The sequence below is a fragment of the Paenibacillus sp. cl6col genome, from assembly GCF_900102125.1.
Taxonomy (GTDB): domain Bacteria; phylum Bacillota; class Bacilli; order Paenibacillales; family Paenibacillaceae; genus Paenibacillus_B; species Paenibacillus_B suaedae.
Genome location: NZ_FNAZ01000001.1, coordinates 288,357 through 346,027 on the forward strand (window position 1 = coordinate 288,357; position 57,671 = coordinate 346,027).

Annotated in this window: 51 protein-coding genes and 1 pseudogene (2 of these 52 cut by a window edge); 23 read left to right on the forward strand and 29 right to left on the reverse strand. The window is 45.3% G+C overall.

What is annotated here, in order from left to right:
* Positions 1–46, forward strand: partial view of an aminoacyl-tRNA deacylase gene (locus tag BLS15_RS01230; protein WP_090509413.1) — the 3' end only. Its footprint begins 467 nt before the window's first position; only the last 46 of its 513 coding nucleotides appear in the window; its start codon lies off the left edge, out of view; its stop codon occupies positions 44–46.
* A gap of 55 nt (positions 47–101) precedes the next feature.
* Here BLS15_RS01230 and BLS15_RS01235 read toward each other — a convergent pair whose 3' ends face one another.
* Positions 102–1,955 (reverse strand): helix-turn-helix transcriptional regulator, encoded by a 1,854-nt coding sequence (locus BLS15_RS01235; RefSeq protein WP_090509416.1) that lies wholly within the window; start codon positions 1,953–1,955, stop codon positions 102–104.
* 185 nt (positions 1,956–2,140) lie between these two features.
* Here BLS15_RS01235 and BLS15_RS01240 point away from each other — a divergent pair, with 185 nt between their 5' ends.
* The gene (locus tag BLS15_RS01240; RefSeq protein ID WP_090509421.1) at positions 2,141–2,968 is read left to right on the forward strand and encodes a CPBP family intramembrane glutamic endopeptidase; all 828 of its coding nucleotides are present in this window, start codon (positions 2,141–2,143) and stop codon (positions 2,966–2,968) included.
* Positions 2,969–3,149: 181 nt separating this feature from the next.
* On the opposite strand, the gene BLS15_RS01245 is transcribed toward BLS15_RS01240, so the two are convergent.
* A complete protein-coding gene (locus BLS15_RS01245; protein WP_072727250.1) occupies positions 3,150–3,464 on the reverse strand; it encodes an ArsR/SmtB family transcription factor in 315 nt (104 codons plus the stop codon).
* 205 nt (positions 3,465–3,669) lie between these two features.
* Here BLS15_RS01245 and BLS15_RS01250 point away from each other — a divergent pair, with 205 nt between their 5' ends.
* The 6 genes from BLS15_RS01250 to BLS15_RS01275 all read left to right on the forward strand — a co-directional run bounded on the left by BLS15_RS01250 (position 3,670) and on the right by BLS15_RS01275 (position 9,818).
* Positions 3,670–4,896, forward strand: coding sequence for an MFS transporter (locus tag BLS15_RS01250; RefSeq protein WP_090509425.1), 1,227 nt, complete (start codon positions 3,670–3,672; stop codon positions 4,894–4,896).
* Between the two features lie 161 nt (positions 4,897–5,057).
* Complete coding sequence (locus BLS15_RS01255) at positions 5,058–5,732, forward strand: response regulator transcription factor (protein WP_090509428.1); 675 nt, start codon at positions 5,058–5,060, stop codon at positions 5,730–5,732.
* Positions 5,729–7,114: a sensor histidine kinase gene (locus BLS15_RS01260; protein ID WP_175460695.1), complete on the forward strand. Its 1,386-nt coding sequence runs from the start codon at positions 5,729–5,731 to the stop codon at positions 7,112–7,114. Before BLS15_RS01255 ends, BLS15_RS01260 begins: the two co-directional genes overlap by 4 nt.
* A gap of 346 nt (positions 7,115–7,460) precedes the next feature.
* Positions 7,461–8,375 (forward strand): ABC transporter ATP-binding protein, encoded by a 915-nt coding sequence (locus BLS15_RS01265; protein WP_090509433.1) that lies wholly within the window; start codon positions 7,461–7,463, stop codon positions 8,373–8,375.
* Complete coding sequence (locus BLS15_RS01270; RefSeq protein ID WP_090509436.1) at positions 8,372–9,085, forward strand: ABC transporter permease; 714 nt, start codon at positions 8,372–8,374, stop codon at positions 9,083–9,085. Before BLS15_RS01265 ends, BLS15_RS01270 begins: the two co-directional genes overlap by 4 nt.
* Position 9,086: 1 nt before the next feature.
* On the forward strand, positions 9,087–9,818 hold the full coding sequence (locus BLS15_RS01275) for an ABC transporter permease (RefSeq protein ID WP_175460696.1): 732 nt from the start codon (positions 9,087–9,089) through the stop codon (positions 9,816–9,818).
* A gap of 110 nt (positions 9,819–9,928) precedes the next feature.
* On the opposite strand, the gene BLS15_RS01280 is transcribed toward BLS15_RS01275, so the two are convergent.
* The 5 genes from BLS15_RS01280 to recQ form a co-directional block, all read right to left on the reverse strand.
* Positions 9,929–10,873 carry a DUF2167 domain-containing protein gene (locus tag BLS15_RS01280; RefSeq protein WP_254777274.1) on the reverse strand — a complete coding sequence of 315 codons (945 nt, stop codon included), beginning with the start codon at positions 10,871–10,873 and terminating at the stop codon, positions 9,929–9,931.
* A gap of 257 nt (positions 10,874–11,130) precedes the next feature.
* Positions 11,131–12,939 (reverse strand): B12-binding domain-containing radical SAM protein, encoded by a 1,809-nt coding sequence (locus BLS15_RS01285; protein WP_090509444.1) that lies wholly within the window; start codon positions 12,937–12,939, stop codon positions 11,131–11,133.
* Positions 12,940–13,153: 214 nt separating this feature from the next.
* Complete coding sequence (locus BLS15_RS28815) at positions 13,154–13,330, reverse strand: hypothetical protein (RefSeq protein ID WP_021254439.1); 177 nt, start codon at positions 13,328–13,330, stop codon at positions 13,154–13,156.
* Between the two features lie 29 nt (positions 13,331–13,359).
* The gene (gene csaA / locus BLS15_RS01290; protein WP_090510035.1) at positions 13,360–13,722 is read right to left on the reverse strand and encodes a chaperone CsaA; all 363 of its coding nucleotides are present in this window, start codon (positions 13,720–13,722) and stop codon (positions 13,360–13,362) included.
* A 77-nt stretch (positions 13,723–13,799) separates the two neighbouring features.
* On the reverse strand, positions 13,800–15,617 hold the full coding sequence (gene recQ / locus BLS15_RS01295; RefSeq protein WP_090509449.1) for a DNA helicase RecQ: 1,818 nt from the start codon (positions 15,615–15,617) through the stop codon (positions 13,800–13,802).
* A 270-nt stretch (positions 15,618–15,887) separates the two neighbouring features.
* On the opposite strand from recQ, the gene BLS15_RS01300 reads away from it, so the two are divergent.
* Positions 15,888–16,916 carry an RluA family pseudouridine synthase gene (locus BLS15_RS01300; RefSeq protein ID WP_090509454.1) on the forward strand — a complete coding sequence of 343 codons (1,029 nt, stop codon included), beginning with the start codon at positions 15,888–15,890 and terminating at the stop codon, positions 16,914–16,916.
* A gap of 256 nt (positions 16,917–17,172) precedes the next feature.
* Here BLS15_RS01300 and BLS15_RS01305 read toward each other — a convergent pair whose 3' ends face one another.
* Complete coding sequence (locus tag BLS15_RS01305) at positions 17,173–17,643, reverse strand: GNAT family N-acetyltransferase (protein WP_090509458.1); 471 nt, start codon at positions 17,641–17,643, stop codon at positions 17,173–17,175.
* A gap of 166 nt (positions 17,644–17,809) precedes the next feature.
* Here BLS15_RS01305 and BLS15_RS01310 point away from each other — a divergent pair, with 166 nt between their 5' ends.
* From BLS15_RS01310 to BLS15_RS01335, 6 genes are all read left to right on the forward strand, one after another.
* Entirely contained in the window at positions 17,810–18,853 is a 1,044-nt protein-coding gene (locus BLS15_RS01310) for a hypothetical protein (RefSeq protein ID WP_090509462.1), read from the forward strand.
* Positions 18,854–18,947: 94 nt separating this feature from the next.
* Positions 18,948–19,481, forward strand: coding sequence for an RNA polymerase sigma factor (locus BLS15_RS01315; protein WP_021254433.1), 534 nt, complete (start codon positions 18,948–18,950; stop codon positions 19,479–19,481).
* Positions 19,481–20,890, forward strand: a complete 1,410-nt coding sequence (locus BLS15_RS01320) for a DUF4179 domain-containing protein (RefSeq protein ID WP_090509466.1) — start codon at positions 19,481–19,483, stop codon at positions 20,888–20,890. The genes BLS15_RS01315 and BLS15_RS01320 overlap by 1 nt, the downstream gene beginning before the upstream one ends.
* A 118-nt stretch (positions 20,891–21,008) precedes the next feature.
* A complete protein-coding gene (locus tag BLS15_RS01325; protein WP_090509470.1) occupies positions 21,009–21,221 on the forward strand; it encodes a hypothetical protein in 213 nt (70 codons plus the stop codon).
* A gap of 178 nt (positions 21,222–21,399) precedes the next feature.
* The gene (locus BLS15_RS01330) at positions 21,400–22,632 is read left to right on the forward strand and encodes an aminopeptidase (protein ID WP_090509475.1); all 1,233 of its coding nucleotides are present in this window, start codon (positions 21,400–21,402) and stop codon (positions 22,630–22,632) included.
* Between the two features lie 182 nt (positions 22,633–22,814).
* Positions 22,815–23,993 carry an MFS transporter gene (locus tag BLS15_RS01335; protein ID WP_090509479.1) on the forward strand — a complete coding sequence of 393 codons (1,179 nt, stop codon included), beginning with the start codon at positions 22,815–22,817 and terminating at the stop codon, positions 23,991–23,993.
* 161 nt (positions 23,994–24,154) lie between these two features.
* Here the strand turns inward: BLS15_RS01335 and BLS15_RS01340 are convergent, their stop codons facing one another.
* Genes BLS15_RS01340 through BLS15_RS01360 form a run of 5 tightly spaced genes read right to left on the reverse strand, consistent with a single transcriptional unit; the run spans position 24,155 to position 29,011 of the window.
* On the reverse strand, positions 24,155–24,712 hold the full coding sequence (locus BLS15_RS01340) for a MarR family winged helix-turn-helix transcriptional regulator (RefSeq protein ID WP_254777275.1): 558 nt from the start codon (positions 24,710–24,712) through the stop codon (positions 24,155–24,157).
* Positions 24,713–24,772: 60 nt separating this feature from the next.
* Positions 24,773–25,912 (reverse strand): toxic anion resistance protein, encoded by a 1,140-nt coding sequence (locus tag BLS15_RS01345; RefSeq protein ID WP_065290356.1) that lies wholly within the window; start codon positions 25,910–25,912, stop codon positions 24,773–24,775.
* 23 nt (positions 25,913–25,935) lie between these two features.
* Positions 25,936–27,621 (reverse strand): vWA domain-containing protein, encoded by a 1,686-nt coding sequence (locus BLS15_RS01350; RefSeq protein WP_090509488.1) that lies wholly within the window; start codon positions 27,619–27,621, stop codon positions 25,936–25,938.
* A 12-nt stretch (positions 27,622–27,633) separates the two neighbouring features.
* Positions 27,634–28,374 carry a hypothetical protein gene (locus BLS15_RS01355; protein ID WP_254777259.1) on the reverse strand — a complete coding sequence of 247 codons (741 nt, stop codon included), beginning with the start codon at positions 28,372–28,374 and terminating at the stop codon, positions 27,634–27,636.
* A 52-nt stretch (positions 28,375–28,426) separates the two neighbouring features.
* Positions 28,427–29,011, reverse strand: a complete 585-nt coding sequence (locus BLS15_RS01360; RefSeq protein WP_090509494.1) for a helix-turn-helix domain-containing protein — start codon at positions 29,009–29,011, stop codon at positions 28,427–28,429.
* A gap of 291 nt (positions 29,012–29,302) precedes the next feature.
* Between BLS15_RS01360 and BLS15_RS01365 the strand changes: the two genes are divergently transcribed.
* Positions 29,303–30,124: an AraC family transcriptional regulator gene (locus BLS15_RS01365; RefSeq protein WP_139170620.1), complete on the forward strand. Its 822-nt coding sequence runs from the start codon at positions 29,303–29,305 to the stop codon at positions 30,122–30,124.
* On the opposite strand, the gene BLS15_RS01370 is transcribed toward BLS15_RS01365, so the two are convergent.
* Positions 30,065–31,306: an MFS transporter gene (locus tag BLS15_RS01370; protein WP_090509502.1), complete on the reverse strand. Its 1,242-nt coding sequence runs from the start codon at positions 31,304–31,306 to the stop codon at positions 30,065–30,067. The genes BLS15_RS01365 and BLS15_RS01370 overlap by 60 nt on opposite strands.
* A 203-nt stretch (positions 31,307–31,509) precedes the next feature.
* Positions 31,510–33,801, reverse strand: coding sequence for a hypothetical protein (locus BLS15_RS01375; RefSeq protein ID WP_090509507.1), 2,292 nt, complete (start codon positions 33,799–33,801; stop codon positions 31,510–31,512).
* Between the two features lie 345 nt (positions 33,802–34,146).
* Here BLS15_RS01375 and BLS15_RS01380 point away from each other — a divergent pair, with 345 nt between their 5' ends.
* The 5 genes from BLS15_RS01380 (at position 34,147) to BLS15_RS01400 (ending at position 37,438) form a co-directional block, all read left to right on the forward strand.
* Entirely contained in the window at positions 34,147–34,416 is a 270-nt protein-coding gene (locus tag BLS15_RS01380; RefSeq protein WP_021257568.1) for a YciI family protein, read from the forward strand.
* 99 nt (positions 34,417–34,515) lie between these two features.
* Positions 34,516–35,145, forward strand: coding sequence for a DJ-1/PfpI family protein (locus tag BLS15_RS01385; protein ID WP_090509511.1), 630 nt, complete (start codon positions 34,516–34,518; stop codon positions 35,143–35,145).
* Positions 35,142–36,080 (forward strand): helix-turn-helix transcriptional regulator, encoded by a 939-nt coding sequence (locus BLS15_RS01390; protein WP_090509515.1) that lies wholly within the window; start codon positions 35,142–35,144, stop codon positions 36,078–36,080. The genes BLS15_RS01385 and BLS15_RS01390 overlap by 4 nt, the downstream gene beginning before the upstream one ends.
* Before the next feature lie 75 nt (positions 36,081–36,155).
* Positions 36,156–36,920 carry an effector binding domain-containing protein gene (locus BLS15_RS01395; RefSeq protein WP_090509520.1) on the forward strand — a complete coding sequence of 255 codons (765 nt, stop codon included), beginning with the start codon at positions 36,156–36,158 and terminating at the stop codon, positions 36,918–36,920.
* Between the two features lie 38 nt (positions 36,921–36,958).
* Positions 36,959–37,438, forward strand: a complete 480-nt coding sequence (locus tag BLS15_RS01400; protein ID WP_090509524.1) for a DinB family protein — start codon at positions 36,959–36,961, stop codon at positions 37,436–37,438.
* A gap of 98 nt (positions 37,439–37,536) precedes the next feature.
* On the opposite strand, the gene BLS15_RS01405 is transcribed toward BLS15_RS01400, so the two are convergent.
* The 4 genes from BLS15_RS01405 to BLS15_RS01420 form a co-directional block, all read right to left on the reverse strand.
* On the reverse strand, positions 37,537–39,027 hold the full coding sequence (locus BLS15_RS01405; protein WP_090509528.1) for an erythromycin esterase family protein: 1,491 nt from the start codon (positions 39,025–39,027) through the stop codon (positions 37,537–37,539).
* Positions 39,028–39,278: 251 nt separating this feature from the next.
* Entirely contained in the window at positions 39,279–40,553 is a 1,275-nt protein-coding gene (hflX, locus tag BLS15_RS01410) for a GTPase HflX (protein ID WP_090509531.1), read from the reverse strand.
* Positions 40,554–41,261: 708 nt separating this feature from the next.
* Complete coding sequence (locus tag BLS15_RS01415; RefSeq protein ID WP_090509534.1) at positions 41,262–41,849, reverse strand: TetR/AcrR family transcriptional regulator; 588 nt, start codon at positions 41,847–41,849, stop codon at positions 41,262–41,264.
* A gap of 54 nt (positions 41,850–41,903) precedes the next feature.
* Complete coding sequence (locus BLS15_RS01420; protein WP_036592846.1) at positions 41,904–42,527, reverse strand: hypothetical protein; 624 nt, start codon at positions 42,525–42,527, stop codon at positions 41,904–41,906.
* Between the two features lie 292 nt (positions 42,528–42,819).
* Here BLS15_RS01420 and BLS15_RS01425 point away from each other — a divergent pair, with 292 nt between their 5' ends.
* On the forward strand, positions 42,820–44,529 hold the full coding sequence (locus BLS15_RS01425) for a hypothetical protein (RefSeq protein WP_090509539.1): 1,710 nt from the start codon (positions 42,820–42,822) through the stop codon (positions 44,527–44,529).
* A gap of 143 nt (positions 44,530–44,672) precedes the next feature.
* Here BLS15_RS01425 and BLS15_RS01430 read toward each other — a convergent pair whose 3' ends face one another.
* The 3 genes from BLS15_RS01430 to BLS15_RS01440 form a co-directional block, all read right to left on the reverse strand.
* Positions 44,673–46,295 carry a hypothetical protein gene (locus tag BLS15_RS01430; protein WP_090509542.1) on the reverse strand — a complete coding sequence of 541 codons (1,623 nt, stop codon included), beginning with the start codon at positions 46,293–46,295 and terminating at the stop codon, positions 44,673–44,675.
* A gap of 2 nt (positions 46,296–46,297) precedes the next feature.
* Complete coding sequence (locus BLS15_RS01435; protein WP_090509546.1) at positions 46,298–47,881, reverse strand: RHS repeat domain-containing protein; 1,584 nt, start codon at positions 47,879–47,881, stop codon at positions 46,298–46,300.
* Positions 47,882–47,963: 82 nt separating this feature from the next.
* Entirely contained in the window at positions 47,964–48,161 is a 198-nt protein-coding gene (locus tag BLS15_RS01440; protein WP_028531778.1) for a hypothetical protein, read from the reverse strand.
* Positions 48,162–48,399: 238 nt separating this feature from the next.
* On the opposite strand from BLS15_RS01440, the gene BLS15_RS01445 reads away from it, so the two are divergent.
* Positions 48,400–49,730 (forward strand): IS3 family transposase gene (locus BLS15_RS01445; protein ID WP_090509549.1). Its coding sequence is split into 2 segments (ribosomal slippage): positions 48,400–48,790 and positions 48,790–49,730, totalling 1,332 coding nucleotides; the frame shifts between segments, so codons are not numbered across the junction.
* 95 nt (positions 49,731–49,825) lie between these two features.
* Here the strand turns inward: BLS15_RS01445 and BLS15_RS01450 are convergent.
* The 7 genes and pseudogenes from BLS15_RS01450 to BLS15_RS01475 all read right to left on the reverse strand — a co-directional run.
* The gene (locus BLS15_RS01450) at positions 49,826–50,215 is read right to left on the reverse strand and encodes a hypothetical protein (RefSeq protein ID WP_028531777.1); all 390 of its coding nucleotides are present in this window, start codon (positions 50,213–50,215) and stop codon (positions 49,826–49,828) included.
* A 14-nt stretch (positions 50,216–50,229) separates the two neighbouring features.
* The gene (locus BLS15_RS29250) at positions 50,230–50,901 is read right to left on the reverse strand and encodes an RHS repeat-associated core domain-containing protein (RefSeq protein ID WP_139170622.1); all 672 of its coding nucleotides are present in this window, start codon (positions 50,899–50,901) and stop codon (positions 50,230–50,232) included.
* Between the two features lie 6 nt (positions 50,902–50,907).
* Positions 50,908–50,985 (reverse strand): annotated as a pseudogene (locus BLS15_RS29255) (hypothetical protein); the annotation flags it as partial.
* A gap of 443 nt (positions 50,986–51,428) precedes the next feature.
* On the reverse strand, positions 51,429–51,713 hold the full coding sequence (locus BLS15_RS01460; protein WP_254777260.1) for a hypothetical protein: 285 nt from the start codon (positions 51,711–51,713) through the stop codon (positions 51,429–51,431).
* A 343-nt stretch (positions 51,714–52,056) separates the two neighbouring features.
* Positions 52,057–52,479 carry a hypothetical protein gene (locus BLS15_RS01465; protein ID WP_090509560.1) on the reverse strand — a complete coding sequence of 141 codons (423 nt, stop codon included), beginning with the start codon at positions 52,477–52,479 and terminating at the stop codon, positions 52,057–52,059.
* A 347-nt stretch (positions 52,480–52,826) separates the two neighbouring features.
* On the reverse strand, positions 52,827–53,465 hold the full coding sequence (locus BLS15_RS01470; protein ID WP_368087120.1) for a DUF5984 family protein: 639 nt from the start codon (positions 53,463–53,465) through the stop codon (positions 52,827–52,829).
* An 8-nt stretch (positions 53,466–53,473) separates the two neighbouring features.
* Positions 53,474–57,671 carry the 3' portion of a polymorphic toxin-type HINT domain-containing protein gene (locus BLS15_RS01475; protein ID WP_254777261.1) on the reverse strand. It continues 1,133 nt past the right edge of the window, so 4,198 of the gene's 5,331 nt are visible here — the last part of the coding sequence; its start codon lies beyond the right edge, outside the window; the stop codon is at positions 53,474–53,476.

A 57,671-nucleotide genomic window follows, 5' to 3' on the forward strand; every position in this document is an offset into this window, starting at 1 on the left:
AATGATGCGTGTCAATCAAGCCATTGTAGCAAGAGTACGGAAATAACCGTGCCAATACACAAATAAGCGCCTAGTGTGTTCACTAAGCGCTTTCTCTCTATTCATACAAGACGTGCTTTCCGTGCTGCATTCGCAGCCGACATCCGATCGTTTACTCCCATCTTGGCATATAGGCTCGAGATATGATTGCGAATCGTTCCTTCAGATAAATAGAGGATCTGAGCGATTTCACGATATTTCTTACCTTGCGCCAAATAATGGAGCACCTGCTTCTCACGTTCAGTTAAGCCGAATGGATCTACATTACTTTCGATGCACGGCCCCTCGCTCCCTGCCACTCCCATTCGTTCCTCAGCTTGATCCATATGTAATAATTGATCGGTCATCAATCGTGCGATCGGCTGCGATAGGAGCGTTCCCCCTTGATGTACAAGACGGACGCTGGCAAGCAGCTCCTTCGGATGCATGGACTTTAGCAGATACGCTTCCGCTCCCGCATCAATCGCTTGAACGGCATAATCTGATTCCTCAATCGTAGTCAGCAGAATGATCTTCACATCCGGCCATCGCTCCTTCATCACACGAACAGCAGCCAAGCCATCCATTCGCGGCATTCGAATATCCATGAGCACGACATCAGGATGCTCGCACTCCATATATTCAACTGCTTCCTTCCCATCCACCGCTGCACCTATGACATAGACATCATCTTCTTGGCTGAATAAATAGCACAAACTCTCACAAAAGAGCTGCTCATCATCAGCAATGAGCAAGCGGATCGGCTGATCGCCCTCTATATGCAACTTGCGCGGAAGCTTGCATACAATTTCCATGCCGTTCCCTAATGAAGTACGTACCATTAAGTGCCCACCATAAGCATGCAGGCGATCCTGCATTGATGACAGACCATAGCCAAAGGTTAGCTTCTCATTGCCTAGCCCATTGTCCCGAATCGATAAGCATACTTCTGTCTCGTCATAGACAAGGTTAACCTCGATCGATGATGCTCTACCATGACGCACTGCATTTGTAGCGGCTTCCTGCACACAACGCTCTAATACCATACGGTGTGCATAAGGAATAGAATAGATGATGCCTTCTGTTTTGAGATTACATGCAATACCAGTTTGATTGCAAAGCGTGTCCAGCAAGTGCTTCAATACCTCATCCAATGTTCGCTCCCCTTCTTCAGAAGGTGCGATATCATGAATGTGATGTCGTATTTTTTCAAAGCTGCTCCGTGCGTGTACAATCACACTCTCAAGCCTACTTTTTGCTTGTTCAGGGTCATCCCCCATAAGAACCTTGACCGATTCCAACCCCATAACAATCGATGCATGTGAATGACCTAATGTATCATGCAATTCGCCAGCTACGCGATTGCGCTCCTCCTGAACGGTAAGCCGCTCCACTTGCTCCGCATATTGACGAATAATATTGAATTGATGCTCATTCTCTTGAAGCAGCTGCTTCATTCTTCGTTGCGAATGCAGAAACACATGAAAGCCAACACCGATCCCGAACAATATGAAATGATTAACAGACGAGTCCAAAGCCTGAAGCCAAGATAACTTGCCACTCCATAAACCAATGAAAGGAAAAAGTCCTACAATCGAACCTCCCCACCATACATTCTTCCTTGACGTCATAAATCCAATGAGAAGTGCGGGCAGCACCATATTGTCGAGATACACAGGCATCGACAAATGCATGGAAATGTTAATGCCTCCCGACAAAATTATTTCCGAGGCAATAAATTTCGACGGATGAATGCTGCCAGGTCTCCAGAACCATAAAGGCAGCGCAGAACACAATATAAACGGTACGATTGTACGTCCGGTATGAACCGTACTAAAGTCCGGTGATATGGCAATATAAACTGCCCCTGATACAATCCAGAGAATGTATAACCCCACCAGAGCTGTATCGATCCAATGCCATTGTCGTTGTTCCATTCACTTGCCTCTTTCTATGTAAGTAACATACTTCTCTATATCAATCAGCCAGATTGATTTATACATCTTCTACATCCAAAATAGGATATTCATATGACAGCATTTCAGATGTTCCTCACTAGGAGCACCATCCTTATTGTAATATGATAGGCCCATGAAAAAAAGCGAAACCGGAGGAATGCAGCATGTTTTCTAATTTACACAGCCATACAAAAGCACTGATTTACACAGCAATCGTCTTCATTCTAGCTATAGGCGTCAGTATCGTTCCGAACACCAATTCCTTACTTTATATGCTGACTCCAACAGTGGCTGCCTTCATTATGCTCCTGTTCGTGACGAAGGACGGTCGATCGCATTCCGGTTGGGCTGCGCTTGGATTTCGTAAATGCGGGTTCAAATGGTGGCTCCTATGTATCACGGTTCCAGCGGTCATTGTAGCGCTGAGCTATGGATTCGCCTGGGGAGCTGGTGCACTAGTCATTGATATCCCTCCCACCTATGCAGGCTATGATTGGACGGCCTTCCCGATCGTTGTCGCGATACAATTAGTCAGCGCCGTACTTACGAGCTCACTTGGCGAAGAACTTGGCTGGAGAGGTTATTTGCTCCCGCTTCTTGTAGATAGAATGGGTGAGAGAAGAGCGTTATACGCCACTGGCCTAATTCACGGACTATGGCATATCCCGATTATATTGCTGTCTCCCATTTACCACCAAGATCAAAATCCATTTCTCGCATGCCTATTCATTGTCGTATCCTGCCTATTCCTAGGCCCTGTCATCGGATATATTCGATTGCGTTCATCCAGCGTATGGACAGCTTCTATCTTCCACTCGGCACATAATGTAATGTGGAGTGTTCTGCGCGGCATTGCGGTTCCGACTTCAGGAATTGCTATATATGCAGCAGGAGACAACAGCATCGTTGTCATTCTCTGTTATATGCTGCTTACGGTATGGGTCATGAAGCACTTACGTCACCATACCAATGCTCGATCCATAAACACATAAAAAACAGTTGATGTTCCAAGAGTGTAGTAACAAGAGAGTTCGTCTGACAGATAAGCAAAGACGCCTCCAAAACCACTGTACTTGTGGGATGGAGGCGTCTTTGTTCATGCATGTTCATACCCATGCTGAGCTCCGTTCTTCAACTTTGGCACTTTACGAGACTCTTCCTCTGTTTGCCGAACTACGACGTCATATCCTTGGCTTGGGTTAGGATTACTTGCATTAAACCAGGAAAGCGCGCTTCGAGCTCATCCTTGCGCAAACAGATGAATCGCTGAGTTCCCTCCATTCTAGTTCGAATAATGCCTGCTTCGCGCAGTACTTTGAAATGATGGGACATGGTAGACTTGGACAGTGATAAATCGAATCCTCCGCAGGTTTGCTCCGGAATGCTCATCAATTGCAGCACGATACTCATTCGAATCGGCTCGCTGAGCGCATAGAATACTTGCGAAAGTTCAATATGTTCGATATCGGGATGAAATAATGTTCTCATGTCATTATTGTACCGAAATGATTGACATCATTCAATAGTTCGATTACACTCGAACTATTGAACAAAGGTGCGCACCTTCATATTCAGTGAATCTTACCTATATTCACTATCATTTGTAACCTATGAATCATCTCGATTAAGAACGATCCCTTGTGTCCATCATTGCCGCATGAGATCGTGTATTCATTACAGGAGGCCAGTTACAATGAGCAACACGATGAATCAACCGCATGCCGCATCATCATTCCGTCCTATTATGTCTTTATTCTTTGCCACGATGTTCATCATCGGTACAGATACCTTTATCGTATCTCCTATGCTGCCAACACTACGAGAAGTTCTGCATATCTCTGTCGAACAATCAGGATGGCTTATTTCTGCTTATGCACTCGGATACGCCCTTTTCGCCCTAATCGCCGGACCGCTATCCGACGGACTGGATCGCAAGTCTTGTCTCCTTGGAGGGATGCTGGGATTCTCTCTGTTCACAGCACTGTGCGGTTCAACAACAAGCTTCACCCTCTTATTCGCCTACCGCGCCTTGGCGGGAATAAGCGCGGCAATCGCCTCGCCGCAAATATGGGCATCCATCCCTCAATTAGTAGCACCGCACAAGATCGTCAAAGCGATGGGCGCCGCAACTGCTGGCTTAGCCGTCTCGCAATGTCTCGGCGTACCTCTTGGCAGCCTGCTTGCCGCGAGCAGTTGGAGACTGCCCTTCTATGCCATCGGAGTAACTGCGCTGCTCATTACCATCATATTGGCGCTAAAGCTCCCTTCTATCCCACCAGCGACGAAACAACGAAGTTCGCTGAGCTCTCTTGGACGACAATATCGCGCCCTTTTCTCGCGCCGCAGCACCACCTTTGCTTTTCTCGGATATTTTTTATATCAGCTAGGTACTTTTTCTACCTTCTCCTATCTGGGGAATTGGCTCGCTGATGACTTTTCTCTTACTGTACAGCAAACGGGACTATTCATCCTTGGCTTTGGGATCGGCAATTTATTCGGCAGTCTTCTCGTCTCGAGGGTGGAACGCACGCTCGGCATTCGGCGAACTGTTACATATTCACTCCTTGGCATGATTGCGATGTATGTGATCGTCATGACCAGCCATCTTATTGCATTCATTAGTATCGCTTATGCGCTGATCGCCTTGTGCGGCGGCATGCTGTTCCCTCTCTTAATGGGAACTCTTCAGCAGGATCAGCCGAATGCACGTGGCACCGTATCCGCGCTGGCGAACAGCACGATGTATTTCGCAACGATGCTTGGATCCGTTCTGGCTGGTGTTCTCTATGCACGCGTCGCGGGGTTTGCTTCCATCGTAGTTGTTACGATGCTGTGCTATACAGCTTCCCTGTTTATCTTCCGCAGCCTGTTGCACAGCCCGCAAGCGATCAATAGTCAGGCGGCCATTCAGCAGAAGTAGATTCGGCCGGCCACCTATTAGATACGAGTAGCTAGGGCTGATGAATCTAGTATAAACTACACGGCTATCGTCCAACTATTGCATTCTTTCTCTATCATCTGGTTTCATTTGAGCTATAATGTTCAATGACACGAAGACACGATAGGGAGAGATCGTTCATAATGAGTCAACGGCTATTATACATAGAAGATGACAAAGAAATCGGAACATGGACCAGCAGTTATTTGCAAGATAAAGGCTATCAGGTAATGTGGCTGCTGTCCGGCGAGCATGCACTGGTGCACGTCCCTGATAGCGATCTGATCATACTTGATGTGATGCTTCCTGGATTAGACGGTTTTACGGTAGGACAGCGTCTGAAGCGCGAATACCCAAGTACGCCCATCCTGCTGCTGTCAGCTCGCACGTCTATTGACGACAAGCTTCAGGGGCTGCAATTCGCCGATGATTACGTAACGAAGCCCTTCCATCCGGATGAGCTTACTGCAAGAGTGGAGGTACTGCTGCGGCGCTTCGAGAAGCAGTCCCCTGCTTCCATCGAGTTGAAGCATCTGCGCATATCCCTGCACGATAATCACATTGTGCATGCCTTGACCGGTGAAGAAATCACACTTACCGGCAAACAGCACCATATATTTGCCTTCATGCTGCGTCATGCCAATCAGATCTTAACGAAGGAACAAATTTATGAGAGCGTCTGGGGCGAACCCTACATGGAGGGCGATAAGACACTCATGGTTCATATTCGACATCTGCGGGAGAAAATCGAGAACGATCCAGGCCAGCCGGAAATTATTGAAACGATTCGCGGCATCGGATATCGGGTGAAGCTATGAATTCCCGTATTCCACTGCGCAAATCACTGCTGATCCGGTATTTGACGCTTGTATTTGTCGCGCTCATGATATGGCCGATTATTTTTCCATTAACCTCTACGATTCTCTATTATGTATCTCTCTTGCAGAATGGAGGGGAACCCGTCGAGAATCGTTATGCGGTAGCGGCCAAGTTGGAAGAGAGATGGCACCAAGAAGCTGCTCAATTCAAGCAAGCCGATCGGGCTGCGATTGAACAGAGACTGCATGAGCTGAAGAAGGAGTACCCGGAGGCCAAATTATTCTGGGTCGATAACAGCGGTACTACTCGCCTTCAGCTTCCTGTACAGCCCAGCTTGCCAGCACAATGGAATGCTGGGGACGCTATTACCTTTATGAAGAAGAGCTACGATGGAGATCCGTTCACCGTCGTAGCTTTTATCGGGCAGGACCCGAAGCAGGGATTCATGGTTATGCAAATTGCTCGAAATTTGATGGTATCAGATAGAGCGGGATATAGTACAACACACGCTCTTATCGTCATCGCCCTCGTGTTTGTTCTATTTACAGTTGCCTCTTGGTGGTTCTTCTACAAGCTTCGGGGACGGCTTGTTCGATTAGGCAAGGCGATGGTTCCCGATAATGCCAATGGCTTGCCTTCGCCAATCGAAATAACGAAGTGGGATGAAATTGGACAATTGGAGCATACCTTCAACCAAATGATCAAGCAGCTTACCTCCAGCCGTCAACGGGAACAAGAGGAAGAAACGCTGCGCAAGGAACTGATCGCTAATTTGTCCCATGATCTCCGAACACCGTTAACCACGATTCGGGGACATGCCCATTCGCTCCAACGAGAGCCATTGTCCGAGCAAGGCCAACAGTCGCTGGTTCTTATCGATAAGAAGGTCAGTGATTTGGGACAGCTTGTTGATAATTTATTGGCGTACACGCTGCTGTCTGCTCACAAGTATTCGCTGAAGATGGAAGCAACGGATATGCTGCGGCTTGTCCGAACTTCTGCGGCGAGCTGGTACCCGATTTGGGAGAAAGAAGGCTTTGAGATTCATATTGAGCTCCCGGAGCAGCCCGTTACTTGGAGGGTCGATTTACAGTGGATGACGCGCATCCTCGATAATTTATTTCAAAATATTGTGCGCCATGCCGCAGAAGGGCGATATATCGGGATTGCGATTCATGCGCATGGAGAGAAGACTGCAATTGTGATTGAGGATCACGGACCCGGTATGAGCGCTGCGTCCACAAGCAGAGGCGTTGGCCTTGGGCTGACCATTGTCGAGTTGATGACCGCAGAAATGCAGCTGCAATGGGAAGTAACGAGCAGCCCAGAAGGGACAAGGATGAGGATAGAGCCTATGAAGGCAATGAGCGTATCAAACTAAAAGACAAACTAAAGAGAACTCAATGAAATTATGAAATCCAATGAATTCATTGAAATCAATATACTATAAATTCTATAAACTCAATAAATCCTAGGAACCATAAGAATCAAATGAATCCAACACGTTAACGAAGACCATATTAAAGACTCCACTGCGAAAAACCAAACTAACCGAAAGTATCCGTATGAATAAACGTACATCCCCTACTACGCCCATGGACGCGATCATGTTCATGGGCTTCTTCTTCTCCCTTTTTAAACAGATCCTTTCTTAAACAGAATTTAAACAAGCAGCCGCTTTTGTTTTAACCTTCGACCTGTATCGTTAACTGACGAGGTGATATACATTGAGTGAAACAATCATACAAACCGAAGGGTTGACGAAAACATATGGCGACCGCCGAGCAGTCGATCAGCTTCGGCTTACGATTAACCGCGGGGATATATACGGCTTCCTTGGACCGAACGGCGCAGGCAAGACAACGACGATCCGCATGCTGCTTGGACTCATTCGCCCTACGAAGGGCAACATTCAAATATTCAATAAGAACTTGCACTCCCATCGGTTAGAGATCTTACGCAAGGTCGGATCGTTGGTTGAATATCCATCGTACTATGCTCATCTGACTGGACGGGACAACCTAGAGGCCATACGCAGAATTATCGATGTGCCGAAGTCGCGAATCGATGAAGTACTTGCCGTCGTTCGACTCACGAATGATGCCAATCGCCCAGTTAAGGGGTACTCGCTTGGCATGAAGCAGCGGCTTGGTATTGCCGCAGCTTTATTGGGCAGTCCAGAGCTGCTCATCTTGGATGAGCCGACCAATGGCCTCGATCCATCTGGAATTCTGGAAATTAGAGAGCTGATTAAGAGCCTGCCCCATCAGCACGGCATTACGGTTCTTGTATCCAGTCATCTACTAAGCGAGATTGAACAGATGGCTACGCGCGTAGGCATTATTCAGCATGGACGTATGGTCTTTCAAGATTCCATCAGCGTATTGCAGGATCAGGCCCAGCATCGCATTCGATTCGCGGTCTCGAATCCTGCCAAGGCAGCGAATCTGCTCGCTGCATCTGTATGCGCTGTAGAGCAGCAGGAAGGAAGCGTCTTGATGAACTACATGCCAGACAGTCAGGTCGCCTCCGTCGTTGATCTGCTCGTCCATAACCAACTGTCCGTGTATCGAGTAGAAGAACAGCGGCAGTCGCTGGAAGAGATCTTCCTCTCAATGACTGGAGAGGGGAACAATCGATGATCGGGAAGCTGCTGTCATCTGACTTTGTAAAAATACGCCATACATGGATATGGCTGCTCATTGTCCTAGGGCCTGTCGGCGTCATCAGCCTTCAGGCGATCAATTACAGCTTGCGCTACGACTACCTCGTATCGAAGCTGAAGGATCAGGTATGGATCGGCCTACTCAGCGACATTAAAATACTGGCGGTTCTCGCCCTATTATTTGGCATTACACTCGTAACATCCTTGATCGCAAGTATCGAGCATCGCCAGCGATCATGGAAGCAGCTGCTTGCCCTTCCCGTGTCTCGATTCAGTGTATTCACATCCAAATATATTCTAAGCTTGTTCATGATGTTCACTGCATCGCTGCTGCTTGCTGTCGGATCAGTTCTGCTCGGTCTGCTTCTCGGCTTCGGTGCTGATATCCCTTGGTCTCTGCTGCTCAAGAACAGCTTCTATCCGTTCTTAGCGGCTATGCCCATACTCGCACTGCAGCTATGGTTATCTACCGTTATCAGCAACCAAGCCATTCCGCTTACTTGCGGAATTCTAGGAACGATCGTATCCGTGTATTCGATTAGAATGCCGGATTGGATGCCGTACAAGTGGCCGCTGCTTGTAAATGAAGCAAATATTCCAGAGTACTCCGTCATCGCAGGTATCTTGATCGGCTTCGTCGTCTTTCTGTTCAGCCTTGTTCACTTCATTAGAAGGGATGTGGATTGATGTGGCAACATGGCTGCGATTATTTCAATCTGAACGTTTAAAGTTGGGCAAGTCCCATATTGGACTGCTTACCCTGATCAGTCCTCTGCTGGCCATGCTCGTCGGCCTATTCATTTCTGAGCAGCAGCCGCCCGAAATCCAGTGGCTCTATTTATGGTCGACGATGTCAATCGCGCACGCGATGTTGTTCTTACCGCTATTGGCTGGCGTGTTCTCTGCATTTATATGCCGGTACGAGCACGCGGGAGGCGGTTGGAAACAAATGCTTTCCATGCCTGTGTCCCGCTCCAGCTTATACTTGGCGAAATTCGCCCATGTTACACTGCTGCTGGGACTAACACAAGTACTGTTCCTACTAGGTGCAATTGCTGTCGGCTTATTAAAAGGATATACAGCACCTATCCCTTGGACTGAACTTCTGAGAGCCTTCTCCAATGGCTGGCTGGCTACCCTGCCTGTTGCTGCGCTTCAATTGTTCGTGTCCGTATCGTGGTCAAGCTTCGCGGCTCCGCTTGCTATTAACGTGATGCTGACACTGCCGAATATGCTCATCGTCAATTCGGAAAAGTACGGCCCATGGTATCCTTGGGCACAGCCTGCACTCGCGATGAACGGCGTGGAAAAATACGGGGCATTCAATGTATCGCTCGGCACTCTCTTATTTGTCATTGTTGGCGGATTCCTGTTCTTTCTACTTAGTGGTCTTATTTACTTCAACCGCAAAGATATGTAGCTTTATGAGGACATCCTGCATCTTGTAAAGACGTAGAAAAAAGAGGCAGATAGACATCATCGTCTAGTCTGCCTCTTTCCATATAGGATACGATCCTGTTCATTTTGAATTTATGACATTGGCGGCTGTTGAGATGGAGGCTGCTGCGAGGATTGCTGAGAAGCTGATTGTTCATCACCTGCAGCAGATTGCACTTCCTCTTCTTCCTGCTCCTTGTTGCGCTTCTTGCCTGTTAAGAGCTTCCACAAGCCAGCAATGACAGCCACGATAACGATCCAGAACTTTTTGAACAAGCCGAGCGCCAATGCGATTAATCCCGCTTTTTTGGCAACGGCAACACCCGCTCCGCCAAGGATAAGTCCAGCCAAGCCATACTCCGCCACCTTATCCGTCGATTCATTGAAATCCTCATAGCGCTTGCCTTCTTTGATTTTCAGTGTAGACAAGACCAAATCATTCATTTCCTTGCGCGATGCTTCTACCTTTTTGGGATCACAAACCAAGATCGCTGACACATAACCCTCTCGCGTCAATATACGCTCGTTATAATTGACCATTGAGGCATTGTCTTTGTCATGCAGTAATAGCGACCATACAACTCTACGTGCCGTTTCATCATATTTAGGCGCTACGTCCCAACCATCCACGAATAGATGATTTTCAGGGGTCATTTCTTTATTTGCTTCTTCTTGTCCGTCTTTGTAACTTTGCAGCAGTTCATCTGCATCGATCTCATTTTTATCGCTATCTTTGATATGTCCGGAATCGGTGTACTCAAAATACAAAAACCAGCGCCCGTCTTCTGGTATAACCGTACCGATTTCGGAGCCGGAAGGTTTGCCGCCATTTCTCGTAATCATGGCTTTCGTTTCCGTGCCATTTATGTATTCCATTCCTTTTTTCAAAGTCACGGTCGCAATGCCTTGATCAAGCTCTACCGCCTGTCCCGCCCCGACAGTGTAGTTCGCAGTACCCTCAGCATGTGCAGGCATCGATCCTGTCATAAGAAGTGCAGCACACCCCATTATGACGGCTGTTTTTTTGAACCATTTCATCACAATCTTTTACCTCCTAGAATATCTCTCTATTTTTCTCTCGACAAACTATACCGGAAGAAGGAATGTATGAAAATAAGTACATATGCCCACATTTTGATTATACAAAGTGACAAACCGTAATTTTCTTGAGACTTTTGGTATGTTTTTCATTTCCAGATCCTACCCCATCCTATTTTATTTTTGCTGATAGGACTAGACGAGAAGAGATAAAAAAAGCAATCTTAGGTCTAATACCTAAGATTGCTACTAAAGTCCTATTCAACAATAACCATCATGGATTGGTTCACCGTAAACAGCAACGGTTTTTCATCATCTGTCTGCTGATACAAGAAAATGCCGTACACTTCATCTGTTAACCCCTCGTTGGTTGTCTCGAAACCATGTTCCGTATGTTGGGACATTCCGAGTGAACGGCTGCGAACAACTGCCTCAAGCGGGATCATCTCTACAACAGCGTGCTTATGCAGCTCCTTCTCCGAAAGACCTAGAGCTGCGAATTGCTCAGACACAAGCTCAGCCTGTACTGCCGCCCATTGCAGAACGCGCGAAGCCTCCTCTTTCTGAAGCTGTCTGTGCCACCATACTTTGCGCGGCTTATACTTTTGGTTCATGAAGTAGTCGAGCTTCATTAACCCCAATGCCACATACGGCTTTTTGAGTCCGTGCGCAGTTAAAAAGGCATGCAGTCTTACGAACAAATCCTCTAATTGATGTCCAATCTTCTGCCAGCCATTTGCTTCCCAGAAGTCGCCGAATGCTTGGAAGAAATCAAACGGTGAGTCGAATTCGGTATGCATCAAATACTCCATCGTCCGATCCATGCGATGTGCGTTCCAGTACTTTTCCAGTACGTCTTCCAGACGCTTCAATCGCACGACATCACGGAACGGAAGCGCATCATTCGATAGCATTTCGTATGGTGCGTGATCCATGAAGACATAGCCGTACTTCTCAGCATCCAGACGAAGTCCTGTACCACGCAGCATCTTCAAGAATCCGAGCTGCAATTCCTCCGGACGCAGTGCAAATACATCGTTGAATGTTTTGCGGAATGTATCGTAATCCTCAAGCGGCAGCCCTGCAATCAGATCCAAGTGCTGATCGATCTTGCCGCTGTCCTTCACCTTCATGACGGTTCGGGTCAGCTTCGTGAAGTTCTGGCGCCGCTTCACAAGCTCATTCGTTGGATCGTTCGTCGATTGGACGCCGATCTCAAAGCGGAATACGCCGGGTGGTGCATGCTCAGCCAAGTAATCAAGCACCTCTGGGCGCATAATGTCCGCCGTGATCTCAAATTGGAATACACAGCCGCGATGGTTCTCAATGAGGAACTGGAACATCTCCATTGCGTAATCACGCTTAATGTTGAACGTCCGATCGACGAACTTAATGAGCTTCGCCCCATTGTCTATCAAGTACAAGATGTCCGCCTTCGTGCGTTCAATATCGAAATAGCGAACGCCAACCTCGATACTAGATAAGCAAAATTGGCAGCTGAACGGACAGCCGCGGCTTGTCTCGAAATAGACAACACGCTTGCCGAGGCTCGGAATATCTTCCGCAAAGCGGTGGGGGGATGGAATTTCATTCAAGTCCAGCTTCGGGCGGGGCGGATTGATAACGACCTCGCCCTGCTTGTTCCGATACGCCACCCCGAATACAAAATGATACTTCCCTTCGCCTTCGATCTCCCGCAGCAAATGAAGCAGCGTCTCTTCTCCCTCACCCATGACAATGAAGTCAACATCCGACAGCCGCTCCATCCATTCCTTCGTGTCATAGGACACCTCAGGGCCACCAAGTACGATGCGGATCTCCGGCCGCACCTTGCGCAGCATGTTGACGACCTTAATCGTTTCCTCAATGTTCCATATATAACAGGAGAACCCGATCACATCCGGCTCTCGCTGGTACAGATCCGAGACGATATTCATCACCGGGTCCTTAATTGTATATTCAGCAATGTCGACATCGAACTCGCCTTCGCAATGCGCCTTCAAGCAGCGTATCGCCAGCGAGGTATGAATATATTTAGCATTTAATGTTGCAAGTACGACTTTCATCTAAACCTTCCTCTCATCAGACACTACCTTAAAGTGACCGAGCTGCTCGGTCAGCCTCTACCATTATAACCAAAGTGAAGACCGATCTTGACATCCATCCCCAAAACCACCATGAACAGAAAAGCAAGCTGCGGGCAGCTTGCTTTATTCTGTGTCAATGCAATCGCAAATGGATTATCGAATCATGCCGCCACTATAGTGCAACTCGTAAACTCTATGATCTCTTTTGACCAAAGTAAATATCCCGATATACGTAGTCTCCACTGCGGTATTCCAACTGCACGGAGCCAGGTAATATCGGTTGGACAGATGTGTTATTGTCCGCTGCAGCATACGTGCGTTGCTTCGCATCTACTAAAAAGTGCGCAAGCTCTTGATCATTACTCAACATCGTGTACCTCTTCCTCGTAATCAATCACACTATGCAATTGGTGTGCCGTTTGGAATGATCTCATCTGTATTTAGTAGAACAACATCGCCTTCCTCAGGCACTCCACCCAATACGAGCACTTCAGAATCGAAGCCGGCGATACGGCGCGGCGGGAAATTCACGATAGCAACGACCTGTCTTCCTAACAACTTGTCCGGCGTATAACGAGCCGTGATTTGCGCACTTGATCGCTTCGTGCCGAGCGGCCCGAAATCGATTGACAGCTTAATCGCGGGCTTGCGCGCTTTCTCGAACGGCTCTGCCTCCACGATCGTTCCAACACGTATATCAAGTTTCATAAAGTCCTGAATGCTTGCTTCATCCTTGATTTGTTCCAGATTCAACTCATGCATCATGCTTCAGCTCCTTATTCATCGCTATCCATTCGTCGTTCCCATAGCCCATTCGTCTATATCTGCAATCCCCAACCCTATTCCATATCGTAGCGACCCGCTTCTTCTTCCCGCTGCTGGAAAAATTCAAGGAACGGCATGCCGAACTGCTTCAGCTTCGCTTCCCCAACCCCTTTAATACGGAGCATGCCCGCTTCGGTCGTCGGCTGCATCTCCGCCAATTCCCGCAGCGTGCTGTCATTAAACACAATGTAAGGCGGTACTCCAGCCTGGCTTGCCAGCTCACGCCGAATAAGACGCAGCTGCTCAAATATCGTCTCATCAATGGCAGTGCCCGCCTTCGGTTTCAACGACTTCGCTACCCGCTGTTCAACGGTCCGCTTGCCCTTCAATACATCCGCTGCCAGCGGCAGCAGCCGCACAACGGGATACTGCCCTTCGCTAAGCTGCAAGTACCCCTCGGCTATAAGAACATAGATGAGATCCGAAATTTCCTTCTCCGCCAAATGCCGCATTTCCCCATGCGTAGATAGCTTCTCAAATCCATACTGCATGACCTTCTTGTTGCGCGACCCCTTCAGTACGGAAGCGACCATAGATACGCCGAACCGCTCACGCATCCGATAAATGCAGGAGAAGATCTTCTGCGCTTCAATCGTGATATCAATCGATTCACGCTCGTCCTTGCAGTTGCCGCATACGCCGCATGGCTGCTCTCCTTCTTCTCCAAAATAACGAACCATATAATTTTGCAGACAGCCGGTCGTATAGCAATAATCGATCATGACTTGCAGCTTCTTATATTCATGCGCCTTCCGTTCTGGAGCCGCCTCGCTTTGTTCGATGAAGAACTTCTGCGTCAGTATATCCTGCGGATGGAACAGCAGCACGCATTCGCTCGGCTCCCCATCGCGTCCCGCGCGTCCTGCCTCCTGCACATAGGCTTCCATATGCTTCGGCATGTTGTAATGCAGCACATACCGTACGTTGGACTTGTCGATGCCCATGCCGAACGCGTTCGTCGCTGCAATGACACGCACATCATCATAGAGGAAGGCTTCCTGCATTTTCGCCCGCTCCTCATCTTCGAGTCCAGCATGATAGCGGCCAGCAGCTATTCCTGCACGTCTCAGCATGTCATAGATGTCCTCGACTTCCTTCCGCGTCGACGCATAAATAATGCCTGATTCGCTCGACCGCTGCCGGACATAATCAAGCGTGAACGCCTTCCGCTCCTCGCCGCGCAGCACCGTAAACGCCAAGTTATCCCGCTTGAATCCCGTAACGACAAGCTCGGGTTCCAGCAGTTCCAAGGAATGAATAAGATCCTCCGTTACTTCCGGCGTCGCGGTTGCGGTAAATGCCGCCACAATCGGACGCTCGCGGCCACTTTGCACAAGTTCCTGAATGAAAGGTGCAATTGTCCGATAGCTTGGGCGAAAATCATGTCCCCATTGCGAGACGCAGTGGGCTTCGTCTACCGCTACCATCGATATTGGAATCGATTTCGCACGTTCCCGGAACCATTCTGTCTCTAACCGCTCCGGCGCTACATAGAGCAGCTTCATGCGTCCTTCCTGCGCCTGCCACATGAGACGGCCCGCTTCCCCCATCTCAAGCGTGCTATTGATGAATCCAGCCTTGACCCCCAAGCTGTGCAGCGCATCCACCTGATCCTTCATTAATGAAATAAGCGGCGAGATCACCAGCGTTACCCCAGGCAGCAGCATTGCTGGAATCTGATAACAAATTGACTTCCCCCCGCCGGTTGGCATAATACCCACCGTGTCCTTGCCTTCAGCAAGATGTTCAATAATTTTCCGTTGTCCATCGCGGAAGCCATCGTAGCCATATACTCGCTGCAATGCGCTTCGCGCTTGGTCCATTGTAAACATGTGCGTAGACTCCTTTTCCCCGTTCCCTTGCGGCAACCCGTTGTTCCTGTCCTTTATTATAACATGGGCTTTTCCTATGAGGTAATAGCTTCCACTTCACCATTCTCTGGCCATATGTACGTCTTTTCGCCTATTCTGAATAGAATCTGCACGAACTTTCTGCTATAGTGATAGCATTCCATAGAACATGTCCTACAGCGCGCCATCAGCGCCAGCTGTGAAGCGCACTGTTCTGTATAGTGTTGTCTACTCATCAAGGAGGTCTTACGAATGCGTAAGCGAGAGAACCATAAACCGAGAAAAGGCCCGCAGAAGAATCAACCGGCGAAAGCTTACCAATCCGCCAAACCAGCCAAGCACGTCAAACCAACTAAACCAACCCATCGGACACCGCCGAAGGCTCGCGAATATACAGTTCAGGAACCAGCTGAATTGCTCAGCTTCTTATTAAATACGGTAGAAAATATGGGGCGCAACTCCATCAAATCCGCACTTGCCCGCGGTCAAATTTCTGTCAACGGACAAACAGTAACAGCCTATAATCATCCGCTTCAGCCTGGACAAGCTGTAAGCTTGTCGAAGGAGAAAATCGTTGAAGCTCCTCCATTTGTAGGTTTGTCGATACTGCATGAGGATGAAGATATCATCGTCATCAACAAGGAAGCCGGTCTGTTGTCTATTGCCTCCGAGCAAGAGAAAGAATTGACTGCCTACCACCAACTGACGACGCATGTTCGCTTGCAACATCCGAGCAACCGGATATTTGTCGTGCATCGCCTCGATCGTGATACGTCCGGCGTCATGATGTTCGCTAAGAATGAAGACATCAAGCAGCAGTTGCAAAATAATTGGAAAGAGATCGTACAAGAACGTTCCTATGTTGCGCTTGTTGAAGGCAAGGTTCGCCAGCCAGAAGGTACAATTTCCTCCTGGCTGAAGGAAATGAAAACATTAAAAATGTATTCGAGTCCGTATCAAAACGATGGCCAGCATGCGGTTACGCACTACAAAACACTGGAAGCGAACAGCGCTTACTCCCTACTGGAGGTTCATCTCGAAACAGGGCGGAAAAATCAGATTCGCGTTCACATGGAGGATCTCGGTCATCCGATCGTAGGTGACAAGAAGTACGGCGCCAAATCAAGAGGACTAGGACGACTTGGCCTGCATGCCCGCATACTGGCATTTACCCATCCGACTACGGGCACGCCAATGCGATTCGATACGGGCATTCCGAAGCCGTTCACCCGCTTATTGCAGCAGGACGGCTCTGGTCCAGTCAGAAAAGATCGCCGCTAAATTTCCTCAAATTAGATTACGATCCGATATCGCAGACGAACAAACACAAATAGCCGTTCTCCTTACATATAAGGGATCGGCTATTTTCTTTCCTATATAGTCGGAGCCCCCAATCTCTAACCCTTCAGCAGCGCGTCTCATACCTCACCATGCCTTATGCCTGCACATAGCGGCCCCTACCATAACAACCTTCTGAGCGACATAAGAACAGTCAGAAGATTGGGCATCAGGCTTTCTTCTCAACTGTTGACCTGATTTACAATCGCTTGCTCATCTTGTAATTCATCAAGCCGACTCCTCTGCGCTGCACCATCTGAGCTTGAAGGATGCAGAACCCGTGCCGCTCGAAGAAGGGAACTGCCGTAATACTTGCATCTGTTCTCATTTCGGACAGCCCCAGCTTCCTCGCTTCCTGCTCCAACTTGGACAACAATGCCGTTGCAACCCCTTGCTTCTGAACATCCTTATGAACATAGAGTCGATCCAAATACCCGCCAGCATCCATATCGCTAAATCCGACCAATTCGCCCTCCCGAATCGCTACATACGTCATGTGCTGGCTTAACGACTCTGCCCAGCGAGCCAACTTCTCTACCTGTTCATCGGCCGGCGCCCAGGCTTGCAATTGTGCAGCGGTATAATCTTTTGCGTTCACGGTGTGTACCGTATCGAAGAATAAGGCGACAATCTGCGCGATATCTTCTATTTCAAATGATCGTATATGCATGATATTCAAGACTCCTTCCGTTACAAGTCTACCAAAAATAGAACCCCATCGTTCACCTATATTCTATTATAATAATCATTTTTTTTAATTTCTCGTGAACCTCCTCTCCACTTCAAGCCATCTAATAGGTACATCAACCAAAACCAATCGATCAGGAGGATTCAATATGAAATCTTATAAATTCATGCTTGCTGCTATCACTGTAAGCTTGCTCGCCACAAGCCTTCCAGCTAATTTCACGCTTCATACCGCATATGCGGCGGAACAGCCGACAAACGAAGCGGCAAAAAAAACGGCAATCAAAGCATCGGCATTGGACAACCTTGATCCCGCAATAATCGAAACAGCAAAGAAGGCTCTACAGGAGCTAGCTCCTAAAAGAACGATGGAACTAGCTGCTATGCACAGTGGTGCCGAGGCAGGCTATGAATATCTCGGAGAGGATCGATTGTTAATCGAAGACAAAGACAATCGGGCGCGCGTCATGATCGGCAAGGCAAAGGGCGATATTTTAGCATGCGAAATCAACTTCACATGGCAAGAGCTCGATACTTCGCTTCAGTCCGTTATCCAAAAAGCAATGAAAAGCTTGGATGCACAACAGAAATTCAAGATTACGCAAATTACTCGTGTCAAAGCCGATAAAGACATGAACCATTGGACATTCAACGGCAGCAATATTTCAGGCATGGTTGATGCAGTCACAGGCAAAGCAACATACGTGTCAACAGATTACGCCTTGGCGAAAATCGATTCAAAGTGGAGCGCGTTAGCCAAGAAAACAATTCAATCCCTGTCAGCAGACAAAAACAAGCAGCTTCGCAATTTCGTCCAAGTATACATAGGCATGGAAGCAGAAAACCAAAAAACAGCCTCTTTCTCCGATGAAAGCGGCCGTTATCTGGTCAAAGTCAATACTGCTACAGGCAAGCTGACGTCCTTTGTCAACTATAAGGATTTTATCCATTATGCCTCAGAAGAAGCGCGCAAGAAGGCATTCGCCAAGCCTTTTTATACGAGTGACAAAGCCATTGCTGCGGCTGCTCCAATGGTCAAGCAATATTTCGGCCTAGACTTGAAAGGCTACCAGGTTCACGTCAAGCAAGAACAGTATACATTCACGAAACAAGGAAAGCCGAGCGTCTATGGTAAGATCAATGGAAAAGGAAAGTTCTGGAGCATGTCCCTTACTGCTCCAACAGCATCCTGAACAAATGAATTAAGCATAGGGATTGCGTCTCGGCCTCTATCGCACACCATGATACGGGTCTTGGCGCCCACTATAAATAAAGGAGATCACCACTGTGCAGCAGCCAGAACAACTCGCAGCACGAGCTTGCAAGGGGGACAAGGAAGCATTTGGCACACTTATTCGCGCCTATGAAGCCCCCCTATACAGAGTGGCCAAGTCAATTGTACATTCCGATGAAGATTGTGCAGATGCCATACAAGAAGCCGTGCTTAAAGCATATCGTTCCATCCATTCGCTGCGCGAGCCGAAATATTTCAAAACCTGGCTCGTTCGCATCCTTGTGAATGAATGCCGAACATTGCTGCGAAAGAAAAAACAAACCGTACCCTTCGTTGAACTGCAGCACTCGAAGGCCGAAGCTAGCGAGTACGAACATATCGAAACACTGGAAGTCGTCAACGCGTTGGAAGAAGACCTGCGAATCGTTGTAACACTGTTCTATATTGAGGATTTGCCGCTTAAGGAGGTAGCCGATATGCTGGATCAGCCTGTTGGCACCGTGAAGTCTCGCCTGTTCCGCGCCAGAAACAAGCTAGCGGACATGCTTCATATCTCACGTGAGAATGGAAAGGAGCTAATGATTTAATGGATTCGAATATCGACGAACAAATCCGTACGCACCTAACCGGCAATCTCAGCTCTGAAATCCCTGAGCTCGTGAAATCGCGATTAGAGCAAACACTGCAATTGCTGGAGACGGAACCCATGCCGATCCAGCATCGGACTCATTCCCGCCATCGGAAAGCTTGGTTCGTTGCGGCCGCAGTCGTGCTCGCAATTGGGGGAACATTAGCTTCCGGATTCATTTCACCCGCTATGGCTGAAACGCTCAGAAAGGTGCCGTTCATCGGTCAAATCTTTGAGGCACTCGGCGATAACGCCTTGCAGGATGCGAATCGGAAAGGATTGTCCCTTCCCGTCAATCTGAGCGCAACGGATCAAGGCATTACGCTGACCATTACCGAGGTGTTGTATGATGGCGTGGAAATTAAGCTTGGCATACAGGAAAGCTCGATGAGCAAGCTTCCTATTATATTGGATCGGTCGAACAGATATGAAATTGTGAAGAGCAAGACTCAGGAGGATCCAGCATATGCGCTGGATATTTGGTACCATGCTGGGTCAAATGTGCGCTCGGAAACCTCCACGAAAAACATCGGAATATTATCGTTCGAATCGATGCTCGGTACGGAACCGGATCGAGACGCCAAAATATCGAAAGAATTCCCGCTGCCGATCACGATTAAGAAGGTCGGAGATGTGGAAGGAAACTGGAAGTTCGAAATTCCCGTCAAATGGAATGCGTCCCTGACGAAAAAAATCCCTGTTAATAAGACCAACAAGGCGCCTGACGGCATTGGCTCCATCACGCTTCAGTCCGTCGTTACTTCGCCGCTAGGAACCGAGATTCGATTCAAGACCGCAGAAGCCTCCCCATCGACTTCTTCTAGCTGGAGCGGATTCAACAGCGACTATATGGTTGTGGATGAGAACGGATATATTATTTCATCTGCAGGCGGTCATGGCGGGCCAGGCAATCAAATGCAATCGAATATTGTAGAAATGAAACATACGAAAAAGTATGATCCAATACCCGAGCGCTCCAAGACGCTCATATTCAAGCCCTATAAATCGGGAAGACGGTATGGCGATACAGCGATCACGCTGAATCCAAGTGCGCTTCCACTGACGCTGCAGCAGGGAGAGGTTGGCTCCGTTACGGTGAACAGCATGGCATTCGAAGAGGACAGAGTCGTTATTCAATATGATGTGAACGGCAACGACCCTGTAGGCCAGAAACTTGCCATGGAGTTCATCCAAGACGGAAAACGAGTATTTAGCGACAATTCCAAGCTGCTGCGTGTGAACAACGGCGTATATTCGTACGTTGGCGAATATCCGTTCCAGAAAGAAATGCCCATTAAGCTGTATTCAAGCAAGCTGCGCAAAGCGACCTTTTATAAGGAGCTTGAATTCCAAGTCCCAATACGGTAAAAATATAGAGAAGTAAATTTCGACAACTCCTACTGTTCATTTCAGCAAGAATCGTTCATAATGAGGATGAGATGGAGTCAACATCTTACCGATCTATTTGCCGCACGGGGGTGATACGATGACTGAGCACATGGAGAACCAGGGTAATGCTGAAGCAACGGAGAGCAAGAAAGTAAGCTTGGTGGATGCCGCGAAGCGCATGCTGCAGCAGAAGAAACAAGCCCAAGGGAAATCGCAAGGCGTGCACAAGCATCAGGAATCTGGCCAACCAACAATGAAGAGCCAGAATACGAAGAAGATTAACAATCAACGCAAGCGTATGGGTGTGTAAGCCTATAGAGGGGTGGGATCTCAGAATTCATGTTCTGAGGTTCAGCCCCTTTTTCATGTTACAGCCTACAGACTATTGCACCAGAAACTTTGCTGCAACCCCTCCAATAATGGTATATTGAGAACATACTGAGGAATGACTTCAGATTTATGAATTCAAGGAACAGAGGTGGCTACCCATGGTAAATTTCGAGCAACAATTAGAAAAGTATGCTGAACTTATCGTAAAGGTCGGCGTCAACGTACAGAAGGATCAAGATGTATTCGTTAATAGTTCTATCGAAGTCGCTCCACTTGCCCGCCTCGTTGCCAGCAAGGCATATGAAGCAGGCGCACGCAACGTACATATCGATTGGTCGGATGAGGCTACAACTCGCTTGAAATTCGAGAAGGCATCAGACGACGTGTTCACTCAATTCCCAGAATGGGAAGCATTGAAGCGCAATACCTTCGTGGATAAGGGTGCTGCATTCATCTCTATCGTCTCCTCCAGCCCAGACTTGCTGAAGGGTGTGGATCCACAGCGGATCGGCAATAACCAAAAGGCATCTGGACAAGCACTGGAGCACTTCCGCCAATGCGTTCAAGCGAACAAAGTAAGCTGGACAGTTGTTGCAGCTTCTTCCCGCGATTGGGCAGCCAAAGTATTCCCTGGCGTAGCTGTAGAAGAAGCGGTTGAGAAGTTGTGGGAAGCGATCTTCCAATCCATTCGCCTGAATTCCGACAACCCGGTTCAAGCTTGGACGGAACATAACGAAACATTGCATAAGAAAGTTGAAGTATTGAACAGCAAGCACTTCCACAAGCTGCACTACACAGCTCCTGGAACGGACTTGACGATCGAATTGCCTGAGAAGCATCTGTGGGTAGGCGCAGGCAGCGTCAACGAGAAAGATGTGCCGTTCATGGCGAACATGCCAACAGAAGAAGTATTTACAGTTCCTCATAAGCTCGGCGTGAACGGCTATGTATCAAGCACGAAGCCGCTTAGCTATGGCGGCAACCTGATCGACAACTTCAAGATCACGTTCGAAAATGGCCGTATCGTGAAGGTAGAAGCTGAACAAGGCCAAGAAATCCTGCAGCAGCTCGTCGACACAGACGAAGGCTCGCACTTCTTGGGTGAAGTGGCGCTTGTGCCGCATCAATCCCCAATCTCGGAATCGAACATCTTGTTCTACAACACGTTGTTCGATGAGAATGCATCCAACCACTTGGCTATCGGAAGCGGCTATGCATTCAACGTAGAAGGCGGAACGAAGATGTCTCAAGAAGAGCTGGAAGAGAGCGGCGTAAACCGCAGTATTACGCACGTGGACTTCATGATCGGCTCTGCGGATATGGACATTGACGGCATTCTTAAGGATGGCACAACAGAGCCAATCTTCCGCAAGGGCAACTGGGCAATCTAATATTGGGCAAGCAGAGCAGTAGAAGCAGAACGCTTCTACTGCTTTTTTTATCGCAATAACGTATTGCTCTCCCCGTTCTACTGCCGCATAATGGGAGAATAAGACAGAAGCAAGAGCGGAAGCGCACAAGATTCCTCCTCTCTCGCTCTGAATCTATTTCAGAATCCGAGGTGTCCTCCTCCATGCGCATATGGCACGATTTCAAGCTATTTCTGCGAATAAAAGGCGCTCTGCATCTCGTCCTTACCTTGTTCCTGTACGGCATCGGCATGGGGATTCTAGCCCCCATGAACGCGATTTATTTGCGGGAATCATTAGGGCTTGGCAAGGTAGAGATTGCGTCTATTTTCGCAATTTCCTTACTTCTGAACATGGTACTTACGATTGGTGTCGGCATTGTTAGCGATTCCATGAAACGCAAGAAGACGATTCCTCTGCTCGCGTCTGTCGTCTGTATGATCGGCCTCGTCATCTATATGAATGCAGACAGCTATGCGCAGGCGCTGATCGGGATGGCTCTCGCCACCGCTCCTTCCGGCATGATTATGGGACAGCTGTTCGCGATGGCTCGGAATCATGTCACACGGCTTGCTCCTGATATTGTAGAAATGGCGCAAATCTGGATGCGCGCCACGTACAGCGTCGGATTCTTTACTGGGCTGCTCGTCGGAGCTAACCTGTACTTGCTGGCGACCTTCCACGGTGTACTGTGGGGCAATCTTGCAGGATACGCCTCCTTGTTCCTGCTGCTCTTGTTCTATAAGGAGATTACGCTCGATTCTTCAATTGCATCCGCCAAAGCAGGCGAGCCCTTCTCCCTCATCATGCTCTTTGCCATTCTGCTCCTATCGTGTGCGGATGCCATACGCGGCTTGTATTTGCCGCTTGTGGTGAACGAGCAATTCGGCGATCCGCGATTGATGTCCTTCATATGGAGCATACAAGCCGTGTTCGAGCTCCTATTCATGACCATGGCAGGCTATTGGGCCGCCAAGTATGGAAGCAAGCCCATTATTATGCTTGGTGGATTGTTCGCTCTAATCACCTATATTGCTTATTGCACGAGCGATTCCTTGACGGTATTTTTCCTCATGCAGCCGTTATACTCTTTCTTCGTTTCGGTTCTGTACGGCGTAGCAATGGGCTACGTGCAGCGCATGTTCATACATAAAGCAGGCTTCGGCGCTAGTTTGTACGTGTTCATTTCGCAAACAGCCTCCTTAATTGGCTACTTCCTGCCGCTCTTCATAGATGGTGTCACGCCGCAAATCTTCTGGATTCCGGCTGCGCTTATCGTTGTTTCCATGGGGTTGATGACAAGAGCGTTATACGTGGGGAGGCAGCAACAGCTGTCTGCTTAAGCGGAAGGAAATTGAAGAAACTCGGCATCAATGATAAATACTATTTTCCATCACTATATAAATAAAAACCGGAAATAAAAATGAATATTGGTAAGAGAAGATACGATAAGAGATTAACGGAATGAATTGTAATTAGATTATCTAACTATATGAATAAAAAATTATCTTCCTGCTCCTAGTCGCTTTTCCATGTTTGTATTAAGCTTAACGAGCACTTTTTTTAACAACGCCTGCTCCTCTTTATCTAGTTCTTCAACAAGAGATGCACAAGTAGACCAAAATGTAGGCAGCACTTCCTTCACAAACCTACTCCCTTCGGAGCTGATACGAACGTGGGTCATGCGCCCGTCCTTGGCATAGGGTTCCCGAATGATCCAATTTCTTTTTTCCAACCAGTTCAATAATGCCGTAACGGAGGATCGGCGAATCCCTAATCGATCGGCAAGGGATGAAGGCGTGACGAGATCCTGCCCTTCATGCAGTGATAATAGTAATAACAGATCCAGCTTGCTTTCGGTAATGTCGAAAGCGGATAATTGAATATCCATCAGATCCAAGGTATTATCTCCGAGCCAAAGCATAATAAGTCCTAAAGACGCTGATTCCCGATCCGTATCGGGAGAAGTTGTACGATCCATTAATTCTAAATAAGGTGAAGTTCCAAGCCTGGGCAACTGTTGTTCTGTCGGATACTCCTTGGCGGGCTTTCTGTTCGGCAACACAAAAAGACTGCCTACCGGCAGTCTTTCGTATTTGCATCATCACTTATATATGCATAATTACAAGCCGAGCTTCTGTCCACGTTCCCAGCGCTGAATCTGTTTCTCGCCGTTGTCAGCAAGCTCCCGGAACTGGTCGATTGTATCGCGCATCTTAGGCAGGGCTTCCTGCTTGTAGGAGCTAATCGAATCCAAAGCAGACAGAACATCCGTAAAAGCCTGCTTCAAAGTTTCCGCAGAAATATTCGTTTGCAGCGACTGCTTATGAATTTGAACGCCTTGGTCTTTCAGCATGCGAGAAGTACCCGCAATCAACTCGTTTGTCGTTTGATTCAACAATTCAATTTTCTGTAGCACAATCTTCTGATTATACAAGGCACTGGCTACGGTAACCGCAATCTTCAGTGCAGAGATCGTAACGTTCTTCGCCCGGTCGACACCGCGAATCAACTCTTTATTATTGCGGATAACAACCTCCATCGCCATAATCCCCTGTTGGTTGACGACCATCATCTGCTGCATATCCATGACACGCTGACGAAGCGGGAACAGCACTTCTTCCGTAATGAACCGAATCTTCTCCGGATCTTCATTGCGGGATTGCGCTGCTTCAATCTGTGATTGAATCGAGTCATCCATCAAGGAGCCCAGCTCGATTTCTTTCTTCAGCTTCTTAGTCAAATCACGCAAGGCAAGCTGTTCAATTTCGAGGGTCGTGTTGTCATTTTTCAAGGTAACTTTCCCTTTATCCAATGAAGTTACGATTTCCGCAATCATGGTATCTGCCTTCTGATACTTCAAGAAATACGTACGAAGCGGATTGAACAGCTTCCCTAGAAACCCAGTTTTCGTAAAGTCAATGACGCTCGGATCGAGATCCTTCAGCTGCTGATGCAGCTCGACCAATCCCTTCGCAACCGGGCCCCCTTCGTCCCCTTTTTTCGATAAATCGCCTACGGAAACCTGCAAGGCATTGTTCTTCGTCGAAGAGGAACGCATAGTGTTCATGCCAAAACTGTCTATCGATTGCAGAATATCCTTTCGATTCTCTAAGGAATCCAGATCTAAATTCATAATTGCTGCCACATTCGAATCCGCTTGTGCCTGAAGCTTCGCAACTTCCTCAGGAACTGGTTTTACCTCTTGCTCAATTTCCTTTTGAATTTCTTCCGGACTTGCAACTTCCATCGTAAATGACATTGGAATCCCCCTTTAGACTCATGCTACATTTGCACGTTGAACAGGTTTGCGATTTTATAGACCACATCATCGGTATCTGCATTAATGCTCGCTGCCTCGTTAATGCTGGAAATGCTCTGCAGCGCTTGAATATCCGCGTTATAGCCAATGGTGTAAATCGGAACTTTAAACGTTTCGATAAGCTCCTTAATGTCCTTAAGCGAGTGGCCGCGATTCGTCTCGCCATCACTCAGCACGAAGATCATCGGCTTGATGTTCGGATTGACGGCCTTCTCTTCTTGCAGCATTTTCAAGGCAACAATAATTCCGTCGAAGGTAGCCGTGCCGCCATCTGCTTGAAGGCTGTTGACCGCACCAACGAACAAGGAGCGCTGTGTGGTGTCATACTTCTTGATAGGCAAATTAATCGTGACATCATTCGAATAGGATACGAGACCGATACTGTTGTCTTTCCCTAAATTCTTTTGTCCTTTAAGCAGTGATTCCTTCAGTCGATTCAGCGGTTCTCCCGCCATGCTTCCCGATACGTCAGTAACAAAGACAGCCGCGATTGGCTTGCCGCCATTTTTCTTGTCTTTCCACAATTTCTGTGCGGAGGCCAACAAGCTGCCTTTCACAACGGGCATTTCCGATTTATAATTATCGAGCTCATTGAAACCTTTTTGTTGAGCCTTCTTCTGATATTTCTCCTGCAACGCGAATTCTCCGAACTTCTTGACGATGTCCAATTTCCCTTTAGGCAGGTTCCCAATCGCATACAACGGGTTGTCATGTCTAATTCCGAAAGGTGTGAACACGTACTCATTTTTCAGTTCATCCGTATTGATATACGTTTGATACTCCAATACAAACCCATCCAGCACACCCGACTTCGCTGCATCACGCATTTGCGTCGTTGTCGAAGCGAGAAACGGGATATTTTCTTGGAATTTCTCAAATCCTTGAACTGCTTTATCACTCAACAAATTCGACTTGTCGAATGTACTGAGTGCCGTAACTAGAAAATTAATTCCTGTAGAACTGGAGAATGGATCCGTATATCCCATGCTGAACTCGTTGTTCGAGATGGCTTCCGTCACCGTTTTGACATTTACCGCTCCGTATGAAGAGATGAGTGCATCATGCTTGGATTTTGAGATCACAATGCCTGGAACATTGCCCGCGAGTCGCTTGCTGATAAGCTCCGTCTTTACGCCGCTTGATTTGATCATCTCGCCAAACAGCTCATTCGAAGGTGTATAGGCATCAGGCATATATTTGCCGGATCGGATATAGTCCGCAGCTGTACCGGAAGCTATATTTCGAATCTTCACAGAAACAGGCTTCCCGTTCACTTGGATCTTCGCATTATTGAACTCGGTTGCCACATCCGCCAGCCAGCTGTCCATGCCTGTGCCGCCTTTTTCCGTTGACGTGAAGATCTCAACAAATTGATTCGTCGTATTCTTCACCGTAATCGGGAACTTCGATATATCCGGCAGGGTATCGCCCACATCGGCTGGACTAATATCGATCTGCCCCTTTACTGGAGCTTCGGTCGACACAGATACGTTCGCATACAGTTTATTCAACTGTTTGGTCGCATCTTCTGTCGTAACCTGTGATTTGCTTTTTCCTAGGTTGGAGGTCAACGTCACCCCTACATAAATGAGAATAAATACAAAAATTAAAGCAAAGACAGATATCACTAACTTCTTCTTTCCCGCCATTCGCTGCACCTCTCACGCTTTATAGTATTTGGTTTGCTTGATTAATGCGTCCAATTCCTGCATGCATGCTAATTGTTCAATATCCTCAGGCTCCACATTGTCCAAGCTGGATATCTCAAGCAGAAGGCGATCCAACTTGACTAAGATTTCTTCATTATTCGTAAGAGCGTTTTTCATAGATGTGAGGTAATCGTTATATACTTTTGCTTTCTTCTGGGATAGTTCAATAGATAGGCCTGACATCTTGTGATTGGCGACCCGATCGAATTCAGTCTCGTCAAATACACTAAGGATGTTCAGGATATTTCGAATATTTTGGTAGAATAAGTTCTCCACATCAAGTGCAACGGACGCGAACTTAGAGAAGCTTAATTCCGACTCGTTAAATCTCTGCTTCAGTACTTGGAAAAACGTACTCTTCCGCTTCTGCATCCGTTCCATCTGTTCCAGCCCAATGCTGATCTCTTCTTCAATACCCTTGGTTTCTCGATATTGGGACAGGCGTTCTACATACTCTTCATGCGTTCTAATTTCTTTCACAGGTATGACAACAGGCTTCTTGAACAAGAACTGATAGATTCCATTAATGAGAATCCATGCACTGGCTACAAGCAAGGTAATCCCCGTTGCTGTGGAGAGAGCGCTCGCTCCGATCTGCACGCCTAAGAAGCCTGGTGAGAGTACGAGGACATTTACAGCAGCTACCACTAGCATTAGACCTACTAGCTTGATCACATTTGTGTTGGACAACATTCCATCCTCCTCTGCAAATCGTATAGGAACAAGTTACGTGTACGCTGGTGTATTAGATTTCATATGCCTTACGATGGCGCCGTGCAATGGTCGATAAGGAGTTGTGATGTGTGTCATGAATGTCATCAGATTGTTCTAGAATTAATCCTTCTTGAACGAAATACGTATGGATCTCCATCCACTGGTTTTTCATCACTGCATTGTATCTACGTTGCATTCCAGAAAAAGTAACAAGCAAAATGCCATCCGATTTGCGAATCTCGTGTGGATAGAACTCGCCGCGTTCCAAGGCTTTACGAATGGTCGCTCCCCCGCCATCAATGCCCCACAGCCGAGCTGCTTCCGATAATCCGAATACTTCATTGACACTGATCCCATTCGGCGAGTAGGAAGACAGAGGGCCTTGAATCATCGCAAGTCCGGCTGCATCAAAACGCTGCTTATGCCTATGCAGGCATTCCCCATGATCATCATATGCCGTTACGGAAATGACTACTTCCCCATCATGTTCTAAGAATCTGCGAACCATGTGCAATTCCGTTAATGCTGTGTGCTGATCTCCAGCAGGAAATATGGATGCAGGCCACAGTCTTTCTCCATTCGGCAAAATGACCTGAAAACATGTTAGTTGCCCCATACATTCCTCCACGAATGTTCCAAGTTATGGTTCAATATTAAGAAAATAATACCATCGTCACGAAGTCGTGACAATGCAAATATTGGATGCCATTGGCCTATAAGGAAGAAGAGAATAGGAAGTGCTTACCTATTTAATAAATGAATCTAAGACTAAAGTCAGCATATCTTACTCAAGAAAGAACAAAACCCTCTACGAATAATAATCGTAGAAGGTTCGCTATTTGAAACAATAATCGTATTTGACATGGTAAACTATAATGTAAATTTCAGTATAGTGATGGTGATGTAATTGTCTATCATTTTACAAGCTACACAGGGTTTGTTACTATCCACAAATCAAAAAAAATGCGAAAGCAAATGGCGAAATGACTGTTCTTATAAGCTTATCTATTCTATAAAAGGATCTATGTATTACCAGACCGAGAGAAGCGACATTTTCTTATCTAACAATGAATTTATTCTTCTTAACCCGAATGAGTTGCATAGACAAATTTCAGTGGATAATCATAAATTTGTAATAGAACTTGATCCAACATTTTTAAATCAACTGACGGCTGATATTTCATGTATTAAAGATAATATTTCTTTCGCTCTTACTGTTCAAAAACATCCATTAGTCCAGAAATGGGTCCATTTTATAAATGATTATGTACAAATAGAAGAAGGTAACGAAAGTCATTCAGTAGAGTTATTTTTAGACCATAGCTTCACTCAGTTAGCATTAATGATATGTAAAGTTATGGTTGGTACACATTCGTCTGACATTAACATACAGCCATTTAAAGAAATTCACCCTGCACTATACAAAACAATGAACGTTATAAAAGAAGACTTCCAACATGCCTGGAGCCTAGATGAAATGGCAGGGATTTTAAATATAAGCAAATTTCAGTTTGCCCATCTTTTTAAGGAGTACATTGGAATTTCGCCCTTTTCGTGGCTTCAACTATATCGCATTATCAGAAGTCAAGACATGCTTATCCATACCAAGAAATCGATTGTAGATATTTCATATAGTTGTGGATTTTCTTCCATCTCTGTTTATAATCAGCTATTTAAACGTCTCTACGGAATCACGCCTAGTTTTTTTCGAAGGAAATATGCGAAATAAATAGACAAACGAGCCGATAACCATCATACTTCCACAAAAAACAAAAATATACCGAATTTCCACAAGAGAGGATAGTGCGCCAAACAAGCTCAACGAGAGCACATTAGAACCATATAAGAGAACTGCATTGAAACTAAACGCTCTGCCTAATTTATTGACTGGTATCCATGTTTGAATAAGATAAACCCGTGCTAAACCAGAAATAGGAAGCCCAATAGCTGCGATCAGTATACCAATAAAATAGGTTGACAGATGAGTTGCAAATCCTAATACAAGTATACCAACACCCCATACAATAGAACCGATTAGATAAGTCGTGAGGGTCAGCTTTTTCCAAAGAAAAGGGATGACGATATTAACTGTAATCACACCAGCACCATACCACCCCATTAAAAGACTGTAAAGCTGCTCACCATTATTTTGGGTTTCCAGTAGTTGTAACAATAATCCGACCTGCCATACCCAAGTATGAAAGAACACAATCAAAAAAGTTACAAACAACAATGTTCTGATCGTATATTCACCTTTTACCCAGTTAAAGAAATCTTTTATAGAGTTAAAAATACCATCAGTTTTATTCAACAAGTTGTCTGTAGCATCGTTATTATCTTTCCAATGAAGTTTTAAAATGAAAAATGCACTGATTAAATACGTTAAGGCATCAATTGTGAAGAAATGAATGATTTGTCCTGAATGTAACAGACCAATACTAAATATTGGTCCAAGCATTTGTACACCTCTTGTCACAATATCAAATAAGCTATTTGTAGCTGTTCGATCTTCTACAGAAGTAATGAGAGGCAACACAGCTCTGTAAGCTGGATTATAAAAGCATCCTAGACTTTGAATTAGGAAACTCACAACGATTAAATGCCAAAAACCTAAGAGATTCATTTGATAAATAAAGACCAAAGAAAGAATAATAGGTACTCGTATAATGTCTATCCACAGTAATAAACGTTTTTTGTTTACGGAGTCAGCAATTACTCCGCCAGCTAGTCCGAATAAAAGGTATGGAGCAGCTTGTGTAATAGCCATAACTGTGGTCAGAATGCTGGATTGTGTTCGTTCATACGATAAAAAAAGGAAAGCAAGTCCTGTAATCACATTTCCTAATTGGGAAATCCCTGCTCCCGCCAAATAGAACAAAATCATTCGATTCTTCAGTACACTGCTATACACTGTCATCACCTCATTTAAAAAGTTACAGTGTATCCTTCTCTTCTTCTATCTTCATCTTGCTGCATTTTCTTTCAATATTTACTTACCTCAGCAATAAAATATAGTCCGAGCAGATACGTTCTACCCCGGATGCTAGATATAAAAAAACAGATAAAAAAGGTCAACCAGAAATATCTGGCTGACCTTATAATAAGCTACATAAATCAATTCGCCTTGGCATGTGCAATGATTTGATCTTGATTATTCCACAAGAGATGACGCAAATTGGATTTGGATCCCTCGATGAAATAGAACGGAATCTGGTTCTGCTTTGCGATCTCCACACAGTCCCAGTATGCTTGATGCGAAGTTGCCGTAAGCAATAAGAACAGTGCGGACGAACGCTTCAGATCATGGAATATCCGCTTCGGATTTTTCCCATTCTCATGTACGAGAGTAGCCCCCGTCTCCGCCACTACCTCTTCGAACCATTTCTTCAATCCACCGACAATCGTAATCTGGTGGCCTTCTAGGAATGGCTCTGGCTTCTCATATTCCTTCTTCGCTTGTGCCTTCGCAGCACGTGCGACACTCTGAACTGCTGCGCCGCTGCTCGCTGTACGCTTCACTTCCAGTTCGGAGATGGGCTGCGCCCGATATAAGCGGGACAGGCGCGCTACTTGCTTCCCAATCTCTACGTTAAATGAGCAAGGATCCCCATCCTTCGGTGTACGAATGGCCACATCCCGTTCATGCAGCGGGAAGCGGTGCTGCGGGTCATTCAGATCGACGCAATACCAGGTAAAATGCTCTCCAAGGTGCACATAGCCATCATATTGAACAATGGAGCTGTTACTGTCATCCCCTTGAAGCAGCAGTTCAATCTCGTATTGCGTTGGATCATGCTGCTTTGGACGGCACAATACTCCTGCTTCGTGCTGCAATTGATGCTGCAGGACAAGACTTTCGGTAATATTAAACGTCTGTCCCGTCTCCAATACAATATACCCGCCATGATCACGGCGGAAGAACGTCCCATTCAACCCGCCCTCGTCAGTTACAGACAAGCCATCAGGGTAGGAGCCTCCTTCCAATGCCGCAAAGGGTTCTGCATACCCGCTGCCTTCACGTCGCTCCAGAACCGCAGTGCCGCTGCTTTCTAATGCGCAAGCCGATTCTGCGTACGGCATTGAATCATGGCGCTGCCGTGCATGTACACTTGCAGAACGCTCCTCGCATTCTTCCTGCTGAGCCAATTCCGAATGCTCACGAATGGAACCGCTTCGTTCAGCAGGATGCTCATTCCGTCTCTCGATGAATTGCTCAAGCTCATCAATGAGCGCAAGAGACTCTCGTATCTTCTGTCTTCCATCCTTGCCGGATTGGACGACCGTATTGCGAGCCGCATGAACGGTGTCTTCCACATCGGTATACAGCAATTGAATGATATCCTGAATAGAGGAAGTTAACGACTTGGGACGAAGTACCTCAACTTTCGCAGCAGCAGCGGATTTCTTGGCTTGTACAACCTGCCTGTTCAATTCATCGTTGTCCGCCCTTAGCGCGTTCACCTGTCTGCGCAGTTGGTTCAGCTTCTCCTCATGTCCAAGCAGCTCACTGCGTACGGACTGCGTCTGTTCTTCTCTCGCGGCTAGCTCCTGCTGCATCAGCTCGGAGTCCTTCTGCAGCTTGCTGCGCTCCTGACGGATCACTCGCAGCTCTTCGTTGCGCTGCGCAAGAAGTGATTCCAGCTCTTGAATATGTAAGTCCTTATCCTGCTGCACTTGTCCGCTCTCCTGCTGAACAAGCTGAAGCTGAGCATCGATATCAGTCAATTGGCGATTCAGCCGATGAATCTGCTTCTCCGTCTTCCCCAGCGACAGTTCAGCCTGCTTGCGCAAATGCGTCTCATGGTTCAATTTCTTCTTCAATTCAATGATTCGCTGCTCCAATTCAAGTGATGGTTCTGTGGATTCCATAGACGGCTCCGCTTCCGCAGGCAATGAGGAGGACTCATCTGTCAAATGCAGGACGGTATTGCTAGAGCCTTCCGAGCTTCCATCCTCACTCTCCAGTGCCTCCATGGACTGTTTCCACAATGCTTCCTGCTCTGTTCTTCCTGGATGGAAATAAAGCGACCAATAATAATGCCAAAATCCATGTTCAGCAATAATTGCTTCACGACGTGCAAGGAACGATTCAAGAGTATTCTCATCTTCCTCTTCTAGAACGATCATAAGCTGCTTTATCAACGAGGTAATCAATGTATATTTACGATTAAAATGATCTTGTCTGGATTTTACGTATTTGCGTATCTCTTTAATAAATAAAATAGTGGGCATGCTTTTTGAGGTGCGAACCGAGGGTAAATGCAAATCTACCGCCATTTCTCGCCTTGCCGCACCCGACATTTCCTTAAACAGAGCTACTAACTTATCCATTGATATAGTCTGTGTCAGCTCTTCTTCTATAAAGTCTTTGTACTTTTGTACTTCTTCTGCTATTTCAGTTCGCATTGAAAACCCTCCCATGGATAAAAATCAAGATGTCTATCATCTGCCGTTCATTGAACTCGATGCAGTCCCTAAGAAGAGTTGTCATTTAAATTAGGATCTTTTAGAATACAGGTACTATTACTATAATTTATATCATAGAGAACATAGATTTCAACTGCTCTCACAAGAAAAGTAATCGCCCTTTTCCGCACTGCAACCGCCTTTTTCATCTAATGCTGTCGATTTGTATTCCTTGACGTCAGTTGAATGATTTTTTCGTCGAAATATAGAACCCCTTCCGCATGCTTGTCCATTTGATATAATGAATTCAAGAACGACTAAGGGAATAGGAGAGGAGTATCCAACATGGCTTATTTTGCAGCAATCTTGGAAATGCAGGATGAGAGTAAAAACTTGACGTATCGTCCACATCACTTGGAGTACTTGGAACAGCTCGGCAAAGAGGGAAAGGTATTCGCCAAGGGGCCGTTCGGAGATGGCTCTGGGGGTATGGTCATTTATATTGCTGACAATGTGGAAGAAGCTAAGCAATTGGCTGAAAATGATCCCTATGTGCAAGAAGGCGTACGCAAGCTGGATTTGCGCGAATGGAAGCTGCAGCTCGTTCAGGCATAAACCGCTTCAGGATTCGCTTGCTGTACGAATCGCAATCATGCCCCACTGGGTTGTCCCGGTGCGGGCATGTTCTTCTATAGAAGAAGGAGATGAACCCAAATGAAGCAGCATTGGAATGTAGGAATTGTGTTATTTGATGATGTTGAGGTGCTGGACTTCGCAGGCCCTTTCGAGGTGCTGTCAGTTACAACCTATCCCGATCAAAATCCTGATACGACTGCGTTGAAGCCATTTCAAGTACGCACGGTATCGGAGCATGGCACTATGATTACCGCACGCAACGGACTGAAGGTCATTCCTGACTTCAGCTTCTCCAATGCGCCGCATTTTGATATTGTCATCGTCCCCGGAGGGCTGGGAGCAAGAAAACGGGAACTCCATAATCCCCATATGATCAAATGGATTCAGGATCGAATGCAGGCTGTCGATTTTATGACCTCGGTATGCACAGGAGCGCTGCTGCTTGCAGAGGCAGGTCTTCTGGATGGCAAGCGAGCTACGACGCACTGGGCCAGTTATGATTGGTTAGCGGATCAATATCCAGCGGTTGAAGTCGTGCGAGACGTGAAGTATGTTGCAGATGGCTCCATCGTGTCATCCGGCGGGATTTCCGCTGGCATCCATATGGCGTTCTCCCTTGTCCAGCAGCTTCTTGGAGTAGAAGTCGCCCGAACAACTGCAAAAGTTATGGAATACGACATTCAGTTCAAGCCAAGCAGCGCAACATGAAGATCGACCGCTTACTATCTATTGTCATTCTCCTCATCAACCGCAAGATGGTACAGGCCAAGGATTTGGCTGACCGCTTCGAGGTATCGGTGAGGACGATCTATCGAGACATCGATACAATCAATCAGGCCGGCATTCCAGTCGTCACCTATCAGGGAGCAGGAGGAGGCATCGGCCTAGCAGAAGGCTATCGCCTCGATCGGAACTTGTTGACCAACGATGAACTGGTCGCCATTGTTACCGCGCTGCAGAGCATCTCCTCCACCCATCCAAGCAGCGACAATGAGCTGCTGGTGGAGAAGCTGAGCAGTATCGTACCACCTGCCGATTCGGCACAGTTCCAATTGAAGACGCAGCAATTCATCGTCGACTTCTCCAATTGGGGCAGCAACGGTGTTCAGGAGCAGAAGCTGATGGTGCTGAAGGATGCGATTGAGCAGCAGCAGGCGGTTACCTTCACGTATTGCAATGCAGGCGGGAAGGTATCCTGCCGAACGGTAGAACCCTATACGCTGGTGCTGAAGCACAAGCGTTGGTACCTGTATGCGTACTGTACGCTGCGTGCCCAATTTCGCTTGTTCAAGCTGTTCCGAATGAAGGATTTGCTGGTTGAAGACAAGTTTTTCGTCCGCCAAGAGGTCTCGATTCACGATCTCCCATGGGAGCAGGAATGGCATGCGCCGGAACGAACCGAGAGAATCGTCCTGCGCTTCGATCCAGAGGTACGCCATTTGGCAGAAGAATGGTTTGGCGTAGAGGATCTGCAAGAGGATGAAGCAGGGGCGCTTGTCACATCTGTTCCATTTCCCGTAGATAATTGGCTGTATGGCTTTATTTTAAGCTTTGGACAGCATGTCGAAGTGCTTGAACCGCTCCACATTCGTAACCAGATTGAACAGATTGCTTCTCGTATTGTTGAAAAATATAAAAAGTAAACTGGGAACCTGACAGAGAGTTGTCAGGTTCTCCTCTTTATAATGAGGCTATCAACGATACAGGAGTGATCAATTATGAGTCAATTGATATGCCAAAGCTGTGGAATGCCGTTAGCACAAGAGAACCAGTTCGGAACAGATAAGAACAATAAGCTTGTACAAGAGTATTGTTTTCATTGCTATAAAGACGGGGCGTTCACGAATCCCGATCTCACCCTCGAAGAGATGATCGACATCTGCGTACCATTTATGGTACAGGACGGAATGGAAGAAGCCGCTGCCCGTAATATGATGCAGCAATTCCTGCCGAACTTGAAGCGCTGGAGCATCGCGAACGGGGATGAAGCAGCTTCTTACCAGCCGATCCGAATCGTAGAACTGGATGCGATGAAGCTCGCCGGTATTGCTGCGCGTACGACGAATGCTAATGAAATGAGCGGCAATGGCAAGCTGGGTCCACTGTGGGGACAGTTCTGGTCAGAGCAGATTGCTGCACAAATTCCGAATTCTACAGATCCTGGAACAATATACGGCTGCTACAGTGACTATGAGAATGGGGCTATGGGCGAGTACACGACGCTGATCGGAGCTGCAATCGATCGGGATGCAGAGGTTCCTAGCGGATTGGAAGCTGTTGAAGTACCGGCAGCCAAATATGCCGTATTCACGACAGAACGCGGCCCTGTTACTGAGGTTGTTGCCCGTGCATGGCAGTCTATCTGGAAATGGTCGCTTACCTCTGGCGAAGAGCGCACCTTTACTGGAGATTTCGAGCGTTATGATGAGCGTTGCACCAATCCAGTGGATGCACAGGTTGATATCTATATTGCGATCCGTTAAGGTTCGGCCTATTAAATCGATAACTGGAGGTTTCGATTATGATCACGTTAGACGAACAGACGCTTCTACGATATAAGCATTTTACAGATTGGACAGATACCTTGTATCAAATTGACGAGCGTATCTGGTCACAACCGATCGCAGAAGGAAAAGCAACCGTTGCAGAGATTATTTCGCATCTTATAAATTGGGACAAACACTTGCTCTTTACCGTCATCCCTGCGATCCGGAATGGAGAAGGAATGGTCTTTCCTGATTTTGACCCGTTTAATAAAATTGCTTATGATTATGCCAATTCAGGGGTTTCCCAAGAACAACTTCTCGACGAATTCAAGCAATCTCGTCATCAACTCGTTGAAGCCCTATTAGCTGATCCTGACCTGACTGCCCAGCAGGTTACCGCGAACGGCGCAGCAACCTGCCCATATACAGGCATCCCTTACTCTTTGCTGTATGTCATTCATGAATTCAACGATCACGACAATCATCACAAAAAACAAATTGAAGCGGTATTATGACAGATACAGATACAGCATGACACTTCCGTATTGTGACAATGCAGCACGATGACAAAACGCCCAATCAATGGGCGTTTTCGTTTGATTACATAACCGTTCTAGGGTTGAACTGTACTTGGAAAATAGGTAGGCATCTTCACTTGCTTGATCATCAGCACGCCATCGAAATGTCGTCGCAGCTCTAGTGGCATTGGCATCATCACCTGATATGACGCAATCGCTCGCTCGAACATCCACGAATTCCCGCGCTCATTTTCCCGATATCGCAAATCCATGAACACATAGGGCTGTCCAGCAGCTGCGAGAATATCCTCCATCGATCCAGGAATAATCGGGATCAATTGGATAGGCTCCCTCGTATTCTCTGCTGCTTGACCTTCACCCATGAAGAGAGCGATGACGTAGCTTTCCCGCCGCAGCGCTTCAGGCATAAGCTCCCCCATACTCTTCGGCATCGAAGAGATAAGAGACTGGGCCTTGCTGATATGACCGTTATGTCCCCATACGATGATTTTTTCTTCTGGATATATATCTGTAGCCAACCATGCTAGATTGCTGGCCATGGCCCGATCCCGCCATTCCATGATGGCCTGTATTCCGCTATAATCGCCATGTTCCGCTAATCGATTAGATTCGATGCTTAGTTCATTGAACTCCTGAATGACCCGAATGCGATCCTGAAGTGCGCGCTGCATCAGCTTGACGATATGCGGCTCATTGGGATACTCCCGCTTCAAGGCGTCTGCATTGTTCGGTACAGCTTGCAGCAGTTCTTCGTACACCTTCATTAACACCGACTTCGCATTGCGATACCCGTTCAGGTCCGTACTCTTTCTCCATTTCTGAACGTCTTGCTCCGCTTGTAGCGCTCTATTCTTCAGCGACTTGTCCGATATCCAATCTGCATCCTGGAATAACGAAGACTGCACCTGAATATCGAAGCCTGCAAGCCGCAGTGGAGCATCGCTTGCGTGTGTTGCCTTCATATAGTCGAACAGCGGCTTCGTCTCTTCCGTCCACCATACGCCAAATATAGATCGCTTCATTGTCTGCTGTGTCGCATTCTTGTTCACTTGTCCTTGAGCAATCGCAGCATCGCCTAATCCACTCTCAAAGGCAACGACATTGTACCCAAGCGTCTGATGCAAATATTGAATCATGCGGGTTTTGGCCAAACTGAACTCAGCAACTCCATGCGAATTTTCGCCCAAGTATACGATGCGCTTGTCAGCCAGCAGTGGAATTAACATATCCAGATCACTCATGTTGTCTTGCTCAATCGCTCCACCGTTCGGAGACCATTGTTCCGGTTGTATTTGGTTCCAAGCATAGGCATGATCTGCTGCCCAGCGCTTCCATTCAGATAGTGCGGCTTGATAAGTTCTTGCCGTCTCTTTTTGCTGTTTATGCACCGTCTCCACCGCAGTCCCTTTTATCGATAGGGAAGTATGTATCTCCGCTTTCTCCGCTTCTCCATGTACAGGCCCCTCCGCCATCACTACCGGAGCATATGCAGATGAAAGCACCGTCAAGATGATCAGCAAACCGAAGAAGCGTCGCCGCCCCAAGTTAAATTCGTATCTTTTCACGAGCTCCAGCTCCTTCCAATCCTCATGAAATCAATTCTCAGCTTGTGCTAATCATACTGAATCCGTTCCCTGACTTCTTGACAATTTGTGCTCTCTTTCCAATATTTTAATGGGATAACAATTATCCATTAGCAACCAACGACGGTAAAACAGCAGACGCAGCAAAAGTGCCATAAGAAGCAATGCAACAAGAAGAGCCGCCTCCAGACAGATGTCTGCGAGACGGCTCACTGTGTGCTTATATGAACTTGTTAAGACTGCTGGACATATTGAGCGAACTTCTGATAATCGCTCTGCTTGCATTCCAGAACAAGCTTCGTACCCTGCTCCTCATATTCAGTAGCAAGTACATGCGCATGCTCGTTCAAGTAAGAGACATGCTGTCCTTCGTGATAGGGAATGAGCATTTCACACTTCACGTAATTGCGGAACACCTTGCCGCGAATCGCCGTGACAAGCTCATCTAGCCCCTGCTTGCCCTTGGCCGAAATATACAAGGAATTGTCCTGCGATTCCGGGATTTCTCCATCCTTCATGTCGATCTTGTTGAAAGCATAAATCATCGGAATATCCTCGATCCCAATTGCCTTCAGCGTCTCATTCGTAATGTGAATGTGCTGCTCATACTCCGGATTGGAGAAGTCAACAACATGCACGAGCAGGTCGGCTTCTCTCACTTCCTCCAGCGTAGAGCGGAATGCCTTCACAAGATGATGCGGCAGTCTGCTGACGAAGCCAACCGTGTCGGTCAGGAGGAATTCCTTCTTATCCTCCAGCTCAATGTTGCGCACAGACGTTTCCAACGTTGCGAACAGCATATCCTTTTCAAATACGAATTTGTCCTTCGATCCCGTAAACTTCTCTACCAGTGCATTCATGACTGTGGATTTGCCCGCATTCGTGTAGCCCACAAGCGATACGATAGGGATCTCTGTCTTCTTCCGCTTCTTGCGTTGAATTTGGCGATGCGCTACGAGCGTTTCCAGCTCCCTGCTCATGGCTGTAATTTTCTCTTCAATCCGACGGCGATCCAGCTCGAGCTTTGTTTCACCCACGCCCTTGTTCTTCGTGCCGATACCGCCGCTCTGGCGGCCAAGTGATTCACGCAAGCCAACAAGACGCGGTAGCATATACTGCAGCTCTGCCACCTCGACCTGAAGCTGCGCCTCACGAGTCTTCGCGCGCTGTCCGAAGATGTCCAGAATGAGCAGCGTCCGATCCACGACCTTGCAGTCCAGATCGGCTTCCAGATTGCGAAGCTGTGACGGCGACAGCTCATCATTGAAAATAACAAGATTGGCTTCATGCTGATTCAGCATAATCGTGATCTCCTGCAGCTTGCCTGTGCCAATATAATGTGACGTATTGATGCGGCTCAGATTCTGCGTCACTGTCCCGACTACTTCCACATCACATGCGCTCGCCAAGTTCGCCAGTTCCTCTATCGAATATGCAAAGTCTGGCTGATGATTCATATTCACGCCGACCAGTACGGCCTTTTGCGCTTCGATTGTTAGTTGTTCCATAAAGTTATTCCTCCATGTTTCTGTTTATTTTGTTCCTATCATGCCTGGTTCTCATACAACTTGATGCACAAAAAAACACAGGCATCCCGCCTGCGCTTGGAGTAATCGTATTAATTCTGGATCGCAACCTTCTGTATCCTATTACACATAGGATCCTTGCGGCTAATTAGATCGAACTCCCACCTTGATAGAGGCGAATCCATCTAATTGGAACAATCCAATGGCCAACTGTACAGTCTGAAGCTATTACCGCTGTTCGCAGTTAACGCTGCTGCCAGCATACACTGGTGGGCACAGCTGTATTCGCATTATCAGACACATGCACCCCAATTGCCCCGAACCAGATAACACGATCAGGCACAAGCAAATACATGCGACGACAATGCTCAAAGAGACATAATTCTCTCCTTCAATAGCGGCAGACACGTACAATGGGCACAACAAAAGAGGGTAGGCACGATCCCTCCCTCTTCTGTCGCTAACCATCATATTAGGTTCCGTTGCAACAAGGCAGACCAATCCCGATTACTCTGCACACAAGCAGAGCTAATGAGCACTATTCAGTTAGTGACACATGCGTTCAATCGGATTCTTCCGAAGCGGAAGTTAGCTGCCTTATTTACCACTGTGAACCCTCCGTTCTGTCAAAGTTATCCTCATCCTAACACAACCACAGCGTTGAAGCAAGTAGTTATCGGTACAGAAAGATTATTTGCGTTCTGCCGTATCTGCTACATTTCCGTACATCACAATGGTCAGCACCATATCGAAAACTTCGGAAAAACGGTAGCGGCTCTCAGCCAGGTAATCCATATCGGTCAGCGATTCGATTGCTGCAAAGATGATATGTGCCACAACCCCTTGATCGATATTCTTTCGAAAATAGCCTTGCTCAGCACCGTCCTCTAATACCTTCACCAAATGATTAATGATGACGTGCTTGCGCAAATTCTGAAATTTCTCATATAAAACGGGCACGCTGTGCTTTATATCCTCGATCGCGGATCGCTCAATACCGTTCAATCGCTCTACCATCAAGGTCATAAAGGTACGCAGCTTCACTTCAGGCTCCTGCTTGCTCGCAAGCAGCTCATGAATGTCTGCCTCAATTTCTTGAAATAGCTTCTCGATCACGATTTCCAGCAAATCGTATTTCGAATCGAAGTAGCGGTACAGCGTAGCCTTGCTCATGCCAATCCCCTGAACGAGATCGTCAACGGATAAATTGGAGTACCCGTGCCGAAAGAACTGGGATGAAGCATGCGTTAACAGTCTCGCTTCCGTCTTTTTGCTCATGTCAGGTTCCTCTTCTGAAATAATAATGATCAAATGATATGAATTAATTTCATTCTAAACAAGGGCAGCAATTAACGCAATCGGAAGCAGGACGACATAAGGAATGATAAGGAGCAGGGTCACCTTCCAGCTCCCCGTCAATCTTCGCAGCAGGAGTGGTGCAAGTAACCAATACAACTGAGCGGTGTACAAGCCCGGAAAATATTCGCCGAAATAAAGGCTCCAAGTGGTGTGTGCGATGGCATTGCCGAGCGCTCCATAAGCTGTAAAGAACAAAACGGGAATAAGAAGAACGGGCTTACGCCGGACAAAGGCAAAGATAGCGGCAAGAGCGAAGCAGGAATAGGAGATCATGTTCAACACAACGAAAAATTGCGCGGTATAGGGTTCTCCACCATAAATAAGAGGAAAGCGGGTTGAAAATCCGGTAGAGAATTCTTCGGAAAAATGGATGAACTGCCAAGCCAATACGCCGAAGTAGAGCGGCAGTATTTGCAAGGGTTCAATGGCTATAATCTTCCTCTTGTATAACGTAATAAAAATCGAGTATGCAAATACGATCCCAAGGGCAAATGTGACGATCAGCTCGTACCCTGAACTTAGATAGCAGAAGAGCAAAAACAGGATAGCAGACAGAAATGTAGCGACAACGAAGTCTTTTTTCTGAATCCAAACCATGCAAATCCCTCCCTATTTTGAAACTTTTGATACAAATTTAGTTTCATATTATCATTTTAGACCGCGGAAAATGAGCTGTCAATTGTATCTTACCAGTGTAATTCAGCATTTTTGTCCTAGACAATAACGCTAAATTAATGAGATTTTGTATTTACAATATTGGGACGATGGATTGCAGGTTGTAACACAATAGAAATTAATACAAATCTTTTCTGTTTAATGCTTTAGATTTTATCTACAATGGAGCTATTCATAGAATAATACCAACTAATTCAACTAAAAGGAGTCGCACATGAAACATACTTTAAAATATGGAAGTGCTTTTCTATCACTTTTACTTATGTTCGTTTTCTGTAGCCATCAACTAGCATTGGCTGGAGAAGTAAAATACAAATATGATCCAACGGGGAAAGTAAAACTGGTTAAACATGGAGATCACCAGTATGAGTATCATTACGACGGCAACGGAAATTTGTTAAGAAAAATAAAACAAACAGAAGTTAATTTGTTGGAAAATGGAGATTTTGAATATTACTCAGGTAGCTTGGGACTAGCGGATAGTTGGGGAAACTATGAGCAAGACGGTGTTATCGGAACCTACGGGATTGAGGAGAACAAAGTAATGGCTGGCATGCGTGCTCAAAGGATGGATGCCGCCTCTTTAAACGGCAAAAGCATGAGCCTCATGCAGACGGTAGCTGTCGAGCAAGGCAAAAATTACGTTCTCCATAGCCATATTAAAGTCGAAAAGATTTCCAATGCTAAAGTGAATCTAACTCTTGGGTTTTACGATGCCAATGGTAAAGTCGTTGGGTGGCCCGCTAGCGGCAGTATTACCCATGATACGAAAGGCGAGTTCTTCGTTCTATCTACGAACGGTGTCGTTCCTCAGGGAGCCGTTAGAGCTGCCGTTCAAGTCAACATCATTGGCTCGAATGGCACAGGCTCAGCTTCGGTCGTTGTCGACGGCATGCATTTTACATATTCAACCGAACCTAATCTCTTGGCCAATAGCGGATTTGAGAGCTACACAGGTTCAACTGGTTTGGCAGATGGCTGGTGGAATTTTGCGGAAGACGGAGTTGTCGGAACCTACGGGATTGAGGAGATCAACGTAATGGCTGGCAAGCGTGCTCAAAGGATGGATGCCGCCTCTTTAAACGGCAAAAGCATGAGCCTCATGCAGACAGTAGCTGTCGAGCAAGGCAAAAATTACGTTCTCCATAGCCATATTAAAGTCGAAAAGATTTCTAATGCTAAAGTGAATCTAACTCTTGGGTTTTACGATGCCAATGGTAAAGTCGTTGGGTGGCCCGCTAGTGGTAGTATTAACGATGATACGAAAGGTGAGTACTTCGTTCTGTCTACGAACGGAGTCGTTCCTCAGGGAGCCGTCAGAGCTGCTGTTCAAGTCAACATCATTGGCTCAAATGGTACAGGCTCAGCTTCGGTCGTTGTCGATGGCATGCATTTGACTTATTCAACTGAACCTAATCTCTTGGCCAATAGCGGATTTGAGAGCTACACAGGTTCAACTGGATTGGCAGATGGCTGGTGGAATTTTGCGGAAGACGGAGTTATCGGAACCTATAGGATTGAGGAGAACAAAGCAATGGCTGGCAACCGTGCTCAAAGGATGGATGCCTCCTCTTTAAACGGCAAAAGCATGAGCCTCATGCAGACGGTAGCTGTCGAGCAAGGTAAAAATTACGTTCTTCATAGCCATATTAAAGTCGAAAAGATTTCTAATGCTAAAGTGAATCTAACTCTTGGGTTTTACGATGCCAATGGTAAAGTCGTGGGGTGGCCCGCTAGCGGCAGTATTAATGATGATACGAAAGGCGAGTTCTTCGTTCTGTCTACGAACGGAGTCGTTCCCCTGGGAGCCGTTAGAGCTGCCGTTCAAGTTAACATCATTGGATCAAATGCCAAGGGTACCGCTTCAGTAATTATAGATGATATGAACCTAAATTATGCAAAAGGAACATTACCAAAGAATTAACAATTCTCTTCGAGACAAGAACACAGAGAAGGAGAATCCTCTTTCTAAGAGATCAGCCTTCTCTGTATTCAAACAATACTCATACTCACTAGGATGTGATACTGCTACCTTATGAAAGCATAGACTGCAGATGTTAAATCAATTTATGGGAATAAGGACAACGCAATATTCCATGAAGTCCCATCATAATTCATTGTCTGATATTGATTAACAATAAAATAAATAGAATCTCCTTTTTCCACTTCTACTAAGGTATTTATAACGCTCCCTTTGATATCATCACTTGAAATTGTATGCATCCCGGTACCAGGCCAAATTTGATTTTTATTTTTCATAATTTTTACGCGAACCCCATCACCAAGAACTTGCCCTTTTAATTTTGCTACGTTCCCCGTAATTTGAAGATTCCCCTTTCTCGGAGAAATCCATGTCCGTACAACATCGTTTCCATCTGGATGCATGAAATCTTGAGCAATTCTTAACCAATAAGAACTCCCCTGCCACTGTTTAAGCTCATCATTCCACGTTAAGTTCTTATACTCTTTCCCATCCCATTCTTGATAGTACCAATTATCTTTGCCTTGGATCGTCGAGAATTCCTTTGAGCCATTATAAACAGAAGGGATATACATGATCGTTGGATTCCAATAGGTAGTATCATAATCGATCGTTTGATTCTGATTTACTATAAAATAAATAGAATCCCCTTTCTCTACCTCCGTCATTAAAGAAATATTCACGCCTTTTGTATCATTATATGATATATTTTCCCATTCCGATTCCGATAATGGCCATATCTGAGTACGATTTTTCTTTATCTTTACACGTACACCATCCCCATATATTTGCCCTTCTAATTTTGCGACTTTTCCGGTAATATAAATTTTCCCATTCTTAGGGGCTACCCATTTTCGTACCGAATCATTACCGTCAGGATGCTGAAACTCTCTAGCTATTCTGAGCCAGAATGTACTACCTTGCCATTGCTTTAGATCAGCATTCCAAGTCAGGTCTTTGTACTCTTTCCCATTCCATTCTTGATAATACCAGTTACCGTCCCCTTGTATTGGAGAAAACTCTTTAATTGCAGAAGACGTAATATATGTGATTTTAGGATCCCAATATGTTCCGTCATAATCAATTGTTTGTTTTTGATTGACTATGAAATAGATAGAATCCCCTTTTTCTACCTCTGTCGTTATATTAACATCTATGCCCTGAGTATCATTGAATGCTATCTCGTGCCAACCGGAAGAGGGCCACATTTGGACTTCTTTTTTCATTACTTTCACTTGAACTCCATCCCCGAATACTTGGCCCTCCATTTTTGCTACCTTCCCCGTTATTTTTATTTCTCCACGTTTCGGGGCTACCCATTTTCGAACCGAATCATTACCATCCGGATGTTGGAACTCCCGAGCCACCCTTAGCCAATACTGACTTCCCTTCCACTGTTTTAATGAATCGTCCCATCCTAAACTTTTATATTCTTTTCCATCCCATTCTTGATAGTACCAATAATTCCTTCCTTGATTCGATGAGAAATCACTAGATGCAACATAGGTCTCATTATCACGATATTTTTTCATCTTTTCTACTAAATTACCGTTGTTATCATATATAAACTGAATCTTATCGGTTTGCGTCAATCGGTTTGATTCATCATATGTAAAATCTATATTTTCTGCATATACGAGTCCGGACTGGACCATGGTTAATATGATCACAATCAAAAAGGGAACTATTACCTTTTCCGTCTTTTTCATAATTACGCATCCTTCCTAAAATCACTCTCACGCCGCATCAAATTTCCATTGGCATCATAAAAATATTTAATTTCAACATTACCCGGCAAATAGACTCGGCTTAATCGTCCATTTGCATCATACTGATACTCATCTTTTTTTATTATTATATCATCTAGGGATAACGCCCCTCCGTTATGGATTCCCCATATTAGAAAATAGTTTTCTTCTTCGCCTGTTTTAAAGGTGATCGTCTTTGTGCCCGTCTTGTCTGCTTGTCCTGTCCATTCCGTCCACCCTTTATCGCTTCTGTAATCCGAACCTACTCCCCTGGCCGTAAAATAAAAGTAACCATTTTCCCCTTGTACAGGCTTTACAATGCTTTTATAAGAAAACGTCACCGCATAGGTTGTATTTTTTTCAAAATATACTTTATTCGCGTTAGTATAAATTGCATCTTTCCACTCTTCTTTTGGAGAGGATTCCACGTACACAGAATGCTTTCCCGTGATGATATGCTGCGGGTCACTTGTTATCCTACCTGATCCCGCTATGTAATTTGTTTGGTTCAAGTCTCCACTTTCGAATGACTCACTTAACTTCTGAATACTTATATCATCTAGGGATAACGCCCCTCCGTTATGGATTCCCCATATTAGAAAATAGTTTTCTTCTTCGCCTGTTTTAAAGGTGATCGTCTTTGAACCCGTCTTGCCTGCTTGTCCTGTCCATTCTGTCCACCCTTTATCGCTGTTAGAATCCGAACCTACTCCCCTGGCCGTAAAATAAAAGTAACCATTATTTCCTTGCTTAGGCTCTACGATGCTCTTATAAGAAAACGTCACTGCATAGGTTGTATTTTTTTCAAAATGTACTTTATTCGCGTTCGTATAAATCGCATCTTTCCACTCTTCTTTGGGAGAGGATTCCACATACACAGAATGCTTTCCCGTGATAATTTGCTGTGGATCGCTTGTTATCTTGCCAGATCCTGCTACGTAATTTGTTTGGTTCAAGTCTCCTCTTTCGAACGACTCACTTAACTTCTGAACACTTATATCATCCAGGGATAACGCCCCTCCGTTATGGATCCCCCATATTAGAAAATAGTTTCCTTCATCTCCTGTTTTAAAGGTGATCGTCTTTGTGCCTGTCTTGCCTGCTTGTCCTGTCCATTCTGTCCACCCTTTATCGCTTCTATAATCCGAGCCTACTCCCCTGGCCGTGAAATAAAAGTAACCATTATTATCTGCCACTGCTTCTGCTACGTTCTTATAAGAAAACGTTACCGCGTAGGTTGTGTTCTTTTCAAAATGTATTTTATTCGAATTACTATAAATCGCATCTTTCCACTCTTCCTTCGGGGAAGATTCTACGTACACAGAGTATTTTCCCGTGATGATTTGCTGCGGGTCGCTTGTTATCTTGCCGGCTCCCGCTATGTAATTTGTTTGGTTCAGGTCTCCTCTTTCAAACGACTCTATGACGTAGCTAAAATCGTTTAATTCACGAGACATGCTAGCCATCACATAACTATCCAATGAAATTGTAAAGTAGATCATGCTGATAAGAAAAAGATAAGTTACTCTTTTTATGCATTCATTCATTTTGCGATTCCCTTTCTTTTCTTTACTGTATGGTAATACTATCGTGCTAATTTTTACCTTGAAGCATAACTTCCCTGACGCGTTATCTTCTCAGCTTGCCGGTCGAATCATGGACATACGCTACTGTGATGCTGCCGTTTCCTTCTACTTTTCCTTCAGCTACGATCTTCGCTCTGTAGTCATAGTAGTATCGGGTCGTTACGCCACCTTCGGTGCGCTCTATCATCAGGTTGTCGCCGTTGTATCGATAGCTGATGGCTTTGCCGTCTTCCGTTGTCACTTGGGTCAGGCGGCTGCGGCTTGCGATGCGTAGCTGGCTCCAGTGAAGTTCGGTAGTTGATCGCTTTGCAAAGTGTTACGGTTATCCCGCTGATGTAACTCTACACACATGAGAGCCTACATCAAAAAGAAACCTTGACAGGCACATTGAACTATGACCTGAGAGATGGACACTTAAAAAAAGTGCCTCTCTCGGGTTCTTTACGTTTATAATTGAATTTATTTATTAAGAACGGAGTATGAGCATGCGGTATAGCGAGTTACAAATCAAAAAACTTGAGGAAAATCCAAACGTATTGCGTGTATCAGAGATGAATATATCCTTCACTCCAGCCTTTAAGCTTGCTGCAGTTAAAGCCTATAAAGCTGGAAAAACGCCAAAGGAGATATTCCTTGAGGCTGGCTTTGATTTAGATATGTTTAGCTCACGTAAACCAAAGGAGAGTTTGAAGCGTTGGAGATCTATTTACTCCGCTCATGGCGAAGCAGGTCTTCTTGAGGAACGGCGAGGCAAAGGAAGCTCTGGAAGACCCTCCAGTAAAGAGCTTTCAGTCGAGGAGAAATTAAGACGAGCTGAGGCCAAGATCAAGCTTCTGGAGATAGAAAATGAGTTTCTAAAAAAGCTGAAGGCACTAGAAAGGCAGGCGAAGCAAGACAAACATTAAGCACATCATTGCGCTTCGAGCTGGTTAATCGAACCGTTCGTCAATTTAGTATAAAAGGTTTGACTCGCCATCTCTGCTCACTTGCTAAGGTAAGTGTTAGCGGTTATTATCGGTGGCTTTCAGCCGAAGATACCCGTCAACAAAAAGAGGAGGCCGATGAGCGTGATCTGTTGCTCATTAAGACCCACTTTGATCGTTTAAACGGAAAAGCCGGTGCGCTCGTAATTAAAATGAATCTCGAGAACGTGGATAACGTGGTGATGAACCATAAAAAAATCCGTCGACTCATGCGTAAATATAATCTCATAGCAAAAGTACGTCGAGCTAACCCTTATCGGAAAATAGCTCAAGCTACTCAAGAACATAAAACGTGCGCTAATTTGCTAAAGCGTCATTTTGATCAGGCAGAGCCGGAAAAAATACTGCTCACAGATATAACATATCTCAAGTACAACCATGGGCAGCAATGGGGATATCTCTCTTGCGTGAAAGACGGTTCTACGAATGAGATCTTAGCACATCATTTGTCGACTTCGCTGGAACTGTCTCTTGTGAATCGAACGCTAGACAAGCTACTGGAACGACTGGATGGAAATATTCATCCTGAAGCCATTCTTCACTCGGATCAGGGCATGCATTATACACATCCTGAGTTCCAAAAACGTGTAAGTGAAACTGGATTTAGACAATCCATGTCCCGAAGAGGAAATTGTTATGATAACGCACCAATGGAATCATTTTTCGGTCATATGAAAGACGAATTAGAGTACAAAGATTGTACAAGTATTGACGAACTTCGGAATCGAATTAATGAGTATATTCACTTTTACAATACCGAGCGATATCAATGGACATTAAAGAAGATGACTCCTAACGCATATAGGAATCATCTTCTGGCAGCGTAGTGCTTTCTTTATCCTGTCCACATTAAGGGTCATAGTTCACATGGCCAATCAAGGCTGTTGAATTTACTTGGATTTCAAAATACTAAATGAGTTCTTTATCCTTCCTCGTTAAACGCTTGAAGTATCTCTTCATTCGATTTTTCAATTTCTGCGATTACCTTATTGATGTATTCAATATCGAGCGAAGTTTCTCCACCTCCAGTTATATATAACAACTTTAACCAGAAGGCATTTTCTTCCGAGTAACTTTTGATTGCTTCATAAATATTTTCTTCCGTCAAACTTTTAACGATTATTTTTGGATGAGATGCAGGAATGTATCCCAGGTAATTATTTTCCATATATTCCATAATATTTATTGGCGTTGTTACTACCACACTATAACTAATTCCATCTTCCAACTTTACAAAAACGTCAATATTATCATTAAAAATATCTTTAACCTCGCTTAACGGAACTGGATAAATTATGCTCTTTATTTCCATATTGGTCTCCTAAATTATTTATAGAGTTTTGTCAGTACATCAATTACTGCCTGTTCATTATGCTTATTTGCCTTAGCTAGAATTACCATTTCACCCTTTTCCATTCTAAAGAAAACTCTTGCCCCTTCTTCCCCTCGTAAATAACTAATATTTTTAAATAAATTTTTTGTTCCGGTTCGTAGACCTGGATTTTTATTACCAGCTAAAAATTTTGCAATTAGATCATTTGCCTCTTTTTGTACTTTGGGATCTTTGCCCATCTTTTCAGCTGCCTTAACGAGACTTGGAGTTCTATTAATCACACTCCTTACCCCTTTTATAGGTCCTCCAACAGTACTTAACATTGCAAAAGATACATTTTCAAGAGCTTCCGCCAATTCAAACATCTTTTGTAAGTTTCCTTCAGCCCATTGTGCATTGCCTAAAGTGTTTGCTTTCTTTTCATAGTATGTTCCAGTAGCCAAACTAAATAGGTATTTAAAACTTTTGTTGTTGTTGGCTATATTTCCTGGCAATCCAGATACCTCACTCCCCAAGATAGATCTAATTTCCCAGTATACTTGTGAATTTACACCTTCGGCCCTAGCTATTTGAAGATACGTATTCAATTGGATATTATCTATCGCATGTTCAGTCGAATCTCTATATATAAGTGGATTATTATGCACATACGTATATAAGTTCAAGCTTAGTGGACTTCCCAGTTCCCCTTCATACGTATCCTCATTAATAAACCGTCCTACACTTGGATCATACCATCTTTCACGCAAATATTGTAAATTCGTTGCCGCATCCCAATACTCTCCCGAGAAGCGGAAGTTGTTCGGTACTTGCTCCTATTGGGTCAATGGGTTGCCCCAGATGTCATACGTGTAACGGTTCAGTACATTGCCTTGTGTGTCCCGAATTTCCGTAATGTCGCCATGTTCGTTGGATACGTAGTACTGCATACCTTGTCCTGGAACCTGACGAGCCAGCAGCTTGCCGTTCGAATCATGGACATACGATGCTGTAATCGTTTCGTAATACTGCCATTCGCTTCTATCTTGCCTTCGGCGACAATCTTTGCTCGGACTTGTTGAAGCAACATCATATGGGGATAATGAGAGTTAGGTTCTAAAGGACGTGCCTACCGATTCATTCGACACTGGGTAGGGGGATGAAGTAAGACCTTGAGGATTCCGCCCCCAAGGCCAAGTTAGACATCACCATTTTAATTATAAACTTTATATTCTTTAGCAATCACCCACCCATTAAGACCATATGAAGCTGAAATCACATAATAGTTATACTTTTCATTTTGTAAATATTCAAGCAGATCTTCTATTTTTTCATAATACATCGGCCATGCGTAATCCTTCTCTTTCTCCAATAGTTCCTTGTTATGTTTAAAAAATAGGCTTACATCTAATGTGCTAATGTCAAGAATAATACTTCCCCGTAGCTGTGTTTCGAACACATGAGCCAGTGCATCATTAAACTCGATTTTGGTGATCACTGAATCTCTTTTACCATCTATCGTGTTCAATGTAATTCTGGACTTTTGGAAATCAACTTCATAGGATACAATTTTATTGTCGTGTATACTAAGCAATTTTCCTCTTACCTCCAAGCATAAATAATCGACGTTTTATTAGTGACCGCTTCTTACTGGAGTACCACTACTCCAATCCCAAGTATGTCTATGTGGGAATACATGGCTATTATCCCCATTTGAATGTTCATAATCAATATCTTCTTTTGCTCGCCCATTTTTGTCATAATATCTTCTTTGTATCAGTTTGCTGTTTTCATCATAAAGATCCACTGAGGAATTAGGTGTACCAGTGGTTTTCAAACTTCTAAACGTTCGTTTTCTGTACAGTTGTATGATTCTCATATGGCTTACCTTGAGAGCGTAGAGTAGATGTATTACCCGTCCCCTTAAACTTCAATCCCTTATTCATTGTGGACTTAAAGAACGTATCCATCTCTTTTTTCGTTAATTTAATTCCGGTTCCGGCAGGTAATCTATTAACGTTGACTGGACGTTGATAAGCTACGCCACCTCCGCCTGAATTGCCTGCACTGTAATACGATGTTGGATTGTTTACTCCTCGTCCACAATTATGTGTCCATATCTGCAGTTCCGTTACGAAGTAATTGTGCACCCCTTGCACTCTAAAGTTGTAGACTGTTGTCCGTTCGTTCTTAATTTCAATCTTCTCTATCGGGTGCCTATTCTCGTTATCCCATTGCTGGCTGACAGTAACGATGAATTTCATCCATAACCTGCTCATACGCTGCTCGGGCTTGGGTAATAGAACGTACTCCTTTTCTTCTTCCTGTGCTGTTTGCTGTTTGTTTCCTCAATTCTTCTGCTACTACCTGTTCATGTTTTTTGCTAATTCGTCCTCCTTTGATTATAGGAATGGAAAAAAAGGCTTATTCCTCCTTATCATTCAAGTGAGAATAAGCCTTTGAAAGTTTAATAGTGTGTTTATCAAGTTGTTTAGTATTTGGTTTGTTGGTTGTATTGTACGATCTTGCTACAACAAAGTAAACCCGGTCTATATTGTTGTATGAGTGATTGGTTGAATGATTAGTTCATTCGGTACTAGGTAAGAACTAACTATTTGATTAATTTCTTTATTTCTTGATAAAATTCTCTTACATCAGATTCATTCCTAGAAGTCAGCAAAATATTATCCAAGAAATCTTCTATAAAATTTTTGATAGTGGATTCAAATATGCTAATTGGCAAATATACAATGCCAGTCGGATTCATGAAAGAAATTCCTTCCGAAGAGTACGTTGATTCATTATTCCAAGCAATTTCTAATTCATCGTTAACCCTTCTGAAAAATACTTCTGGCAAAAAGGAACCAGCTCTATTTGAAAACCAAGAGTGTTTAAACTCCCATTCTTGTTTTGTATCAAACCAAGCATCAAATTCATTATCATCATCTGACTCAAACAAAAGACAATTATCCAAAAGTTCAAGTGAGTGTTGTCCTTCAACAGGAAGAGGGAATGGTACATCGCTCAATATATACTTTAAATTTTCGCTAAACCATTCGACAATATATATCAAATTCCACTGATAGATAGTTAAGTTATTTTGTCTCTTATATTGGCAAATATCTACCCCATGAACATATAATTCAAACCTTCCCCATGTTTCACCGGTTAAACTACTTTCATTAAAGGGGTTTTCTCCAAACTCATATTGAATAGAAAATGTGTCCTTATCTCCAAAGCTTCTCAGAATAAATCACCTCATTTGTTTTTTAATAACTTATTATATTCTACTTTCGTAATCTTACTATCTTTAAGGAACTGTCTTAACACATCGGCAGGTACTTCTTTTGCAGGATTCGTAACCGTATATGGATGCCATCCTGTTTCTCCATCCGGTTGAAATTTTATTAGTTTCCCCTCATAAATGTTGTAAAGTTGCTTGTTCTTTGAAGATGAATACGCTGTATCCAATAAATTCTGCCCTGTTTTAGCATCTGGAATTGGATTTGGACTGCCCCACCCACTTTTCGGGTCATGCTTAGGGCTAGGCTCATATATTCTCTTCGGGATTTTACTTGTCCCCTTAGACTTCAATCCCTTATTCATTGTAGACTTAAAGAACGTATCCATCTCTTTTTTCGTAAATTTAATTCCGGTTCCGGCAGGTAATCTATTAACGTTGACTGGACGTTGATAAGCTACGCCACCTCCGCCTGAATTGCCTGCACTGTAATACGATGTTGGATTGTTTACTCCTCGTCCACAATTATGTGTCCATATCTGTAGTTCCGTTACGAAGTAATTGTGTACCCCTTGCACTCTAAAGTTGTAGACTGTTGTCCGTTCATTCTTAATCTCAATCTTCTCTATCGGATATTCCTTGCCATCCGGGTCTTGTAGCTTATCCCCTTCTTTTAAATCTTTTGCCTCAACCCAACCTTTACCCGTTATCCAGAATGGGTGCTCTTCTGTCGTCGTTATCGTTGTTCCTTTAACAGTTACTTGATAAGTTTCTTCTGTTTCCCGTTGGAACAATTCCTCTACAGGATGATATCCTACTTCTCCTGTTTCTTCATCCTTGGTTTGAACCATATCTCCGACTTTTATATCTTCGATGGTTTTATAACCTTCATCTGTTTTTACATTCGTACCTGCGGAAAAACATCTCATCATACATCCTGCGATTGCTTGATAATTTCCGCTTGGATCAACGTAAAGCACAGGATTATTGGATACATACGTATACAAATTCAAACTTAGCGGGTCATTGATGTCCCCTTCATGCGTATCTTCATTAATAAATCGTCCGATGCTTGGATCGTACCATCTTGCACGCAAATATTGCAAATTCGTTGCTGCATCCCAATACTCTCCTGAGTAGCGGAAAATGTTCGGTACTTGCTCCTCTTGGGTCAATGGGTTGCCCCAGATATCGTACGTATAGCGGTTCAGTACATTGCCTTGCGCATCTCGGATTTCCGTAATGTCGCCGTGTCCGTTGGATACGTAGTATTGCATACCTTGTCCCGGAACCTGACGGGCCATTAGCTTACCGTTCGATTCATGAATATATGCTGCCGTAATCGTGACGCTGCCGTTCGCTTCTACCCTGCCTTCGGCGACAATCTTTGCCCGATCATCATAGTAATAACGGGTCGTTACGCCGCCTTCGGTTCGTTCTACCATCAGGTTGTCCCCGTTGTAGCGATAGCTGACGGCTTTGCCGTCTTCCGTCGTCACTTGGGTCAAACGGTTGCGGCTATCGTATGTGTAGTTAGCTCCCTTGATATCCGGTACCTGATCGCTTTGCAGCGTGCTGCGATTATCCCGTTGATCGTACGTATAGGCCTCATTGAATTGGCTTGATGTCTTGATCCGGTTCAGCGGATCGTAGCTGAATTGGGAAGCCGCTCCATTGTCTTCCTTGGCAATGATATTCCGGTTGTTATCGTACTGATACGCATACTGTCCGAATGGTACATTGTTCTGAGACTGTTGAATGCCGGACAAATTGAATCCATCGTAATTGTACGATTCGCTATATCCGTTCAAAGAGCTAAATCTTGCAAGCTGCTTGGATTGCGGGTTGAATTCGTATGTAAATTCCGACAAGATCGTGCCGCCTCCATCTAGCGCCTTTAGCTTCGTAGGAGTCGGCTGTTCATATAGGTAATCTACATTAGACGTCAAAGCAAAGTTCGATGCGTTAATGGTCTGCTTCGTTCTCAACTGACGAGTGTCATAATCAAAACTCAGCTCAGTTTGATCTGGATATTGAATCGATTTCAATTCACCTGTTGGAAAATATCCATACGTTGTCGTCCCTGTTCCATCGGTCATCGACAATCGTTTGCCTGAGGCATCGTAGCTGTACGATATTGTTTCGTCAGCAGCTTTGGCTTCTGTCAGCAAATCAAGATGATTATATACAAAGGTTTGAGACTGCCCGTTCTTATCAATCGTTCGGGAGACGTTACTATTTGCATCATAGTACACTTTCTTGCTTTGCTTGTTCGGATCGGTCTGCTGGATCAATCGTCCTATCTCGTCATATCGTTTCTGAACCGTGTTGCCGTCTGGATATTTGACTTCGACCATATTTCCGGACAGATCATATTGATAACGGGTTGTCTTTCCCTCGCTATCCGTTACAGCTAGCAATCTCCCCAAGACATCGTACTCATACTTGGTCACATTCTGATTCGCGTCTGTGGAACTCGTGACATTCCCTGCATAATCATACTCGTAACGCGCCAACACCACATTCCCAGATGGCTTTAGCTCTTCCTTCAATGTCACTCTGCCTAGAATATCGTACGTTTCTTTAATCGGATTGTTTGTTCCGTCTATCACAGTTTTGGTATTTGCGCCGTCATCATACTGATAACGCGTAGCAGCAAAATATCCCGGTTGTTCAGCTATGACACGTCCCCAGGCATCATATTCATATTGGGTGGCCGAACCGTTGAAGTCTCCCTTAGAAATCAAATCGCCATATTCGTTGTAACGATGCTCTGCCGTCCCTCGCCCATTCGTTTCCTTGATTAATCGTCCGAAAGGATCAAAGAATCGCTCCGTTTGTTGTCCGGCCGCATCCGTGACTACAATATGGTTGTTCTCATCGTCATATTTAATCTTAGTTTGCGACTTGTCAGCATAAGTTACCGCAGTTACACGATTCAAATCATCATACGTATAGGTTATATCCTCTTTTCCATCTACATATTGATACAGCATACCAGTCTCGGGAATATATCTGGCATCTGTCGTCAGCTCTCCGGACACGCCAGCCGCATCCGTCACCGTTACCGATTGCTTATTCGGGAACATATAGTTATGGGTTTCATTGAATTCCTGCCGAATGACGGTATCCTTCGCGTTATCGCCTTTGATTCGAATTGTCGTCGGATTGCCATGCACGTCGCGCTCATAGCGAACTTGATTCAATAACCGTCCCTGACCGTCTTGCAGCGTAGCTTGCTGAAGACCACCATGCTTGGTTTCATATTCATACTTAGCGATCAGGTTGGACTGAGGCCCAACAGGCGTAGTCATTTTCGTTAATTTTCGAGCCTCGGCTTGAGGGATATACTCATATTCATAGTAACTGGTTCCTTGAAGCGGTTTAGTCTCCTCAATGACATTTCCGTATTCATCATATTTATAACTTGTCGTTCTCGTAGAAGATCCCGAAGCTCCGTAATTGGTTTCCGAAATGCTAAGGGGCTTGGAATGCATCAATTCTCTTTTCGAATTTTTATTATATTCGTAGGTAACAGTCTTTCGTTCGCTGCTTCCTTTTGCTGTCGTTTCGCTTCTATTATGATAAAGAATCGGCGGATCCAGCGGGAACGTATAGCGATCCCCCTCATTCATTATTTCATATGGTTCTCTATAACTAACAGAATAGTTATGCTTCGTTACGGTACGGCCATCATCCACGCTAACATCATAGGTAACATTTCCGAATATCTTTCCAAAATCTTTTGGAAAAGTAACGGTTTGCCGATCAGAGACGACGGTAGCGCCCGTATTCGTGCTATACAGTAGTTTGCGTTCATTATATATGACCTGGTATTCTCTCGCGTAAAAACCTAGTTTACGGAGTACGGTTGAACTAGTGAACTTAGACTGTGCTTTGGTCGGATGCTCAATCATCCCCAGCGTTACCCAATCGGTTTTTCCCCAATAGAACATTTGTTCGTTGAAATTTTCCTCTTTGTTAAACACACTGTATGTCGGAACAATGTTGGATGGCATATATCGACGAATATCGTAATAATAAGTTGTTTCTCGGTCAACCGGATCGATAACCTTTTTTAATACATATTCATCATTAAAATTAAAAGATATCTTTTCTTTGATATATTTAACAACTTGATCCTTTGTTTGATTCGTCGCAGGATCTGTATAATATACCCTTGCTTCTACATCATTACCGTTGTCTCGAATGGAG

Excerpts from the sequence above, each read along its gene's own strand:
- BLS15_RS01235 (WP_090509416.1), bottom strand. The coding sequence starts at position 1,955 with ATGGAACAACGACAATGGCATTGGATCGATACAGCTCTGGTGGGGTTA.
- BLS15_RS01240 (WP_090509421.1), top strand. The coding sequence starts at position 2,141 with ATGTTTTCTAATTTACACAGCCATACAAAAGCACTGATTTACACAGCA.
- BLS15_RS01245 (WP_072727250.1), bottom strand. The coding sequence starts at position 3,464 with ATGAGAACATTATTTCATCCCGATATCGAACATATTGAACTTTCGCAA.
- BLS15_RS01250 (WP_090509425.1), top strand. The coding sequence starts at position 3,670 with ATGAGCAACACGATGAATCAACCGCATGCCGCATCATCATTCCGTCCT.
- BLS15_RS01255 (WP_090509428.1), top strand. The coding sequence starts at position 5,058 with ATGAGTCAACGGCTATTATACATAGAAGATGACAAAGAAATCGGAACA.
- BLS15_RS01260 (WP_175460695.1), top strand. The coding sequence starts at position 5,729 with ATGAATTCCCGTATTCCACTGCGCAAATCACTGCTGATCCGGTATTTG.
- BLS15_RS01270 (WP_090509436.1), top strand. The coding sequence starts at position 8,372 with ATGATCGGGAAGCTGCTGTCATCTGACTTTGTAAAAATACGCCATACA.
- BLS15_RS01280 (WP_254777274.1), bottom strand. The coding sequence starts at position 10,873 with ATGAAATGGTTCAAAAAAACAGCCGTCATAATGGGGTGTGCTGCACTT.
- BLS15_RS01285 (WP_090509444.1), bottom strand. The coding sequence starts at position 12,939 with ATGAAAGTCGTACTTGCAACATTAAATGCTAAATATATTCATACCTCG.
- BLS15_RS28815 (WP_021254439.1), bottom strand. The coding sequence starts at position 13,330 with ATGTTGAGTAATGATCAAGAGCTTGCGCACTTTTTAGTAGATGCGAAG.
- csaA (WP_090510035.1), bottom strand. The coding sequence starts at position 13,722 with ATGCATGAGTTGAATCTGGAACAAATCAAGGATGAAGCAAGCATTCAG.
- recQ (WP_090509449.1), bottom strand. The coding sequence starts at position 15,617 with ATGTTTACAATGGACCAAGCGCGAAGCGCATTGCAGCGAGTATATGGC.
- BLS15_RS01300 (WP_090509454.1), top strand. The coding sequence starts at position 15,888 with ATGCGTAAGCGAGAGAACCATAAACCGAGAAAAGGCCCGCAGAAGAAT.
- BLS15_RS01305 (WP_090509458.1), bottom strand. The coding sequence starts at position 17,643 with ATGCATATACGATCATTTGAAATAGAAGATATCGCGCAGATTGTCGCC.
- BLS15_RS01310 (WP_090509462.1), top strand. The coding sequence starts at position 17,810 with ATGAAATCTTATAAATTCATGCTTGCTGCTATCACTGTAAGCTTGCTC.
- BLS15_RS01320 (WP_090509466.1), top strand. The coding sequence starts at position 19,481 with ATGGATTCGAATATCGACGAACAAATCCGTACGCACCTAACCGGCAAT.
- BLS15_RS01325 (WP_090509470.1), top strand. The coding sequence starts at position 21,009 with ATGACTGAGCACATGGAGAACCAGGGTAATGCTGAAGCAACGGAGAGC.
- BLS15_RS01330 (WP_090509475.1), top strand. The coding sequence starts at position 21,400 with ATGGTAAATTTCGAGCAACAATTAGAAAAGTATGCTGAACTTATCGTA.
- BLS15_RS01335 (WP_090509479.1), top strand. The coding sequence starts at position 22,815 with ATGCGCATATGGCACGATTTCAAGCTATTTCTGCGAATAAAAGGCGCT.
- BLS15_RS01345 (WP_065290356.1), bottom strand. The coding sequence starts at position 25,912 with ATGTCATTTACGATGGAAGTTGCAAGTCCGGAAGAAATTCAAAAGGAA.
- BLS15_RS01350 (WP_090509488.1), bottom strand. The coding sequence starts at position 27,621 with ATGGCGGGAAAGAAGAAGTTAGTGATATCTGTCTTTGCTTTAATTTTT.
- BLS15_RS01355 (WP_254777259.1), bottom strand. The coding sequence starts at position 28,374 with ATGTTGTCCAACACAAATGTGATCAAGCTAGTAGGTCTAATGCTAGTG.
- BLS15_RS01360 (WP_090509494.1), bottom strand. The coding sequence starts at position 29,011 with ATGGGGCAACTAACATGTTTTCAGGTCATTTTGCCGAATGGAGAAAGA.
- BLS15_RS01375 (WP_090509507.1), bottom strand. The coding sequence starts at position 33,801 with ATGCGAACTGAAATAGCAGAAGAAGTACAAAAGTACAAAGACTTTATA.
- BLS15_RS01380 (WP_021257568.1), top strand. The coding sequence starts at position 34,147 with ATGGCTTATTTTGCAGCAATCTTGGAAATGCAGGATGAGAGTAAAAAC.
- BLS15_RS01385 (WP_090509511.1), top strand. The coding sequence starts at position 34,516 with ATGAAGCAGCATTGGAATGTAGGAATTGTGTTATTTGATGATGTTGAG.
- BLS15_RS01390 (WP_090509515.1), top strand. The coding sequence starts at position 35,142 with ATGAAGATCGACCGCTTACTATCTATTGTCATTCTCCTCATCAACCGC.
- BLS15_RS01395 (WP_090509520.1), top strand. The coding sequence starts at position 36,156 with ATGAGTCAATTGATATGCCAAAGCTGTGGAATGCCGTTAGCACAAGAG.
- BLS15_RS01400 (WP_090509524.1), top strand. The coding sequence starts at position 36,959 with ATGATCACGTTAGACGAACAGACGCTTCTACGATATAAGCATTTTACA.
- hflX (WP_090509531.1), bottom strand. The coding sequence starts at position 40,553 with ATGGAACAACTAACAATCGAAGCGCAAAAGGCCGTACTGGTCGGCGTG.
- BLS15_RS01415 (WP_090509534.1), bottom strand. The coding sequence starts at position 41,849 with ATGAGCAAAAAGACGGAAGCGAGACTGTTAACGCATGCTTCATCCCAG.
- BLS15_RS01420 (WP_036592846.1), bottom strand. The coding sequence starts at position 42,527 with ATGGTTTGGATTCAGAAAAAAGACTTCGTTGTCGCTACATTTCTGTCT.
- BLS15_RS01425 (WP_090509539.1), top strand. The coding sequence starts at position 42,820 with ATGAAACATACTTTAAAATATGGAAGTGCTTTTCTATCACTTTTACTT.
- BLS15_RS01430 (WP_090509542.1), bottom strand. The coding sequence starts at position 46,295 with ATGAAAAAGACGGAAAAGGTAATAGTTCCCTTTTTGATTGTGATCATA.
- BLS15_RS01435 (WP_090509546.1), bottom strand. The coding sequence starts at position 47,881 with ATGAATGAATGCATAAAAAGAGTAACTTATCTTTTTCTTATCAGCATG.
- BLS15_RS01450 (WP_028531777.1), bottom strand. The coding sequence starts at position 50,215 with ATGGAAATAAAGAGCATAATTTATCCAGTTCCGTTAAGCGAGGTTAAA.
- BLS15_RS01465 (WP_090509560.1), bottom strand. The coding sequence starts at position 52,479 with ATGAAATTCATCGTTACTGTCAGCCAGCAATGGGATAACGAGAATAGG.